This window comes from Streptomyces sp. NPDC049813 (assembly GCF_044465085.1).
Classification (GTDB): Bacteria; Actinomycetota; Actinomycetes; order Streptomycetales; family Streptomycetaceae; genus Streptomyces.
In genome coordinates this window covers 57,110-112,063 of sequence record NZ_JBITLI010000002.1, presented here as the reverse complement: position 1 = coordinate 112,063, position 54,954 = coordinate 57,110, and the positions used below count along the sequence as shown (strand labels likewise).

The 54,954-nt window shown below is 71.9% G+C and carries 57 protein-coding genes, 2 tRNA genes and 1 riboswitch (2 of these 60 only partly in view); of the genes, 35 read left to right on the top strand and 24 right to left on the bottom strand.

Annotation, left to right across the window (positions count from 1 at the left end; genetic code table 11):
* On the bottom strand, positions 1-995 hold the 5' portion of the coding sequence (locus tag ACIBW6_RS04615) for a PTS transporter subunit EIIC (RefSeq protein ID WP_399056624.1). It extends 268 nt beyond the left edge of the window; the window shows 995 of its 1,263 coding nt (coding positions 1-995); the start codon lies at positions 993-995; its stop codon lies off the left edge, out of view.
* A gap of 240 nt (positions 996-1,235) precedes the next feature.
* Positions 1,236-2,519 carry a PTS transporter subunit EIIC gene (locus ACIBW6_RS04610; RefSeq protein ID WP_399056622.1) on the bottom strand — a complete coding sequence of 428 codons (1,284 nt, stop codon included), beginning with the start codon at positions 2,517-2,519 and terminating at the stop codon, positions 1,236-1,238.
* Positions 2,520-2,721: 202 nt separating this feature from the next.
* Between ACIBW6_RS04610 and ACIBW6_RS04605 the strand changes: the two genes are divergently transcribed.
* From ACIBW6_RS04605 to rdgB, 4 genes are all read left to right on the top strand, one after another.
* Positions 2,722-2,955 carry a glucose PTS transporter subunit EIIB gene (locus ACIBW6_RS04605; protein ID WP_019056711.1) on the top strand — a complete coding sequence of 78 codons (234 nt, stop codon included), beginning with the start codon at positions 2,722-2,724 and terminating at the stop codon, positions 2,953-2,955.
* A 267-nt stretch (positions 2,956-3,222) separates the two neighbouring features.
* A complete protein-coding gene (gene rph / locus ACIBW6_RS04600) occupies positions 3,223-3,969 on the top strand; it encodes a ribonuclease PH (protein ID WP_399056619.1) in 747 nt (248 codons plus the stop codon).
* 136 nt (positions 3,970-4,105) lie between these two features.
* Complete coding sequence (locus ACIBW6_RS04595) at positions 4,106-4,498, top strand: hypothetical protein (RefSeq protein ID WP_399056617.1); 393 nt, start codon at positions 4,106-4,108, stop codon at positions 4,496-4,498.
* A gap of 49 nt (positions 4,499-4,547) precedes the next feature.
* Positions 4,548-5,153: an RdgB/HAM1 family non-canonical purine NTP pyrophosphatase gene (gene rdgB, locus ACIBW6_RS04590; RefSeq protein ID WP_399056615.1), complete on the top strand. Its 606-nt coding sequence runs from the start codon at positions 4,548-4,550 to the stop codon at positions 5,151-5,153.
* A 54-nt stretch (positions 5,154-5,207) separates the two neighbouring features.
* Here the strand turns inward: rdgB and ACIBW6_RS04585 are convergent.
* From ACIBW6_RS04585 to bcp, 5 genes are all read right to left on the bottom strand, one after another.
* A tRNA-Leu gene (locus ACIBW6_RS04585) sits at positions 5,208-5,283 on the bottom strand.
* Between the two features lie 11 nt (positions 5,284-5,294).
* The gene (locus tag ACIBW6_RS04580) at positions 5,295-6,131 is read right to left on the bottom strand and encodes an HNH endonuclease (RefSeq protein WP_399056613.1); all 837 of its coding nucleotides are present in this window, start codon (positions 6,129-6,131) and stop codon (positions 5,295-5,297) included.
* Positions 6,128-6,751 (bottom strand): HNH endonuclease signature motif containing protein, encoded by a 624-nt coding sequence (locus ACIBW6_RS04575; protein ID WP_399056611.1) that lies wholly within the window; start codon positions 6,749-6,751, stop codon positions 6,128-6,130. Before ACIBW6_RS04575 ends, ACIBW6_RS04580 begins: the two co-directional genes overlap by 4 nt.
* Before the next feature lie 126 nt (positions 6,752-6,877).
* On the bottom strand, positions 6,878-8,383 hold the full coding sequence (proP, locus tag ACIBW6_RS04570; RefSeq protein WP_399057656.1) for a glycine betaine/L-proline transporter ProP: 1,506 nt from the start codon (positions 8,381-8,383) through the stop codon (positions 6,878-6,880).
* A gap of 127 nt (positions 8,384-8,510) precedes the next feature.
* Positions 8,511-8,978 (bottom strand): thioredoxin-dependent thiol peroxidase, encoded by a 468-nt coding sequence (gene bcp, locus ACIBW6_RS04565; protein WP_356494099.1) that lies wholly within the window; start codon positions 8,976-8,978, stop codon positions 8,511-8,513.
* A gap of 158 nt (positions 8,979-9,136) precedes the next feature.
* On the opposite strand from bcp, the gene ACIBW6_RS04560 reads away from it, so the two are divergent.
* The 3 genes from ACIBW6_RS04560 to sugE all read left to right on the top strand — a co-directional run bounded on the left by ACIBW6_RS04560 (position 9,137) and on the right by sugE (position 10,384).
* Positions 9,137-9,484 (top strand): DUF3618 domain-containing protein, encoded by a 348-nt coding sequence (locus tag ACIBW6_RS04560; protein ID WP_399056608.1) that lies wholly within the window; start codon positions 9,137-9,139, stop codon positions 9,482-9,484.
* Between the two features lie 86 nt (positions 9,485-9,570).
* Positions 9,571-9,873, top strand: coding sequence for a GroES family chaperonin (locus ACIBW6_RS04555; protein ID WP_399057654.1), 303 nt, complete (start codon positions 9,571-9,573; stop codon positions 9,871-9,873).
* Positions 9,874-9,966: 93 nt separating this feature from the next.
* Positions 9,967-10,032, top strand: a riboswitch (guanidine-III (ykkC-III) riboswitch).
* A gap of 31 nt (positions 10,033-10,063) precedes the next feature.
* Entirely contained in the window at positions 10,064-10,384 is a 321-nt protein-coding gene (sugE, locus tag ACIBW6_RS04550; RefSeq protein WP_399056606.1) for a quaternary ammonium compound efflux SMR transporter SugE, read from the top strand.
* On the opposite strand, the gene ACIBW6_RS04545 is transcribed toward sugE, so the two are convergent.
* Positions 10,329-12,716 (bottom strand): transglycosylase domain-containing protein, encoded by a 2,388-nt coding sequence (locus ACIBW6_RS04545; protein WP_399056604.1) that lies wholly within the window; start codon positions 12,714-12,716, stop codon positions 10,329-10,331. The two genes, sugE and ACIBW6_RS04545, sit on opposite strands and share 56 nt — an antisense overlap.
* A gap of 150 nt (positions 12,717-12,866) precedes the next feature.
* Between ACIBW6_RS04545 and ACIBW6_RS04540 the strand changes: the two genes are divergently transcribed.
* The 4 genes from ACIBW6_RS04540 to ACIBW6_RS04525 are packed head-to-tail and all read left to right on the top strand — an operon-like array spanning position 12,867 to position 16,417.
* Positions 12,867-13,682 (top strand): ABC transporter permease, encoded by an 816-nt coding sequence (locus tag ACIBW6_RS04540; protein ID WP_399056602.1) that lies wholly within the window; start codon positions 12,867-12,869, stop codon positions 13,680-13,682.
* Complete coding sequence (locus ACIBW6_RS04535) at positions 13,675-14,535, top strand: ABC transporter permease (RefSeq protein ID WP_399056599.1); 861 nt, start codon at positions 13,675-13,677, stop codon at positions 14,533-14,535. The genes ACIBW6_RS04540 and ACIBW6_RS04535 overlap by 8 nt, the downstream gene beginning before the upstream one ends.
* 15 nt (positions 14,536-14,550) lie before the next feature.
* A complete protein-coding gene (locus ACIBW6_RS04530; RefSeq protein WP_399056597.1) occupies positions 14,551-15,546 on the top strand; it encodes an ATP-binding cassette domain-containing protein in 996 nt (331 codons plus the stop codon).
* Between the two features lie 10 nt (positions 15,547-15,556).
* Positions 15,557-16,417 (top strand): DUF1707 domain-containing protein, encoded by an 861-nt coding sequence (locus ACIBW6_RS04525; RefSeq protein WP_399056595.1) that lies wholly within the window; start codon positions 15,557-15,559, stop codon positions 16,415-16,417.
* Positions 16,418-16,445: 28 nt separating this feature from the next.
* Here the strand turns inward: ACIBW6_RS04525 and ACIBW6_RS04520 are convergent, their stop codons facing one another.
* On the bottom strand, positions 16,446-17,768 hold the full coding sequence (locus ACIBW6_RS04520; protein ID WP_399056593.1) for an SGNH/GDSL hydrolase family protein: 1,323 nt from the start codon (positions 17,766-17,768) through the stop codon (positions 16,446-16,448).
* A 249-nt stretch (positions 17,769-18,017) separates the two neighbouring features.
* Here ACIBW6_RS04520 and ACIBW6_RS04515 point away from each other — a divergent pair, with 249 nt between their 5' ends.
* The 4 genes from ACIBW6_RS04515 (at position 18,018) to ACIBW6_RS04500 (ending at position 22,580) form a co-directional block, all read left to right on the top strand.
* Positions 18,018-19,517, top strand: a complete 1,500-nt coding sequence (locus tag ACIBW6_RS04515; RefSeq protein ID WP_399057652.1) for a DUF445 domain-containing protein — start codon at positions 18,018-18,020, stop codon at positions 19,515-19,517.
* 141 nt (positions 19,518-19,658) lie between these two features.
* Positions 19,659-21,149 carry an MFS transporter gene (locus ACIBW6_RS04510; RefSeq protein WP_399056591.1) on the top strand — a complete coding sequence of 497 codons (1,491 nt, stop codon included), beginning with the start codon at positions 19,659-19,661 and terminating at the stop codon, positions 21,147-21,149.
* A gap of 46 nt (positions 21,150-21,195) precedes the next feature.
* Positions 21,196-22,176, top strand: a complete 981-nt coding sequence (locus ACIBW6_RS04505; protein WP_399056589.1) for a GlxA family transcriptional regulator — start codon at positions 21,196-21,198, stop codon at positions 22,174-22,176.
* Between the two features lie 5 nt (positions 22,177-22,181).
* Complete coding sequence (locus tag ACIBW6_RS04500; protein ID WP_399056587.1) at positions 22,182-22,580, top strand: VOC family protein; 399 nt, start codon at positions 22,182-22,184, stop codon at positions 22,578-22,580.
* 36 nt (positions 22,581-22,616) lie between these two features.
* Here the strand turns inward: ACIBW6_RS04500 and ACIBW6_RS04495 are convergent, their stop codons facing one another.
* The 6 genes from ACIBW6_RS04495 to ACIBW6_RS04470 all read right to left on the bottom strand — a co-directional run bounded on the left by ACIBW6_RS04495 (position 22,617) and on the right by ACIBW6_RS04470 (position 26,789).
* Positions 22,617-22,946: a hypothetical protein gene (locus ACIBW6_RS04495; protein WP_399056585.1), complete on the bottom strand. Its 330-nt coding sequence runs from the start codon at positions 22,944-22,946 to the stop codon at positions 22,617-22,619.
* 98 nt (positions 22,947-23,044) lie between these two features.
* Positions 23,045-23,518 (bottom strand): carboxymuconolactone decarboxylase family protein, encoded by a 474-nt coding sequence (locus tag ACIBW6_RS04490; RefSeq protein ID WP_399056584.1) that lies wholly within the window; start codon positions 23,516-23,518, stop codon positions 23,045-23,047.
* Between the two features lie 119 nt (positions 23,519-23,637).
* Positions 23,638-24,558: a hypothetical protein gene (locus ACIBW6_RS04485; RefSeq protein ID WP_399056582.1), complete on the bottom strand. Its 921-nt coding sequence runs from the start codon at positions 24,556-24,558 to the stop codon at positions 23,638-23,640.
* Positions 24,559-25,105: 547 nt separating this feature from the next.
* The gene (locus ACIBW6_RS04480; protein WP_399056580.1) at positions 25,106-25,633 is read right to left on the bottom strand and encodes a DUF6879 family protein; all 528 of its coding nucleotides are present in this window, start codon (positions 25,631-25,633) and stop codon (positions 25,106-25,108) included.
* An 83-nt stretch (positions 25,634-25,716) separates the two neighbouring features.
* Positions 25,717-25,944 (bottom strand): DUF397 domain-containing protein, encoded by a 228-nt coding sequence (locus tag ACIBW6_RS04475; RefSeq protein ID WP_399056578.1) that lies wholly within the window; start codon positions 25,942-25,944, stop codon positions 25,717-25,719.
* On the bottom strand, positions 25,941-26,789 hold the full coding sequence (locus ACIBW6_RS04470; protein WP_399056576.1) for a helix-turn-helix domain-containing protein: 849 nt from the start codon (positions 26,787-26,789) through the stop codon (positions 25,941-25,943). Before ACIBW6_RS04470 ends, ACIBW6_RS04475 begins: the two co-directional genes overlap by 4 nt.
* Before the next feature lie 193 nt (positions 26,790-26,982).
* On the opposite strand from ACIBW6_RS04470, the gene ACIBW6_RS04465 reads away from it, so the two are divergent.
* Positions 26,983-27,621 carry an ATP-binding protein gene (locus tag ACIBW6_RS04465; protein ID WP_399056574.1) on the top strand — a complete coding sequence of 213 codons (639 nt, stop codon included), beginning with the start codon at positions 26,983-26,985 and terminating at the stop codon, positions 27,619-27,621.
* A 36-nt stretch (positions 27,622-27,657) separates the two neighbouring features.
* On the opposite strand, the gene ACIBW6_RS04460 is transcribed toward ACIBW6_RS04465, so the two are convergent.
* From ACIBW6_RS04460 to ACIBW6_RS04450, 3 genes are all read right to left on the bottom strand, one after another.
* Positions 27,658-28,584: a restriction endonuclease gene (locus ACIBW6_RS04460; RefSeq protein WP_399056572.1), complete on the bottom strand. Its 927-nt coding sequence runs from the start codon at positions 28,582-28,584 to the stop codon at positions 27,658-27,660.
* 189 nt (positions 28,585-28,773) lie between these two features.
* The gene (locus tag ACIBW6_RS04455; RefSeq protein ID WP_399056570.1) at positions 28,774-29,367 is read right to left on the bottom strand and encodes a Uma2 family endonuclease; all 594 of its coding nucleotides are present in this window, start codon (positions 29,365-29,367) and stop codon (positions 28,774-28,776) included.
* Positions 29,368-29,406: 39 nt separating this feature from the next.
* On the bottom strand, positions 29,407-30,447 hold the full coding sequence (locus ACIBW6_RS04450) for a hypothetical protein (protein ID WP_399056568.1): 1,041 nt from the start codon (positions 30,445-30,447) through the stop codon (positions 29,407-29,409).
* Between the two features lie 153 nt (positions 30,448-30,600).
* Between ACIBW6_RS04450 and ACIBW6_RS04445 the strand changes: the two genes are divergently transcribed.
* The 4 genes from ACIBW6_RS04445 to ACIBW6_RS04430 all read left to right on the top strand — a co-directional run bounded on the left by ACIBW6_RS04445 (position 30,601) and on the right by ACIBW6_RS04430 (position 34,540).
* The gene (locus ACIBW6_RS04445; protein WP_399056566.1) at positions 30,601-31,449 is read left to right on the top strand and encodes a class E sortase; all 849 of its coding nucleotides are present in this window, start codon (positions 30,601-30,603) and stop codon (positions 31,447-31,449) included.
* A 5-nt stretch (positions 31,450-31,454) separates the two neighbouring features.
* On the top strand, positions 31,455-31,670 hold the full coding sequence (locus tag ACIBW6_RS04440) for a DUF3311 domain-containing protein (RefSeq protein WP_399057650.1): 216 nt from the start codon (positions 31,455-31,457) through the stop codon (positions 31,668-31,670).
* Positions 31,667-33,151, top strand: a complete 1,485-nt coding sequence (locus ACIBW6_RS04435) for a sodium:solute symporter (protein ID WP_399056564.1) — start codon at positions 31,667-31,669, stop codon at positions 33,149-33,151. Before ACIBW6_RS04440 ends, ACIBW6_RS04435 begins: the two co-directional genes overlap by 4 nt.
* A gap of 192 nt (positions 33,152-33,343) precedes the next feature.
* Positions 33,344-34,540: a hypothetical protein gene (locus ACIBW6_RS04430; RefSeq protein ID WP_399056562.1), complete on the top strand. Its 1,197-nt coding sequence runs from the start codon at positions 33,344-33,346 to the stop codon at positions 34,538-34,540.
* 317 nt (positions 34,541-34,857) lie between these two features.
* Here the strand turns inward: ACIBW6_RS04430 and ACIBW6_RS04425 are convergent, their stop codons facing one another.
* Positions 34,858-36,282 carry an MFS transporter gene (locus ACIBW6_RS04425; RefSeq protein WP_399056560.1) on the bottom strand — a complete coding sequence of 475 codons (1,425 nt, stop codon included), beginning with the start codon at positions 36,280-36,282 and terminating at the stop codon, positions 34,858-34,860.
* Between the two features lie 113 nt (positions 36,283-36,395).
* Between ACIBW6_RS04425 and ACIBW6_RS04420 the strand changes: the two genes are divergently transcribed.
* From ACIBW6_RS04420 to ACIBW6_RS04400, 5 genes are all read left to right on the top strand, one after another.
* Entirely contained in the window at positions 36,396-36,923 is a 528-nt protein-coding gene (locus tag ACIBW6_RS04420; RefSeq protein WP_399056558.1) for a winged helix-turn-helix transcriptional regulator, read from the top strand.
* Between the two features lie 64 nt (positions 36,924-36,987).
* Positions 36,988-37,305 carry a DUF6412 domain-containing protein gene (locus tag ACIBW6_RS04415; protein WP_399056556.1) on the top strand — a complete coding sequence of 106 codons (318 nt, stop codon included), beginning with the start codon at positions 36,988-36,990 and terminating at the stop codon, positions 37,303-37,305.
* A 138-nt stretch (positions 37,306-37,443) separates the two neighbouring features.
* Positions 37,444-38,217, top strand: a complete 774-nt coding sequence (locus ACIBW6_RS04410) for a YidC/Oxa1 family membrane protein insertase (RefSeq protein WP_399056554.1) — start codon at positions 37,444-37,446, stop codon at positions 38,215-38,217.
* 187 nt (positions 38,218-38,404) lie between these two features.
* On the top strand, positions 38,405-39,262 hold the full coding sequence (locus tag ACIBW6_RS04405) for a fumarylacetoacetate hydrolase family protein (protein WP_399056552.1): 858 nt from the start codon (positions 38,405-38,407) through the stop codon (positions 39,260-39,262).
* A 130-nt stretch (positions 39,263-39,392) separates the two neighbouring features.
* Entirely contained in the window at positions 39,393-40,784 is a 1,392-nt protein-coding gene (locus ACIBW6_RS04400; RefSeq protein ID WP_399056550.1) for a choice-of-anchor A family protein, read from the top strand.
* Positions 40,785-40,891: 107 nt separating this feature from the next.
* Here ACIBW6_RS04400 and ACIBW6_RS04395 read toward each other — a convergent pair whose 3' ends face one another.
* On the bottom strand, positions 40,892-41,359 hold the full coding sequence (locus tag ACIBW6_RS04395) for a heme-degrading domain-containing protein (RefSeq protein ID WP_399056548.1): 468 nt from the start codon (positions 41,357-41,359) through the stop codon (positions 40,892-40,894).
* Positions 41,356-42,438, bottom strand: coding sequence for a Gfo/Idh/MocA family oxidoreductase (locus tag ACIBW6_RS04390; RefSeq protein WP_399056545.1), 1,083 nt, complete (start codon positions 42,436-42,438; stop codon positions 41,356-41,358). The genes ACIBW6_RS04395 and ACIBW6_RS04390 overlap by 4 nt, the downstream gene beginning before the upstream one ends.
* Before the next feature lie 55 nt (positions 42,439-42,493).
* On the opposite strand from ACIBW6_RS04390, the gene ACIBW6_RS04385 reads away from it, so the two are divergent.
* The 7 genes from ACIBW6_RS04385 to ACIBW6_RS04355 all read left to right on the top strand — a co-directional run bounded on the left by ACIBW6_RS04385 (position 42,494) and on the right by ACIBW6_RS04355 (position 50,077).
* Positions 42,494-43,669, top strand: a complete 1,176-nt coding sequence (locus ACIBW6_RS04385) for an ROK family protein (protein ID WP_399056543.1) — start codon at positions 42,494-42,496, stop codon at positions 43,667-43,669.
* A 352-nt stretch (positions 43,670-44,021) separates the two neighbouring features.
* A complete protein-coding gene (locus ACIBW6_RS04380) occupies positions 44,022-44,834 on the top strand; it encodes a hypothetical protein (protein ID WP_399056541.1) in 813 nt (270 codons plus the stop codon).
* Between the two features lie 410 nt (positions 44,835-45,244).
* The gene (locus tag ACIBW6_RS04375) at positions 45,245-46,024 is read left to right on the top strand and encodes a GntR family transcriptional regulator (protein WP_399056538.1); all 780 of its coding nucleotides are present in this window, start codon (positions 45,245-45,247) and stop codon (positions 46,022-46,024) included.
* Positions 46,025-46,172: 148 nt separating this feature from the next.
* The gene (locus ACIBW6_RS04370; protein WP_399056536.1) at positions 46,173-47,276 is read left to right on the top strand and encodes an ABC transporter ATP-binding protein; all 1,104 of its coding nucleotides are present in this window, start codon (positions 46,173-46,175) and stop codon (positions 47,274-47,276) included.
* On the top strand, positions 47,269-48,174 hold the full coding sequence (locus ACIBW6_RS04365) for a 2-aminoethylphosphonate ABC transporter permease subunit (protein ID WP_399056534.1): 906 nt from the start codon (positions 47,269-47,271) through the stop codon (positions 48,172-48,174). Before ACIBW6_RS04370 ends, ACIBW6_RS04365 begins: the two co-directional genes overlap by 8 nt.
* Positions 48,161-48,958 (top strand): ABC transporter permease, encoded by a 798-nt coding sequence (locus ACIBW6_RS04360; protein ID WP_399056531.1) that lies wholly within the window; start codon positions 48,161-48,163, stop codon positions 48,956-48,958. The genes ACIBW6_RS04365 and ACIBW6_RS04360 overlap by 14 nt, the downstream gene beginning before the upstream one ends.
* Positions 48,959-49,018: 60 nt before the next feature.
* Positions 49,019-50,077: a 2-aminoethylphosphonate ABC transporter substrate-binding protein gene (locus ACIBW6_RS04355; protein ID WP_399056529.1), complete on the top strand. Its 1,059-nt coding sequence runs from the start codon at positions 49,019-49,021 to the stop codon at positions 50,075-50,077.
* A 28-nt stretch (positions 50,078-50,105) separates the two neighbouring features.
* On the opposite strand, the gene ACIBW6_RS04350 is transcribed toward ACIBW6_RS04355, so the two are convergent.
* Positions 50,106-50,885, bottom strand: coding sequence for an HAD-IIA family hydrolase (locus ACIBW6_RS04350; RefSeq protein ID WP_399056527.1), 780 nt, complete (start codon positions 50,883-50,885; stop codon positions 50,106-50,108).
* Between the two features lie 216 nt (positions 50,886-51,101).
* On the opposite strand from ACIBW6_RS04350, the gene ACIBW6_RS04345 reads away from it, so the two are divergent.
* Both ACIBW6_RS04345 and ACIBW6_RS04340 read left to right on the top strand, forming a co-directional pair.
* The gene (locus ACIBW6_RS04345) at positions 51,102-51,659 is read left to right on the top strand and encodes a hypothetical protein (RefSeq protein ID WP_399056525.1); all 558 of its coding nucleotides are present in this window, start codon (positions 51,102-51,104) and stop codon (positions 51,657-51,659) included.
* An 11-nt stretch (positions 51,660-51,670) separates the two neighbouring features.
* Positions 51,671-52,342: a class F sortase gene (locus ACIBW6_RS04340; RefSeq protein WP_399056523.1), complete on the top strand. Its 672-nt coding sequence runs from the start codon at positions 51,671-51,673 to the stop codon at positions 52,340-52,342.
* Between the two features lie 294 nt (positions 52,343-52,636).
* On the opposite strand, the gene ACIBW6_RS04335 is transcribed toward ACIBW6_RS04340, so the two are convergent.
* Entirely contained in the window at positions 52,637-53,329 is a 693-nt protein-coding gene (locus tag ACIBW6_RS04335; RefSeq protein WP_399056521.1) for a FadR/GntR family transcriptional regulator, read from the bottom strand.
* Between the two features lie 208 nt (positions 53,330-53,537).
* Positions 53,538-53,611: transfer RNA gene (locus ACIBW6_RS04330), tRNA-Lys, on the bottom strand.
* Positions 53,612-53,836: 225 nt separating this feature from the next.
* Here ACIBW6_RS04330 and ACIBW6_RS04325 point away from each other — a divergent pair.
* A protein-coding gene (locus ACIBW6_RS04325) for a peptidoglycan-binding protein (RefSeq protein WP_399057648.1) crosses the window boundary here: on the top strand, positions 53,837-54,954 show its 5' portion. Its footprint extends 175 nt past the window's final position; the window shows 1,118 of its 1,293 coding nt (coding positions 1-1,118); its start codon is at positions 53,837-53,839; its stop codon lies beyond the right edge, outside the window.

The window sequence follows — 54,954 nt, the reverse complement described above, 5'->3', positions numbered from 1 at the left end:
ATCGGCGCGATGAACATGAACGAGAACTCGATCGGCTCGGTCACACCGGTCACGAAGGACGTCAGGGCGAGCGAGACCATCATGCCCATCACGGCCTTGCGGCGCTCGGGACGGGCGCAGTGGGCCATCGCGATCGCGGCCGCGGGCAGACCGAACATCATGATCGGGAAGAACCCGGCCTGGAACATGCCGGCGGACGGGTCGCCGGCGAGGAAGCGCGGGATGTCGCCGTGGACGACCTGGCCCGCGGAGTTGGTGAAGTCACCGAGCTGGAACCAGGAGACGGTGTTCACGAACTGGTGCATGCCGACCGGGATCAGCGCGCGGTTGACGCCACCGAAGAGGGCCGAGCCACCGGAGCCGAGGTCGGTCATCCAGTTGCCGAAGTGCGTGATGCCGTTGCCGATGGGCTCCCAGATCAGGCCGAAGAACACGCCGGCGACGATGCCGACGAAGGCCATGATGATCGGGACGAGCCGGCGGCCGTTGAAGAAGCCCAGCCAGTCGACGAGCTTGGTGCGGTGGTACCGCTGCCAGAACACGGCGGCGAGCAGACCCATGATGATGCCGCCGAGGACACCGGGGTCGTTGTAGACGGCCGCGACGTCGACGCCCTTGTTGGCCGTCGTGTTGACCACGGCGTCGTGGACGGGGAACGCCTGCAGAACCTTGCTGTAGACGAGGAAACCGACGAGCGCGGCCAGCGCCGTGGAGCCATCGGCCTTCTTGGCGAAGCCGATGGCCACGCCTATGCAGAACAGGATCGGCAGGCTGCCGGTGATGGCGCCACCGGCGTTGTTGAAGACCGCGGCGACCTTGTCCCAGCCGAGGCCGTCCTTGCCGAAGATGTCGTCCTGGCCGAGGCGCACCATGATGCCCGCGGCCGGCAGCACCGCGATCGGCAGCTGAAGGCTGCGGCCCACCTTCTGCAGGCCCTGGAACAGGCCGGATCCCCGCTTCTTCGCGGGAGCCGCCGTAGCGCTGGCGGTGCTCATCAACTTCCTCCACTGGGCAGGCGCCGCCTGGGGAAGGGGGACGGCGGCGTCTCGGGTACGCGGCTCAGCTGCACGCGTGGTCTACACCACTCAGTGGTGTAGACCTGTTGTAGCACGGTGAAGGCGAGATAAGGAAGGCGCGGATTCTGTGGTCTGGAACATATGCGTCCGCTTCGGCTCATGCGTGACGAAGGGCCCCCGGACCAGTGGTCCAGGGGCCCTCCGAGCGGAGCGGGAGCGCTACTTGGTGACGTCCTCGACTTCGTCCTCCGGCTCCCGCCCCGGCGTCTTCAGATCGAACTTCGTGATCGCGAACCGGAACACCGCGTAGTAGACCGCCGCGAAACACAGCCCGATCGGAATGATCATCCACGGCTTGGTCGCCAGGCTCCAGTTGATCAGGTAGTCGATGAGCCCCGCGGAGAAGCTGAAGCCGTCCTTGACCCCGAGCCCCCACGTCACCGCCATCGAGACCCCGGTCAGCACCGCGTGCACCGCGTACAGCGCCGGCGCGATGAAGACGAACGAGTACTCGATCGGCTCGGTGATCCCCGTGACGAACGAGGTCAGCGCCAGCGACAGCATCATGCCGCCGACCGCCTTGCGCCGCTCCGGCCGCGCGCAGTGGTACATCGCCAGACAGGCCGCGGGCAGCGCGAACATCATGATCGGGAAGAAGCCCGTCTGATAGATGCCCGCGGACGGGTCGCCGCTGAGGAACATGTTGATGTCACCGTGGACCACCGTGCCGTCCGGCTTGGTGTACGAGCCGAACTGGAACCACAGCGGCACGTTCAGGAACTGGTGCAACCCGATCACCAGCAGCGCCCGGTTGGCGACACCGAAGATGCCCGAACCGATCGCGCCCAGACCCTGGAGCCAGTCCGAGAAGTGCTCCAGGCCGTCACCGATCGGCGGCCAGATCCACAGGCAGACCACCGCGAAGACGATGCCGATGAACGCCATGATGATCGGCACGAGCCGGCGGCCGTTGAAGAAGCCGAGCCACGACACCAGCTTGGTGCGGTGGTAGCGCGCCCAGAAGAACGAGGCCAAAAAGCCCATGATGATGCCGCCGAAGACCCCAGGATTCTGGTACTCGAAGGCCGAGACGGTGTTGTCCGCCGCCTGGCAGCCCACCGCCACCGCCTTCGCCCCGTCGGCACAGTCGATGGGGAACTGGTGCAGCACCCCGCGGTAGACCAGGAAGCCCGCCACCGCCGCCAGCGCCGTCGACCCGTCGGCCTTCTTCGCCATCCCGATCGCCACACCGATGCAGAACAGCAGCGGCAGCCCGAGATCCGCGTCGAGCAGCGCACCGCCCGCACCCGCGAACACCTTGGCCACGTTCGTCCAGCCGAGCCCGTCGTCCCCGAAGACGTCGGGCTGACCGAGCCGGTTGACGATACCGGCGGCCGGCAGCACGGCGATGGGCAGCTGAAGGCTGCGCCCCATCTTCTGCAGCCCCTGGAAGAAGTTCCCCCAGGGGCTCTGTCGCGGCGTTGCGGCAGCGTTCGCGCTCATGGGCGTCCTCCCGGAACGAACCACGTTTGGCGGTTGTCGGAAACTGGTGTAGACCAGTCGCGGGACGGGTCGGTCCACGTGCTGGTCGTCGCTCGTCATCTTTCGTCACGGGCGGTGCCACCGCTCGCGTAGTTGGGCCAACCGTGGGTTACCGTGACAAAGCGGCCCACACGGCGGGCCGGCGGACAACAGGGAGAACGAAATGGCCACCAAGGCTGAGAAGATCGTTGCCGGGCTCGGCGGCATCGACAACATCGAAGAGGTCGAGGGCTGCATCACGCGCCTGCGCACCGAGGTCAAGGACCCGGCCCTGGTCGACGAGGCCGCCCTGAAGGCCGCCGGCGCCCACGGCGTCGTGAAGATGGGCACCGCGATCCAGGTCGTCATCGGCACCGACGCCGACCCCATCGCCGCCGACATCGAAGACCTGATGTGAGCCGACACCGCTGACCGGGCCCGCACCCGGCGCACGCAGCACCGAGGCCGCCGCCCCCGCCACCCGGGGACGGCGGCCTCAGCCGTCCCCGCCACCAGGGGCGACGGTCCCGCGATCCTCTCCACCGAGGCGGGGCGGCCTCCGCGATCCTCTCCACCCAGGCGGGGCGGCCTCCGCGATCCTCTCCGCCCAGGCGGGGCGGCCTCCGCGATCCTCCCCGCCCAGGGGCGGCCGCCCCCGCCGTCCCCTCCCGATAGGCTCGGGCCCATGTCTCGCATCGACGGCCGCACCCCCGAACAACTCCGCCCGATCACCATCGAACGCGGCTGGAGCAAGCACGCCGAAGGCTCCGTCCTCGTCTCCTTCGGCGACACCAAGGTCCTCTGCACCGCCTCCTTCACCGAAGGCGTCCCCCGCTGGCGCAAGGGCAAGGGAGAAGGCTGGGTCACCGCCGAGTACTCGATGCTCCCGCGCGCCACCAACACCCGCGGCGACCGCGAAGCCGTCCGCGGCAAGATCGGCGGCCGCACCCACGAGATCAGCCGCCTCATCGGCCGCAGCCTCCGCGCCGTCATCGACCCCAAGGCCCTCGGCGAGAACACCGTCGTCCTCGACTGCGACGTCCTCCAGGCCGACGGCGGCACCCGCACCGCCGCCATCACCGGCGCCTACGTCGCCCTCGCCGACGCCATCGCCTGGGGCAAGGCCAGGAAGATCATCAAGGCCGGCCGCGAACCCCTCACCGGCACCGTCTCCGCCGTCTCCGTCGGCATCGTCGGCGGCACCCCCCTCCTCGACCTCCGCTACGAGGAGGACAGCCGCGCCGACACCGACATGAACGTCGTCTGCACCGGCGACGGCCGCTTCGTCGAGATCCAGGGCACCGCCGAAGCCGAACCCTTCGACCGCGCCGAACTCAACTCCCTCCTCGACCTCGCCGTCCTCGGCTGCGACGAACTCACCGCCGCCCAGCACACGGCACTCGCCGCCACCCTCGGCACCGACCCCGCATAACCACCCCCACCCAGGTAAAGAACTCCCCAAGCAGGGTGGCAACCAGCAGACCACCCACCGCGTCCCTACGAACGGGTGGACGGCACGCACCCGCAACCGCCGCCCACCCGTCCGTACTTCAGGGGAGGACCGTTCCATGGCCGCGCGCCGCCACCGCCGCACCGCCCTGCTCGCGGCAGCCGTCGCACTGACCGCGGCCACCGCCGCCACCGGCTGCTCCGCCGTCGACAAGGCACTCGACTGCGTCCAGACCGCCGACGCCATCGCCGACAGCGTCACCGACCTCCAACAGGCCGTCGAGAACGCGGCGAACGACCCCGGCCGCACCGACGAGGCCCTCGCCTCCATCGACGCCAACCTCGACAACATCGGCGACAAGACCGACAACGCCGACGTCTCCCAGGCCGTCAGCGACCTCGGCCGCGCCGTCGACAACGTCCGCACGGCCGTGCGCAACGGCGACGAGACCCCCGACGTCACCCCGGTCACCGACGCCGCCGGCGAACTGACCAAGGTCTGCACGCCCTGACCGCGTCACCGGCGTGCCCCGCGCGCGGTCGGATCGGGATACTGGGGGCATGACCCGCCTCATCCTCGCCACCCGCAACAACGGCAAGATCGTCGAACTCCGCGCCATCCTCGCCGACGCCGGCCTGCCCCACGAACTCGTCGGCGCGGACGCCTACCCCGACATCCCCGACGTCCGCGAGACCGGCGTCACCTTCGCCGAGAACGCCCTCCTCAAGGCCCACGCCCTCGCCAAGGCCACTGGTCTGCCCGCCGTCGCCGACGACTCCGGCCTCTGCGTCGACGTCCTCGGTGGCGCGCCCGGCATCTTCTCCGCGCGCTGGGCCGGCCGCCACGGCGACGACCAGGCCAACCTGGACCTCCTCCTCGCCCAGCTCGGCGACATCGACGAGGACCGCCACCGCACCGCCCACTTCGCCTGCGCGGCGGCGCTGGCGCTGCCCGACGGGACGGAGCGGGTGGTCGAGGGCCAGCTCCGGGGCGTCCTGCGACACGCCCCGGCGGGCGCGGGCGGCTTCGGCTACGACCCGATCCTCCAGGTGGAGGGCGACAGCCGCACGTGCGCGGAGCTGACGGCGGCCGAGAAGAACGCGATCTCCCACCGGGGGAAGGCGTTTCGGGCGCTGGTGCCGGTGGTGCGGGAGCTGGTGGGCTGAGGCCCCGGGTACGCCGAGGGGCGCGGCCTGTGCGAGGTCGCGCCCCTCGATGTGTGGGCCCGGTGGGACTCGAACCCACGACACACCGGACCTAAACCGGCGCCCTCTCGGCCAGCTGGGGTACGGACCCGCCCGGCTACTCTACTGGGCGGAGCGGCGCCGGTTCGAGAAGGTTCTGGTCTGGCTGTGGCAGGACGGGCACAGATACCGCAGGTTCTCCGGACGGTTGTCCGCGCGGTCCCCGTTGACGTGGTCGATCTCCAGGACCAGCCGCCTGTCCCGCCACCGCTCGCCCAGGCCGCACGCCGCGCACACGACGGCGGCGCCGAGGTCGCACAGCGCCCGGCGCAACAGCGATGTGGACGTACGCCGGGAGCCCGGAGCCTGGCGCACCAGGATCTCCTGGGCGCTCTTGCGCCGGGGCGAAGTGGTCCCCACCAAGTGACCCTGCCCGGTGAAGTGCCCGGTCGAGAGACCGTATGCGGCGATGCTGCGCTGCGCCTTCGCCCACGTCGATCCGTTCACGCGGGGCTCCCCGAGTTCCCGCAGGGCACCCGCCAGGCTCCGCGATGCGGCCACGGCCCGGGTGAACTCCGTCCGTGGATAGAGGCGATCGCCCGCCACGCCGCGGCCGCCGGTGAAGTGGCTCGTGTCGATGCCGAAGGCGTCCAGCTTCCGCCTGACGTGCCCGTACGGCCCGTCTTCGGGCGGAATGCCCATGTGGACGAACATGTCCCGGATGCTGGTGGAGCGTGCCGCTGCGTCGATCAGGATCTCCTTGGCGAACGATCTCGGCGCACGCGCGGGAAGCGGCTCCTCATGGAAGTGCGAGGTGTCGATGCCGTAGAACGTGAGTCGCCCGAGCAGGTAACGACGCGGTTTGGCGCCCATCGGGGCTCCCAGGCGGCGCATCAGGTCCACGATGCTCGATGACTTCGCGGCCTCCGCGGCGAGCAGGCGCCGCGGATACCGCGTCACGTCGCCCTCCGCTTCCGGCCGCGGTAAGTGTCGGTCACCGCATGGCAGTTGGGGCACAGGAGACGCAGGTTCTCCGGGCGGTTGTCCCACCACTCCCCGCTGATGTGGTCGACCTCGTGCCGGAGCGGGCCGCCGTTCCACTCCGCGCCGACTCCGCATTCGGCACACCGTTCGGGCACCCCGCGGCGCAGCAGAGCCGCGCGCAGCCGGTGGCCGGGTACCCGCCCTTCCGCACGCGACCGCACGGACAGTACCTCGCCGCGCGATCCCTTCGGGCCGCCGCGTCGCACCACGAAGTGCGATGTGTCGATGCCCAGCGCGGCGATCCGGCGGCCGATATGCGCCTGGTTGCCGCCGACGTTGCTGATGCCGAGCAGGCGGACGACCTCGTTCAGTGACCGCGCGCCCGCCACCGCTTCACGCAGCCGCGCCTCGGTGTGCCGTACCCACTGACGCGGGAAGTGGGAGGTGTCGACCCCCGCCTCCGCCATCTTCTTGCGGAGGTAGCTTCTGCTCCCGGTCGTCGGCTCACCCCCACACCACCGCACCGCCTCATCCCACGACGCCGTCCGGCGCGCCGCCTCCGCCAGCAACTCCCGTGTGTACCGCTGCCCTGTCACGGAGCCCCTCCTCGCCCGTCCGTTCCCTTCTCGTACGGCTTAACGAACCGAAAATCGGACCGTCACGCACGAGATGCGGAACGGCCCGATCCGGGAAGCGGGGAGGGGGAGGAGAGGGGGTGGGGGTCAGAACTTCGGGGCCGGGGCCTGGGACTCGACCAGTTCCGCCGCCTCTTCCTGGGTCTCCACCGAGGGCGGGGAACCGGCCAGCGGCTTCTGGGCCGTCTCCTTCATGCAGGCGACCGCGATGACGCCGACGAGCGCCGCGGCCATCGCGTAGTACGCCGGCATCATGTCGGTGCCCGTCCACGAGATCAGCGCGGTGACGACCAGCGGGGTCGTGCCGCCGAAGAGCGACGCGGAGAGGTTGTAGCCGACCGAGAGGGAGCCGTAGCGGACCTGGGTCGGGAAGAGCGCGGGCAGCGCCGCGGACATGGTGCCGAGCATGCAGACCAGGGAGAGGCCGAGCATCAGCATGCCGAGCGAGACGGCCCACAGGGCGCCGTTCTTGACCAGCAGGAACGCGGGGATCGAGGTGATGAGGAAGCCCAGCATGCCGGTCATCAGGAGCGGCTTGCGGCCGAAGCGGTCGGAGAGCTTGCCGATCTGGCTGATGATGCACATCAGGACGACCATCGTCGCGATGAGGATGAGGAGGCCGTGGGCCTCGGAGTAGCCCATCTCGTCCGACAGGTAGGTCGGCATGTAGGAGAGGAGCATGTAGTCGGTGATGTTGTACGCGCCGACCAGGCAGATGCAGAGGATGAGCGTCGGCCAGTAGTCGCGGAAGATCTTGGCCAGGTCGCCCTTGGCGGTGGTCTCGACGGTGGACGCGGCCTCGGTGGCCTTGTGCGCGGACTCGTCCTCCAGCTTCTGGAAGGCGGGGGTCTCGTCCAGCTTCAGCCGCAGGTAGAGGCCGACGAGGCCGATGGGGCCCGCGACGAGGAAGGGGACGCGCCAGCCCCAGGAGTCCATGCCGTCGCTGCCGAGGACCGCGGTGAGGAGGGTGACGAGCCCGGCCGCGCCGACATACCCGGCGAGCGTGCCGAACTCCAGGAAGCTGCCGAAGTAGCCGCGGCGCTTGTCGGGGGCGTACTCGGCGATGAAGGTGGAGGCGCCACCGTACTCGCCGCCGGTGGAGAAGCCCTGGACCAGGCGGAAGAGGATGAGCAGGACCGGCGCCCAGAAGCCGATGGTGGCGTAGGACGGGATCAGGCCGATGGCGAAGGTGCCGACCGCCATCAGGATCATGGTCATCGCCAGGACCTTCTTGCGGCCGATCTTGTCACCCATCGGGCCGAAGACCATGCCGCCGATCGGGCGGACCAGGAAGGACACGGCGAAGGTCGCGAAGGACGAGATCAGCTGGACCGTGTCGTTCCCGGACGGGAAGAACACGTGGCCGATGGTGACCGCGAGGTAGGAGTAGATCCCGAAGTCGAACCACTCCATGGCGTTGCCGAGCGAGGCCGCCTTGACCGCCCGCTTCACCGCCGCGTCGTCGGTGACGGTGATGTCGGTGCGGCGCAGGGGCGGGTTCTTACGCCGCTTGACGGCGCGGAACAGCGCCCGGTGACGCTTGACCGCCTCCGGGTCGGGCGACTGGGGCCCTTCCTCGGTGTCGGTGGACATGGCGATCCCTTCTGTGGACATACATCGCTTCCAAGGGGATCACTTGCTCGATGATGGCGCTCGCAAACGAAAGTCCCCGTTCATGGGGACTTTCGTCACAGAAAGGCGGGTACCCGGCCGGGCTCGGTCAGATGCCGAGGTCCTTGATGATCTTCGCCACGTGGCCGGTCGCCTTCACGTTGTAGAAGGCGTGCTCGACGGTGCCGTCGGCGTCGACGACGACCGTGGAGCGGATGACGCCGGTGACGACCTTGCCGTAGAGCTTCTTCTCGCCGAAGGCGCCGTAGGCCGCCAGGACCTTCTTCTCCGGGTCGCCGACCAGGGTGACCTTGAGGTTCTCCTGGTCGCGGAACTTGGCGAGCTTCTCCGGCTTGTCGGGGGAGACGCCGATGACGTCGTAGCCGGCGGCGGCGAGCACGTCGAGGTTGTCGGTGAAGTCGCAGGCCTGCTTGGTGCATCCGGGGGTGAGGGCGGCGGGGTAGAAGTAGACGATCGTCTTGCGGCCGCGGTGGTCGGCGAGGGAGACCTCGTTGCCGTCGGCGTCGGGCAGGGTGAAGGCGGGGGCGGTGTCGCCGGGCTGAAGTCGCTCGCTCATGTCGCTCGTGTTCTCCTCGCGGGTGGGGTGGTGCCACGTGACTCCGGACGAGCGTAATAGGGGTGCCGTGGGGTGGGGACGGCGCTGAGCTGACAGACTGTCCTTCAGCCGTCACGCAGGACAGCGAGCGGGAACGAAGCGACCACGGAGGCAGCGCGGTGTCGGATACGTCCAGCACGTCGGATACGCCGGATACGCGGACGTCGGCGCAGATCGAGGCGGACATCAAGCGCCGCCGGGAGACCTTGGCCGAGACGCTCGACGAGATCGGGGTGCGGGTGCACCCGAAGACGATCGTCGGCGACGCGAAGGCCAAGCTCGCGTCGAACGTCGATCACACCCTCGGACGGGCGTACGTCGGTGCCAACCGGCTCGTCTCCGAGGTGAAGGGCCAGTTCGTCACCGAGGAGGGCGCGCCGCGGCTCGGGCGGATCGTGCCGGCCGCGCTGGTCGTGGTCGGGGTGGTCGGACTGCTCACGCTCGGTTCGCGGCGCCGCGACCACTGACCCGGAGGCGCCCGCCGGACCCGGAGGCAGGTAGGTTGCTCGCCGTGAGCCAGAAGAACCGTCACGACGACAAGTTGCCGATCCGCATGCTGCACGACCGCGTCCTGGTGCGCCAGGACACCGCGGAGGGTGAGCGGCGCAGCGGCGGCGGCATCCTGATCCCCGCGACGGCGGCGGTCGGCCGGCGGCTGGCCTGGGCCGAGGTGGTCGCGGTCGGGCAGAACGTGCGGGCCGTGGAGACCGGGGACCGGGTGCTGTTCGACCCGGAGGACCGGGCGGAGGTCGAGGTGCGGGGTGTCGCGTACGTGCTGATGCGCGAGCGGGACCTGCACGCGGTGGCCGCCGACCGGTTCGAGGGCTCGGAGGACTCGACGGGCCTGTATCTGTAGTTCCGGGCCCCGGTGGCCCGGACATCTGTAGCGCTGGGCCCGACGGCCCGATCGGAAGGGCTGGTGACCATGGTCACCAGCCCTTCCGTCTGCCCTTTGCTACGGTGGAGTGACCCCGACGAGACGCGCCGTACCGGGACCTGGACAAGACGACGCACCCCTGTTGAAAGCGTTGACGGAGGTGCCAGTCATGGCCTGGATTCTGATCGTGGTCGCCGGACTTCTCGAGGTCGCCTGGTCGGTCGGGATGAAGTACACCGAGGGTTTCACCCGCTTGTGGCCCAGCCTGTTCACGGGCGCGGGGATCGTCGCGAGCATGCTGTTGCTGTCCTACGCGGCCAAGTCGCTGCCCATCGGTACGGCGTACGGCGTGTGGGTGGGGATCGGTGCCGCGGGTGCGGCGATCGTCGGGATGCTGGTGCTGGGTGAGCCGGCGACGGCGGCCCGGGTCTTCTTCATCGCTCTGCTTCTTGTGGCGATCGTCGGCCTGAAGGCGACGTCAGGTCACTGAACGGGTCGAGGGTGTCGCCGCCCTCGCCGCCGCCGCCGAACTCGGCGCCCGGTTCCGTGCCGCCGTCGCCGGTGCCGCCGTCCGCCGTGCCGCCGCCGTCGGCCGTCGCGCCGTCGGTGCCGCCCTGGGTCGGGCCCTGGGTGTCGCCCGTGGTGGCGCCCTGGTCCTGGCCCTCGGCGGTGCCGCTGCTGGTGGTGCCGGCGCTGGGGCTCTGTGTCCCGGTGGCGGTGCCGGAGTCGTCGGGGGCGGAGGAGGCGGAGCCGGTCGCCGAGGGGCGGGTCGTCGTGGTCGTGGAGGGAGCTGAGGGCGCCGTGGTCTCGTCCGCTTCGAGGTCGAAGTCCCGGACCTTCTTGCCGGCCAGGGCCTCGCGGGTGAACTGGGCCCAGATCTGGGCCGGGTACCCGCCGCCGTTGACCCGGGGCTGTCCGCCGACGCCGTAGAGCGGGGTGTGCGCGCCGGTGTCCGGGTCCTGGCCCATCACGGCGACGACGGTCGCCAGGTCGGGGGTGTAGCCCGCGAACCAGGCCGCCCGGTCCTCCTCCGCGGTGCCGGTCTTGCCGGCGGCGGGGCGGCCCGCCGCCTGGGCGGCGGTGCCGGTGCCGCCGTCGACGACGGAGCGCAGGACGGCGGTGGTGGTGTCGGCGGACTCGCGGTCGACGGCCTGCCGGGTCCGCTGTTCGGGCAGGCCGACGGCGGTGCTGTTCTTGCTGATGGAGGCGAGCAGCGTGTACGTGCCGTGCCGGCCGTGGTTGGCGAGCGTGGCGTACGCCCCGGCCAGGTCCAGGACGCTGGCGGTGGCCGGGCCGAGCGCGATCGAGGGGTAGGCGTTGAGGTCGGGGGTCTTCGCGGGCAGGCCCAGGTCGATGGCGGTCCGTTTGACCGCGGCGGGGCCGGCGTCGACGGCCATCTGCGCGTAGACCGCGTTGACGGACTTGTCGGTGGCGGTGCCGACGGTGATGGGGCCGTAGGAGCGGTCGTCCTCGTTGGCGGGGGCGTAGCGGGCGCCGCTCCAGCCCTGTACGGGGCGCTTGTTGGTGCCGTCGTAGATCGTGGTGGGGGTGATGGTGCGGCCGTCCTGGGTGGTCGCGCCGTTCTGCACGGCGGAGGTGAGGACGAACGGCTTGAAGGTGGAGCCGACCTGGTAGTCGCGGCGCGTGGCGTTGTTGACGAACTGTTTGGTGTAGTCGATGCCGCCGTACATGGCGAGGACCTTGCCGGTGGCGGGGTCGATGGCGGCGCCGCCCGCGCGCACGTTGCGGTCGGCCTTGCGGGCCTTCTTGTCGATGTGGGCCATGAGCTGGTCGTCGACGGCGTCGACGAGGGCGTCCTGCTTCTTCTTCTGCAGGGTGGTCGTGATGCGGTAGCCGCCGGTGGCCAGGGTGTCCTCGTCGAGGATGCCCTGGGAGGTGATGGCGTCCTTGACGGCCTGGACGAGGTAGCCGCGCTGGCCGGACAGGACGGCGGCGCCCCGGGCCTGCTCCGGGACGGGGAAGGCGGCTTCGGCGCGGTCGGCCGGGCTGAGCCAGCGCTCCTTGACCATGCCGTCCAGGACGTAGTTCCAGCGGGCGACGGCGCGGGCCTTGTTCTCCGGGTGCGCGACGACGTCGTAGGCGCTGGGGGCGTTCAGCAGGGCGGCCAGGTAGGCGCTCTGGGCGACCGTCAGGTCCTCGACGTCGACGCCGTAGTAGGCCTGGGCGGCGGCCTGGATGCCGTAGGCGTTGCGCCCGAAGTAGCTGGTGTTGAGGTAGCCCTCCAGGATGTCGCCCTTGGACTCCTCGCGGTCGAGCTTGATGGAGATGAAGAACTCCTTCACCTTCCGGGTGACCGTCTGCTCCTGGCCGAGGTAGTAGTTCTTCACGTACTGCTGCGTGATCGTCGATCCGGACTGTTTGCCCTTGCCGGTGACGGTGTTCCAGGCGGCGCGCACCATCGCCTTCGGGTCGATGGCGGACTCGCTGTAGAAGTCGCGGTCCTCGGCGGCGAGCGCCGCGTGCTGGGTGGTCTTCGGGACCTGGGCGAGCTGGACGTTCTCCCGGTTGACCTTGCCGTCGCGGGCGATCTGGGTGCCGTCGGCGTAGAGGTAGACGTTGGACTGGGCGGTCGCGGCCTGGTTGGCGGGCGGGATGTCCACCAGGAAGTAGCCGAGGGCGAACAGGCCGATGCAGAGCAGCACGAGGGCGATCAGCGAGGCGAGCAGCGTCCGCCAGCCGGGGAGCAGGCGGCGCAGGCCGGTGCGGCGGGGCCGTCCGGCGTGCGGGTCGTGGGAGGGGCCGGGCTCCGGGTCCGGGTCGGGCCCGGTGCGCGCAGGCTGGGGCGGCTCGTCGCTGCTCATGTCCTGAGGAACTCCTGTTTCGCGTCGTACGTCACGTACGCCTCGTATGACACACAAGCCTCCTACATGACCGCGAAAATGCGTGGCAGGCGGAGCCCGCCGTGCACTAGGCTCCTGCGCTTCGGCCGAACGAGGGGGCGACGAGGGGGCGTGGTGCACGGAGTCCGGCTGTACGCGGCCGTCGCCGCCGGGGCGTTCCGGCGCTACGCCACTTACCGCGGGGCGACCTTCGCGGGCATCTTCACCAACACGGTCTTCGGGCTGATCATCGCCTGTACGTACACCGCGCTGTGGGACGAGCGGCCGCACCTGGGCGGCTATGACCAGGCGCAGGCGCTCACCTTCGTCTGGGTCGGGCAGGCGATGTTCTCGGTGATGATGCTCGGGGTGCCGTCCGGGTTCGAGAGCGAGCTGGCGGAGCGGATCCGCACCGGTGACATCGCCGTCGACCTGTACCGGCCGGCCGATCTGCAGTGCTGGTGGCTGGCCCAGGACCTGGGGCGGGCCGTCTTCCAGCTGCTGGGGCGGGGCGTCGTCCCGATGGCCGTCGGCGCGCTCCTGTTCGACCTGGCGCTGCCCACGGGCCCGGGACCTTGGCTCGCCTTCTGCGTCGCGGTCCTCCTGGGGATGCTCGTCAGTTTCGCGCTGCGCTATCTGGTGGCGATGTCCGCGTTCTGGCTGCTTGACGTGCGCGGGGTCGCGCAGATGTACGGGATCACGGCCACCTTCTTCTGCGGCATGCTGCTGCCGCTGAACGTGTTCCCGGGCACCATCGGCGAGGTGGCACGCCTCCTGCCGTGGGCGGCGCTGCTCCAGGTGCCCGCGGACGTGCTGATGGGCACGGACGGCGGCCGCGGCGTAGGCGGCGGCTACCTCTTCCAGGCCGCGTGGGCCGCCGGGCTGCTGGCCGTGGGCCGTCTGTTGCAGGCGACGGCGACGCGGCGGGTGGTGGTGCAGGGTGGCTGAGCCGCTGGGCGCGCGGTCCGGGGCGCGGCGCGGGGGGCGGGTGGAGCAGCTCCGCTCGGGGGTGCGGGCGTTCGGCATGATCAGCGCGATGTGGATCCGCTCCACGCTCGCCTACCGCGCCTCCTTCGCGATGACGGTGTTCGGCAACTTCGCCCTCACCGGCCTGGAGTTCGTCGGCCTGCTGCTGATGTTCTCGCAGGTGGACCGGCTCGGCGGGTACACGCTGCCCGAGATCGCCCTGCTGTACGGGACGGCCGGCGCCGCCTTCGGTCTCGCGGACCTGTGCGCCGGGTCGCTGGGGCGGCTCGGGGACCGGGTGCGGGACGGCACCCTCGACGCGTTCCTGGTGCGGCCCGCGCCGGTCCTGGCGCAGATCGGCGCCGACCGGTTCGCGCTGCGCCGCCTCGGCCGGGTCACGCAGGGCCTGATCGTCATGGGGTGGGCGCTGTGCGTCCTGGACATCGCCTGGACGCCGCTGAAGGCGCTCCTCGTGCCGGTGCTCCTGGTCAGCGGCGCGGGCATCTTCACGGCCGTGTTCATGGCGGGCGCGTCCTTCCAGATCGTGGCGCAGGACGCGGCGGAGGTGCAGAACGCGGCGACGTTCGGCGGCAACGCGATGCTCGCCTACCCGCCGACGGTCTTCGGCGACAACCTGCTGCGCGGGGTGACCTTCGTCCTGCCGCTGGCCTTCGTGAACTGGCTGCCCGCGCTGTACATCCTGGGCCGCCCCTACCCGCTGGACCTGCCGCGCTGGGTCGCGTTCGCGCCACCGCTGGTCGCCGCCGCCTGCCTGGGCGCGGCGGGGCTCGTCTGGCGCGCGGCGCTGCGCGCGTACCGCAGTACCGGAAGCTGAACGGGAGGGCAGGACGTGGTGGTCGGCGATGAGGCGTTCATCGAGGTGGACGGCGTGGAGAAGGTCTTCGACGTGCGGCGAAAGACGGGCTTCCTGCGGCGCGAGCGGCGCACCGTGCGGGCCGTGGACGCGCTGAGCTTCCGGGTGCCGCGCGGCGAGATGGTCGGCTACATCGGGCCGAACGGCGCCGGGAAGTCGACGACGATCAAGATGCTCACGGGCATCCTGACGCCGAGCGCGGGCCGGCTGCGGGTGGCGGGGATCGACCCCGCGCGCGAGCGGTCCCGGCTCGCGCACCGCATCGGCGTCGTGTTCGGGCAGCGCACGACGCTCTGGTGGGACCTGCCGCTGATCGACTCCTACCGGCTGATGCGCCGCATGTACCGGATCCCGGACCGGCGCTACGAGGAGAACCTCGCCCGCTGCGTCGACCTCCTCGAACTGGGCGACCTGCTGGAGGTGCCCGTGCGCCAGCTGTCGCTGGGGCAGCGGATGCGCGGGGACATCGCGGCGGCGCTGCTGCACGACCCCGAGGTGCTCTACCTGGACGAGCCGACGATCGGCCTCGACGTCGTCTCGAAGGTGAAGGTGCGCGCCTTCCTGCGGGACCTGAACGCGCAGCAGGGCACCACGGTGCTGCTGACGACGCACGACCTGACCGACATCGAGCAGCTGTGCCGCCGCGTGATGGTGATCGACCACGGGCGGCTGATGTACGACGGCGAGCTGGAGGGCCTGCACCAGGTGGGCGGCGGCGCGGTGGAGCGGACCCTCGTCGTCGACCTGGAGCGGGAACTGCCGCCGCTGGACGTCGCGTTCGCGCGGGTGGTGAAGGTGGAGGGGGCGCGGCAGTGGCTGGCCTTTCCCGCGGACCGGTCGGCGGCGCCGCTGGTCGCCGCGATCGCGGAGCGCTGCCCGCTGGTGGACCTCTCCGTGCGCGAGCCGGACATCGAGGACGTGATCGCGCGGATGTACGCCCGGGACGCTTCCGCGGCGGGCCCGCGCCCGTAGGCTGAGATGTATGACGGACGAATCGCTGCCCGAGCGCTCCGAGGTGCCTGCCGCCGCCGATCTGCGGGCCTCCGACGCCGACCGTGAGAAGGTCGCGGAGCGGCTGCGGGACGCGCTCGCCGAGGGCCGGCTCGACATGGCGGAGTTCGAGGAGCGGCTGGAGGCGACGTACAAGGCGCGCACCTACCGGGAGCTGGCCCCGATCACGCACGATCTGCCCGGCGCCGGGGTGAGCGCCCCGGTGGACCTGGTGAAGGCGCCGCTGCCCGAGGGGGCCGTCGACTGGGCGTCGAGGATCGGCGGCCGCGAGGCCACCTCCACCTGGGGTGTCGGTGTGCTGTCCGGGTTCCAGCGCAAGGGGCGGTGGACGGCGCCGCGGCGCTTCAACTGCTTCGCGTTCTGGGGCGGCGGCGAGATCGATCTGCGCGAGGCGCACTTCGAGGACCGGGAGACCGTCGTCAACTGCGTGGCGGTCATGGGCGGGGTGAACGTGGTGGTGCCGCCCGGCGTCGAGGTCGTCGTGCGCGGCATCGGCGTCATGGGCGGCTTCGACCAGAGCGAGGAGGGCGTGCCCGGGGAGCCGGGGGCGCCGCGGGTGGTGGTGACCGGGTTCGCGTTCTGGGGCGGGGTCGGCGTGGAGCGGAAGGTGACGCGGGCGGAGCGGCAGCGGCTCAAGGAGGAGCGCCGCCGCGACAAGCTGGAGCGCAGGGCCGGGCGCCTCGGTGAGCTGGAGGGCGGCCGCGGCCGCCACCAGCTGCACGCGGACCGCCTTGAGCGCCACCGCGAGCGCATGGAGGACCATCTGGACCGGCTGGAGGAGCACCGGGAGCGTCTTGAGCGGCGCCGGGAGCGCCGCCGCGACCGGGACTGACTGAGGGGCCGCCCGGGGCGGGCGGTCCTCAGAGCTGGGCGCCGGTGGAGCCCTTCAGGGACGACAGGTCGAAGGCCTGCGCCATCCGCCGGTACCCGGCGTCGCTGGGGTGCAGGTGGTCGCCCGAGTCGTAGTGCGGGAGCAGCTTGCGCGGGTTGTAGGGGTCGCGCAGCGCCCGGTCGAAGTCGACGTAGCCGTCGAAGACGTCGCCGCCGCGGACCGCCGCGTTCACGCCCTGGCGGATCTCCTCCAGGCGCGGCTCGTACCCGCGGTGGCCCTGGAACGGCATGAGGGTCGCCCCGATCACCCGCAGCCCCCGGGCGTGCGCCTGGCGCACCAGCTCGCGCAGGCCGTCGACGATCTGGCCGGGGTCGGTCTGGTGCGGGTTGCGCAGGATGTCGTTGACCCCGAGGTCGATGACGACGGCGCGGACGCCGGTGCGGCCGAGCGCGTCCCGCTCGAAGCGGGAGAGGCCGCTCGGGTTGTTCGCGGGGCGGCCGAGGCCGTCGGAGAGCACGCGGTTGCCGCTGATGCCCTGGTTCACGACGCCGTAGCGCGGGGCACCCGACTCGGTGCGCAGCCGGTCGGCGAGCAGGTCGGGCCAGCGGACGTTGGCCCCCATCGTGGAGGTGAGCCCGTCGGTCAGCGAGTCGCCGAGGACGACGACGGTGCCCTCCGCCTGGTGGCTGAGCACGTCGAGCGCGGTCACGTACCGCCAGTACGGGCTCTGCTCGGTGTACGCGGCGCCGCTCGGGTCCTCGGTGCGGTCGCCCTGCGCGGCGTACGACATCTGCCGGGCCTGCGGGTGGTAGGTGACCGGGCCGGACGGCGTGGGGGAGTAGGTGGTGACGAGCATGTCCGCGTCCTGCGGCACCCGCAGCCGGGCCGCGTCGCTCATCACCTGCTGGCCGGCCGGGATGACGACCGAGGTGTTCCCGGAGAACGTCAGCCGGCGGATGGTCCCGGCGAGCGCCGTCGGGTCGTTGGGCGCGGCGGCGACGGCGACGGAGGCGTGCGTGATGCTCAGGGGCTGCTGCCCGTACAGGTTGGACAGGGTGATGCGCGCGCCGGTGCCGCCGATGCTGGTGTGCACGATGTTGCGCAGGGAGCGGCCGAAGAGACCGCTGGTCTCCGTGCCGGGTTCGGCGCCCGCCGGGGACGCGGACCAGCTGCCGGCCCAGGTGCCGGTGGACGCGGGGGCGGCGGAGCCGTGCGGGTTGGCGCCGCCCGCCTGGACGGAGCCGTCGGCGTCGCGCAGCACACCGGAGAAGCCGATGTAGATCGCGGCCGAGATCACTATGACGATCGCGACGAGCGCGGCCAACAGGGCATAACCGTGACGCCTGGCCATGCGGTGGGTGTCTCCTCGGGCAGGGGGAGCCCGTGGCTCCGGTGTGATGAACCCATGATGCGGCATGGGGAAGGACCGTTCGAACAAGGGGGCCGACACTGCCTCCCCTCCGCCCCCTCAGACGCCGGGAACTCGTCGTGCGTTCCGCGAGCGGGCCGGAAAGGGACAATGTGTGAGGGGAATGACATGAGCGGGCGTACGACGGCGTACGGACGTGGAGCGGGCGACGACCGGGACGGAGCGGGCCTGATGGCCGGTGGCGTGAAGAACGGCGCGGACGGCGGCGGTGTGGACGGCGGCGGCGCGCACAGCGGCGGCGAGCGCGGCGACGGCGCGGAACAGGGGTCGGGGGGCGGCCCGCGGGGCGCGGTCGGCCCCGCGGCGGAGAAAGCGGGAGATACGGGCCATTCGGCCTATTCGGCCTATTCGGACACCGGTCAGTATGCCCGGTCGACCGCCGCGCAACCCCGGCCCCCTCGCCGCTTCGGGGGCGAGTTCAGCCCCGCCGACCTGGAGAAGCAGCGCGGCGTGCGCCGCATGAAGGCGACGGCGACCGGCCTGCTGGCCCTGGTCGCGCTCGTCTACACCCTGGCGACCTGGGCCGGGCACTCCGGCGCGGGCGCCTGGACCGGCTATGTCGCGGCCGCCGCCGAGGCCGGCATGGTCGGCGCGCTCGCCGACTGGTTCGCCGTCACGGCCCTCTTCCGCCGCCCCCTCGGCCTGCCCATCCCGCACACCGCGATCATCCCGACCAAGAAGGACCAGCTCGGCGTCTCGCTCGGCGAGTTCGTCGGCGAGAACTTCCTCTCCGGCGACGTCGTACGGGAGCGGCTGCGCGCGGTCGGCATCGGCTCGCGGCTCGGCGCCTGGCTCGCCGAACCCGAGCACGCCGACCGGGTCACCGCCGAACTGGCGACGGCGCTGCGCGGCGCGCTGACCGTGCTGCGCGACTCCGACGTGCAGGCGGTCGTCGGCGAGGCCGTCACGCGCCGCGCCGACAGCGCCGAGATCGCGCCCGGCATCGGCAAGATGCTGGAGCGGGTGGTCGCCGACGGCGGCCACACGCGGGTCGTCGACCTGGTCTGCGCGCGGGCCCACGACTGGCTGGTCCTGCACTCGGACTCCGTCATGGACGCGGTGCAGGGCGGCGCCCCCGGCTGGACCCCCCGCTTCGTCGACAAGCGGGTCGGCGAGCGCGTCTACAAGGAGCTGCTGCGCTTCGTCACCGAGATGCGTGACATGCCGCGCCACCCGGCGCGCGGCGCCGTCGACCGGTTCCTCAAGGACTTCGCGGGCGACCTCCAGTCCGACACCGACACCCGGGCCCGGGTGGAGCGCCTGAAGTCCGAGGTGATCGGCCGCTCCGAGGTGCAGGACCTGATCGCCTCGACCTGGTCCGCGGTCCGCTCGATGATCGTGGCCGCCGCCGAGGACGAGCGCAGCGAACTGCGCATGCGGGTGCGGGCGTCGCTGCTCTCGCTGGGCCGGCGGATGGCGACCGACCCCAAGGTGCAGGCCAAGGTCGACGGCTGGGTCGAGGGCGCGGCGGTGTACGTCGTGACGACGTACCGCGCCGAGATCACCTCCCTGATCACCGACACCGTCGCCGGCTGGGACGCCGAGCACACCTCCCGCAAGATCGAGGCGCACATCGGCCGCGACCTGCAGTTCATCCGGATCAACGGCACGGTGGTGGGGTCCCTGGCGGGGCTGGTCATCTACGCGGTGTCGCGGGGGCTGGGGGCGTAGGCCCGCCGGGGTGGCGGCCGGGGCGTGCGCCAGGTGGGGGAACGTGACCGGGTGCGGGTGTGCCCTGGCTGATCGCGCAGTTCCCCGCGCCCCTGGCGGGGCATTCGTGGAGGGTCAGTTCCCTCAACGAGGAGGGCGTACATGTCCCTGGAGCACTCGCAGCCCGGCCCGGCCGGGTCCGGCGCCACCGGCACCGTCACCACCGCCGTACCCGCCCGCCTCGACCGGCTGCCCTGGTCGCGCTGGCACTGGACCATCGTCATCGGCCTCGGCACCGTCTGGATCCTGGACGGCCTCGAAGTCACGGTCGTCGGCAACATCGCGGGCCGGCTCTCCGAACCCGGCAGCGGGCTGCCGATCTCGTCCGCGCAGGTCACCGGCATCGCCGCCGCGCTGTACGTGGCGGGCGCCTGCGTCGGAGCGCTCTTCTTCGGCTGGCTGACCGACCGGTTCGGCCGCAAGAAGCTGTTCCTGCTGACGCTCGCCGTCTACCTGGCGGCGACGGCCCTGACCGCGGTCTCCTTCTCCCCGTGGTGGTTCTTCGTCTTCCGCTTCTTCACGGGCTTCGGCATCGGCGGCGAGTACGCGGCCATCAACTCCGCGATCGACGAGCTCATCCCCTCCCGCTTCCGCGGCCGCGTCGACCTCATCATCAACGGCAGCTTCTGGCTCGGCGCCATCGGCGGCTCGCTGCTTTCGATCGTCGCGCTCGACACGGACCTGTTCGCGAAGGACGTCGGCTGGCGCCTCACCTTCGGCCTCGGCGTCGTCCTCGGCCTGGTGATCCTCCTCGTGCGGCGCAACGTCCCGGAGAGCCCCCGCTGGCTGTTCATCCACGGCCGCGGCGACGAGGCCGAATCGCTCGTCACGGACGTCGAGGAACAGGTGCGGGCCCAGCACGGCGGCGAGGAACTCCCGCCTCCGGCCGGGGAGATCACCATCCGTCAGCGCAAGAGCATCGGCTTCGGGGAGATCGCGCGCACCGTCTTCCGCGACTACCCGCGCCGCACCACCCTCGGGCTCGCCCTCTTCATCGGGCAGGCGTTCCTCTACAACGCGGTCACCTTCGGTTTCGGCGCCATCCTCACCACCTTCTTCGACGTGCCGACCGGCTCCACCGGCTACTACTTCGCGATCATCGCCGCGGGCAACTTCATGGGCCCGCTGCTGCTCGGCAAGCTCTTCGACACGCTCGGCCGCCGGATCATGATCTCGTCGACGTACCTGCTCTCCGGGGTGCTGCTGTTCGGCACGGCCTGGCTCTTCGACCGCGGTTCGCTCACCGCGACGACCCTGACGGCCTGCTGGTCGGTGGTCCTGTTCTTCGCGTCGGCGGGCGCCTCCAGCGCGTACCTGACGGTCTCGGAGATCTTCCCGATGGAGACGCGCGCGATGGCGATCGCCTTCTTCTACGCGGTCGGCACCGCGGCCGGCGGCATCAGCGGCCCGCTGCTCTTCGCCGACCTCACCAAGAGCGGCAAGGTCGGCGACACGGTCCTCGCGTTCCAGGTGGGCGCGGCGCTGATGTGCCTGGCCGGTCTGGTGGCGGTGTTCTTCGCGGTACGGGCCGAGCAGAAGTCCCTGGAGGACATCGCGCGACCGCTGTCGGAGGTGTCGCCGGGATCCTCGTGACGGGCGCCCCCGCGGCCAGACGACGTAGAGGTGCAAGAATCTGGCCATGAGCGAGCGGAGAGAGAAACCCGCCGCCGTGGTGGCGGTGCTGGTGCGGGACGGGGTCCTGCCGATGGAGCTGGGCCTGGTCCACCAGCTGTTCGGCGCGGCGCGCGACCAGGAGACGGGCGCGCACCTGTACACCGTCCGCACCTGCGCCCCGCGCCCCGGCCGCGTCCGCACGGACGCCGACTTCCCCGTCCACGCCGCACACGGCCTGGACGCGGTGGAACGGGCGGACACGATCCTCGTCCCGGCCTCGCACGAGGCGGACGAGGACCTGCGCCCCGGCTCGCTCGACAGCGACCTGTCGGACGTCCTGGTACGCGCCCGGGGCCGCGTGGCGTCGATCTGCACGGGGTCCTTCGTGCTCGCCGCGGCAGGCCTGCTGGACGGGCGCCGGGCGACGACGCACTGGCTGTCGGCCGACCGGTTCGCCCGCGCGTTCCCGCGGGTCACGGTCGACGCGGACGTCCTCTACGTCGACGAGGGCCCGGTGCTGACCTCGGCGGGCGAGGCGGCCGGCATCGACCTGTGCCTGCACATGATCCGCGCGGACCACGGCGCGGCCGTCGCGGCGGACGTGGCGCGCCGCACGGTGGTCCCGCCGCACCGGGAGGGCGGGCAGGCGCAGTACATCCGGCGGCCCGTGGAGGAGACCGGGGTGACCTCGACGTCGGGCTCGCGCGCCTGGGCCCTCCAGAACCTCGCCGAGCCCCTGACCCTCGCGGAGCTGGCGGCGCGGGACGCGATGTCGGTCCGTACGTACAACCGGCGCTTCCGTGAGGAGACCGGCCTGACGCCGATGACGTGGCTGGCGCGGCAACGCGTCGACCGGGCCAAGGAACTGCTGGAGCGCACCGACCACACGGTGGACCGCGTCGCTGCGGAGACCGGTCTCGGCACCGGCACGTCGCTGCGGCAGCACTTCCGGGCCGCGGTCGGTGTGTCGCCGGGGGCGTACCGGGCGACGTTCCGGGGACGATGAACCGCATGAGTGAGACTGAGGCTGAGATGAACGAAGTCCGCCGGGCCGTACCGAACGTGGCAGTGGACGGCGAGGAGTCCCTGGCGGCCAACCGCGCGTTCTACGGCGCGCTCGGCTTCGAGGAGGTCATGGACCTCGGCTGGGTGATGACGATGGCGTCGCCCACCCGGCCCACGGCCCAGATCAACTTCATCGAGCAGGGCGGTCCGGCCCTGGTCGTACCGGACATGAGCGTGGAGGTGAGCGACGTCGACGCGGCGTACGCGGCCATGCTCGCGGCGGGCGCCGAGATCGTCCGCGACCTGCGGAACGAGACGTGGGGCGTGCGCCGCTTCTTCGTCCGGGACCCGCAGGGGAAGGTGGTGAACGTGGTGGCGCACGCGGCTGCGCCGGGCGGCTCCTGAGCGGCCCCGGCACTCCCGGTACGGGCGGTCGTGGGCTCAGGCGGCCCGGCGGTCCGCGAGGACGTAGGAGGCGGCGGCCACGACCCCGGCCACGCCGCACACGGCCGGCCACGCCCCGACCTTCTTGGCGAGCGGGTGCGACCCGGCGAACGCGGCGACGTACGCCCCGGTCAGCGCCCCCGCGACCGGCCCGCCCGCGGCCCGCTTCCACTGCGTGGCGGCGGCCGCCCCGGCGGCGGCGAGCACGACGCCGCCCAGCGGCCGCTTCTTGGTGAAGCGGGCGGTGGCGTACCCGCCGACGAGTCCGGCCGCGGCGATCGGCGCGGCGGGGACGCGGGAACGGGCGGGGGTGCGGGTGGCGGCCATGGAAACCCTCCGGGCAGGTCGGAATGTCTGGGGCCCGAGATTACGCCGCGGGCCGCGGCACACGGCCGCGGCCCCACCCCTGGCCCGCTGGATCGTCCTCAGCCGAACATGCCGGGCTGGTAGTCGCCGGCGGGCTGCTGCGCGATGACGTTGAGCCGGTTGTAGGCGTTGATGGCGGCGATCAGCGCCACCAGCGCGACGAGCTGGTCCTCGTCGTAGTGCTTGGCGGCGTTCGCCCAGACCTCGTCGCTGACCCCGCCGGCCGTGTCGGCGAGCCGGGTCCCCTGCTCGGTCAGCTCCAGCGCGGCCCGCTCGGCGTCGGTGAAGACCTTGGCCTCGCGCCAGGCGGCGACGAGGTTGAGGCGCTGCGCGGTCTCCCCGGCGTGGGCGGCGTCCTTGGTGTGCATGTCGAGGCAGAAGCCGCAGCCGTTGATCTGGCTGGCCCGGATCTTCACGAGCTCCTGCGTGGCGTGCGGCACCCCGGAGTCCGAGACGACCTTCCCGGCGGAGTTGATGTGGCGCATGAACTTGCCCGCGAGCGCGTTGCCGAAGATGTTGAGTCGAGCTTCCATGGTCTACTCCCAGAGCCGTCGGGCGGGCCGCCTGTAAGGTGCGGCCGCCGTTGCGTTGGTTACATGGCTCTGACGGAGCGGGGCGGGGATGTGTGACAGGTCTTGGGGTGTGACCTGGGTCACGCGTGCTGAAGCGCGGCATCCGGGCTGATCCGAGGGCCTGTCTGCGGCCCCGCCTGTGGGCTGATTCCAGTTCCAGGGCTGCATTCCGGAGACCGGCACACCCCGGTCTCCTGCCCCCAGGGCAACGGATCGCGGCACTCCGGACACTCGTACACCCGCCGCCAGGCCCGCTTCCGCTCGGGCCGCTTACGGCTGAGCCGATCCGCGATGAGCCGGGCGGCGGAGTACACGTGCCCCGGCAGCCCGGCCGTGACCGCGTCCACGATCTCAGCGGCGGACGCGCCCCGCTCCAGCCACGCGACGACCTCGGGCGCAAGCTCCCGCATCGCGCGTGCGGACAGCCGCAACCGGGGATCGACGACGGCGATCCGCTCCAGGATCAGCGCGCTTTCCCGGGCGTGCGGACCCCCAGCCGCCACGGGAGGGTAGGGAGGGTTCTTCCCTCCGTCTTGTGAGTGGTTGGTCTTCCCGTGCGGGAAAAACGTGCCCGAGTCCCCGGTTCCCACCCGGCTGGAAACCGGCGCAGTGGGAACCGGCCGGCTGGCAACTGGCTTGCTGGCAACTGGCTTGCCGGTGCCCGGCGATGGGGACGGGGGCGGGGGCGGGGCCGGGGAGGCCATCTGCGGCATCTCATACACGTCAACACTGCTCACGATCCGCCGAGTGGCAGGCTCCCGCTCGGTCCGCGTCACCCAATACCCCAGCTCCCGCAACTCCTTGACCGCCTTGGAGACGGCGAGCCGCCCCTGCGGGAACCCGTCGCTGAGGGTGCGGACATTCACCTGCGTGCCGCTGGGCAACGACAGGACGTAGACGAGGATGCCGCGCGCAGTATGCGACAGACGCGGGTCGCGGATGGCTTTGTTGTCGATGACGGTGAAGCCGCGCTCATGGCGAGGCATACGATGAATCTGCATGGGGAGTTGCTGCTCCTTGTGCCGGACCCCCGGAGGTTGCCGCCTCGCGGGGGTCACCTGTGTGCAGTTGTCGATGGGGAGCGCACGGTGACGTCCCTGCGACGGACAGTGACACAACTGAGGCGGCGAGAGCAAACTCTGGCCAAGGCCCACAACCGCGCACTCCACAACCAGACTTGGACCGCCTTCCCCACGCAACCCGCGCTCGCCCCACTACAGGGAGCGGCGCCGCGCCCCGAAGGGCCTTCTGGGCATAGCTGACCCGCACCCCTTCCACGGCGATACATCAACCCGCGAAAGTCAGCCCCCACCGGCCGGAACTCGACACCGCGACGGCGGCAGGCCACAGCAACCCACCACCACCCCCAGCCACGCAATCCAAGAACGAGGCGCCCACCGTCCCGCACTCAACTTCGACCCACGGCAACCACCCCACCGGCGCGAGCGCCGGACCCGAAGCCCCACCGGTCGTCGCGAACGGCAAAGAACCCGCAACTAGGCAACTGCTGAGCCGCTCAGGGCCTGACTGATCAGAGGAAGTATGTGGTCAGGACAGCTCGTAACCACCATGCGGTACCCCGCGGTCCCACACCATCTCGAAGGCTGAGGAGCACATGCCGACCAGCGCCGCATCGGTCGTACGCTCCTCGTCTCCTTCCGGCGGTAGTTCGCCGTCGCCGCCGAAGTGGAGGAATACCACCAGCCGGTTGTCGAACAACCAGAAGTCGTTCTCCGGCAGCGCGAGGTCTGAAGCCTGCCGCCGCGGAAGCCACCGAACCTCCTCGCCAGCCCTGACATTGGCGTCGGTGATGTGATGCTCGAAACGGATGTAATCCGACTCCGGTACGGAGCAGATCTGAGCGCGCCGAACTCGGACCCCGCGCCCGATCGTGTCCGCCATCAGCCCTAACCAGGTACGCATGTGGGGATCGTTGTCCTGAACGCGGTTGCGCTCACCAGCCCGCCAGGCCTGATAACTCAGGTCCGACGGCATGTATGCATCCCGCAACTCAAGGTGCATAGCCGACCGTTCAGCTATGCGGAAGAGATCGGTGAAGGACGGCTCTGCTGTCACCTTTGCCACTCCAGGAGGAAGCTGACCGTGGGCTTCGTAAGGCCGGCGACGGTCCTTTGCGAAGGAGGTAGGGCCGTAGGCCGCTAGCTGGCAGCGCTCTGGAGACCTGTAACGAAAGAGGCCCAGGCCTGCGCCCCGACAGGCAGGACTGCACCACCGAGGCGTTTGGAGTCTCGGACGAGCACGCCGCCACTGGCCGTAACAGCGCACTCCAGACACTCACCCCCCGCACCGTTGCTGTAGGACGACTTGAACCAGTTGCGTATGAGGTGGTCCGAAGGCGTTCTGCCGTGTACGGCGTGCACCGTCATCTTGTGTGCTCCTTGATAATGTTCTTAATCAGTTGAAGCGAACGTTGCGGGCTGAGTGCCGCTGCTCTGAGTGCGTCAAAGGCGCGTGTGTACTCGCGGACATGGTGCTCTTCTTCGAGGTATACCGCATCTGTGATGCCGTCCTTGTAGACGATGTCGGGGTCCTCTTGGTCAGGGAATCCCAGGATCGTGAACGAGCCAGGCACCGGGCGGGTCCCAGAGTCGAAGGGCAGCACCTGCAAGGTGGTGGCGGGCAGCCGAGCCGCGTGTAGGAGATGTTCAAGCTGCTCACGCATAACTCCGTGATCACCGATGATGTTGCGTAGGGCGCCCTCGCTGAGAATGAACCACGCATCCGGCGCATCCTCGCGCGCCAGCATCTCTTGACGCTCGATACGTACGCGGATCGCCCTCTCCGAGTCTGCGGGCGTCATGTGTGAGCCCCCGACGTGTAACTCGGTGACGTAGGCCGGGGTCTGCATCAGGCCCGGGATGACCTCACATTGGTACTGGCGGAGCGAGGAAGCTTCCTGTTCCAGGCCGACGTAGATGTTGAACCACTCCGGTACACCCGAGCCGTGGACCTGCCACCAGCCCTTCGTCTTCGCCTGTCGAGCAAGGGACTTCAGGAACTCCCTCATCTCTGCGCTGGCTTCATAGAACCTACACAACGCCTCGATGTCCGAGGGTTGAACACGCCCATGCCCGGTCTCCATGCGGTTCACCTTCGAACCGCTCCAGTCCAGGGCTGCTCCAACTTCTGCGCATGTCCGCCCGCTTGTCTCACGAAGCTTCTTCAGCTCGATCGACAAGCGACGACGCCTCGCTGTTGGCGATCCGGCCATCTCGGCACCTCTCTCGGTAGCGGAGGCAAGTCTCTGTGCCTAGGGGTGGCCTTGCCAATCACACGAAGGTGGGAATCTCATCCTGCAATTTGCAGGAAGGGATGGTGAGACGCCACGCTTGAGCCAAGACCGCAGGCTGTAGACGTGAGTTGGTGCTGTCTGGCGGTCGTTGCCTCGACGGAGGGGGAGAACTGTGGCTTCATCGCAGTGCGTGGTCCGCGAGCCCTGGGGCCTTGCTTTTGCTGCCGAGCCGAGCGAGCTTTCAGCCCTGCGGCGCACCACCCGAATGCATCTCGCGAGTTGGGGGCTGCACCACTTGAGCGATGCTGCGGAGCTGTGCGTGACGGAACTGGTCGCCAATGTCATCCACCACGTTGGCGAAGGCACACCTACGTCGATTTGTCTGTCCATGAGCGGCGTCTTCTTGCGTATCGAGGTCGAGGATCCAGACCTACGAGTGCTGCCTACGCTGCGTAAGGCGGCCGATGACTCGGAAGCCGGACGGGGCATGCAGATCGTCTCAGCCGTTACCGAGCGATGGGGGGTTCTCGTTCGAGGCCATCGCAAGGTGACCTGGTGCGAGTTGCATGCAGGGCTTGAATCACCAGGCGGACACGTGGCAGTGCCGTCCGTCAAGCGCGCGGCGGCCGTATTGGCCGTTTATGCGGAGAGCGCCCCCCTCCGTGCTCGGGCGGTACCTCAGGCTTCACGCGAGCACGAGGCAGGGCGCGAACATGCGGCTATTTCACTGATCGCCGATCTCCTCGGCTGGGTGCGCGCCCACGGACTAGACCCTAATGAGGTGCTGAAGCGAGCTCAAATTCACCTCTAGGGTGCGCGCGTCGTGCGCGCTGATCAGGGGAGAGGGTCAAACTTCGTGTGCCGCAGGGGGCTGGGAAGGAAATTGTTCGCCGTCCCGCCATATGAGATGAATCGACATAGACGCACAAAGGTCTCGCAAGTCGGTGCGGGGGCAGTTCGGGGTGAGCAGTGCCAATGTCGGTACAGGTGAAATGAGGCGGCGGTAGTCGTATAGCTGCCCAATGGCCATGCGTACGGCTTCGCGTGTAGTTGTCCCTTTCGCCTCAACCAACGTATGCGACGTGTAGTCGAAGAGGTCAGTGAGCAGGGCGTTCAATTCGCCAGATGGGTAAAGGCGCTTCCGGCCAACGCGATGGCCGCGTGCCCTCAAGTGTGCGCCATAAGCCTGCACGAGTGGTGACTCGCGTCGGACGGCAGGGCTAGGCGCCGCGGGCAGACCTGGCAGCGCGGCTTGATCGGTCCGGTATGCCTCAAGTTCGATGTCCTCGATCACGGGCTGTGTGACGGGGGTGTGCATGATGTGCGGCTCGAGGGAGCGAGGGCTGAAGCGTGGCACGAGTCGGAACATGATGACTGTACGCATGCAGCCGTCGAAGCCCTGCGACTCGGCTGTGTACCAGGGATTCTGTCGATCTAGCTCAAACTCTCCACGAAGTTCGTGTACCCCGCTCCTGACGTACTCGAAGAGGTAGATCGAGCGGCCATTTTTGGCATGTTCTAGAATGGCTTTATTTCCCAGAGTCATCTTCTGGTCGCCATTCTTCCCTTCGCCACAGTAGTGGTAGAGGCCGTCTTTTCCCCAGCCGTCGTTGTAGCCGTATTGCTGTCCACGCGTGTGATGTGTGAACAGAAAGATATAGGGCGCTCGACTTGGATATGAAATTCCGGTCTGCCGATTCCCACCGTATTGCTCGTGAAGATGTACGCGTCTAACTGAATCCCCGACGGCGAGACTCGATATGTTTACGGTCAACACGCGCTCCTGAGGCTGCTGGCTCTGTGGGTCAGTAGCGTAGGCGCTGGGAGATCTTGTGGTGCGCGATTTGACCAACCTTCCCGAGGGGCGCAGCGTGAGCGGGATGCCGACCCTAACCGGTCTCGGGCCGGCATCCTGTGTCCGAACGTTCGCGTCCCCAGTGGCGGACGAGGCCGACGGTGTCCATCACGGGGATGTCTCGTCGTCGTAGCGGGGCAGCCCAGCCGTGTCGATCTTCCAGTCCTGCACCGTGATGGTGTCGCCGAACACGTAGTGCTGCTGGTTGTCGTAGGCCGGGGTTCCGGTACGGGTAGTGGGGGCCCAGTAATGGACGGCTGTGCCGTCGCGGGGGTCGACGATCACGTAGTGCGGGATGCCCATCGCGGGATAGTCGCGGAGCTTGCCTTCGTAGTCGTTCGCCGGGTTGGAGCGGGAGACGATCTCGATGATCAGGCTGCATTCCTGCGGAGGCATGGCGTCGGCGGCAGTCGGTTCGAAATCCGCCGCGACCACGGCCAAGTCGGGCACGCGCAGTACGCCGAGGCCCGGGTCTTCCAGGTCCGTCTCAACGTAGAGGGCGAGACCGGGCGCGAGCTGGGGCTCCAGCTGGGTGCGGAGGCGGTGCGCCACACGCTGGTGCCGCGCCTTCGGGCTCATCATCATGAGGATCTGGCCCTGGCTGATCTCGGGCCAGCGCACCGTCTCCGACTCGCTGCCAAAACCCTCGCGAAAGGTGTCGCGGAATTCGCGGAGGTGCCGGTAGATCGTCTCCTCGCTCATACAGCCACCGTACTTGAGGAGATCCTCATGGGGTGGGGGTCACGCCCCGCCCCCGTGGCACCCCGAATAAGCCGACCCCGACCCGCACCAACAACCCGCCCCCGCCTCCGGCGGCCAGACCACCGCTCGGCCCCGCGCCGCCAGCGTCGTCGCGTACTGCGGGAGCAGCGACGCGTCCTCGGGGGAGGAGGCCTCGGAGGCGGCGAAGGCCTCGTAGGAGGGGAGGGTGCCGGTGACGATGCCGAGGTTGGCCGTGCCGGAGGCGGCCAGTTCGCGCAGGGAGGACTCTATCGACGCCAAGTGGGCTTCGTAGGAGGGGTATTCGGAGCTGAGGGCGGGGTAGGCCGCGAGGAGTTCCGTGTACTCGCCCGCGGGCCAGTGCAGGACCGCCACCGGGAACGGGCGGGAGAGGGCCTCGCGGAACGAGCCGAGTTCGGCGTGGAGGCGGTCGATCTCGGCGCGGAGTTCCGCCGGGTTGTTCGAGCCGAGGGCCCACAGGCGCTTCGGGTCGTGGAGTTCGTCGAGGGAGACCGACGTGCGGTTGACGCGGTCGGCCAGGGCGTCCCATGCGTCGTGGTCCGCGCCCAGGAGGCGGCGGACGCGGTGCCGGCCGAGGACGAGCGGGTGCTTGGCGTACGGGACGTCGCCCGTGTCGCGCTCCGACGGCGGGACGAGGAGTTCGAGGGCCTCGGTGAACGCCTCGTGCGCCGGTTCCAGCTCGTCGTGCGCTTCGAGGGACTCGGCGATGATCACCCACGGCGCCGGGTCGCGGGGGGCGCTCGCGCGCAGGCCCGTGATGATCGCCTGGGCCTCGGCCTCGTGGCCGTACTCCCAGAGGTTCGCGGCCTTCAGCGCGCGGATCAGGGCGGGGTCGTGCACGCCCGACGCCGCCAGCAGGGCGTCGTAGTGGGCGGTGGCGCGGTCGCGGACGTCGGCGAGTTCGTAATGGGCGGCGGCCTGGAGGAGCAGCGCTTCCGCGTCCTCGGGGTACATGGCCGCCGTGCGTTCCAGGCGCTCGGCTTCCGCTACGTGGTCGGCGTGCTCGTTCTCGGCGGGCGTGGCAGGCGTGTCGGGGCGCATGAAGGACACGGTACTGTCGGACGGGCCGAGTGGGACCGCCCCCGTCCGGCGACGCGGGTGTCCGGCGGGGCGGGCGGGCGTTCGATTTCGGGCGGGGCAGATCGGGCGGGCGTGTGCCTGGTCAGTTGGGGCGAGGCGGCCTATCTTGCGCGCGTGCCCCCGCAACGTACGGACCGCCGGCCCCACGTCGTCGCGCAAGGGCGGCGGCCCCCTCGCTCGCCCCTGCGGCGCGTGCTGTGGAGCGGCGCCGAGGTGGCCGTCACCCTCGGCGTCGTGCTGCTCCTGCTCGTCGTGCACCAGCTGTGGTGGACCAACCGGCAGGCCAGGGCCGACGCCGGCGACAAGGTGCAGGCCCTGGAGCGGGAGTGGGCGAGCGGGGCGGGCGGCACGGGACGGGAGGCGGGCGGCGACGAGGGCGCCCCGGGGGACGATCCGGCGGTCGAGGGCGACAGCCCGTCGCGGTCCGCCGCGGACGCCGGCGGCAGCGGTGGGGGCGGCGGCGGTGGGGGCGGCGCCGGGGCCCGGGGGCGGGCCGCGCCACCCCGCTGGGACCAGGCCTACGCCATTCTCACCGTCCCCCGGCTCGGGCTGCGCGTCCCCGTCGCCCAGGGGATCAGCAAGGCGAACGTCCTCAACCACGGGTACGTCGGCCACTACCCGGGCACCGCGCAACCCGGCCGCGCCGGGAACTTCGCGCTGGCCGGACACCGGAACACGCACGGCGAGCCGTTCCGGTACATCAACCGGCTGCGGCGCGGCGACATGCTCACCGTGCGGACCGAGGACGCCACGTACACGTACGTCGTCGACCGGAGCCTCGCCCGGACCTCCGCGGCGGACGGGGGCGTCATCGGGCCGGTGCCGCGCAGCCGGGTCGCGCCGTCGGCCGGGTACCGCGAACCCGGGTACTACATCACCCTCACCACCTGTACCCCGGAGTTCACGTCCAGGTACCGGCTGGTGGTGTGGGGGAAGCTCAGCCGGATGACGCCGCGGGCATAGGCTGCCTGCTCGTGATCAAACGGCCCCAGCTGCTCTGGCTCCTCGTCCCCTTCGTGCTCTACGTCGGCGCGCTCCCGTTCGCGAACCGGGTCGAGCCCGTCGTGCTCGGTCTGCCGTTCCTGTTCGTGTGGCTGCTCGCCGCGACCCTGCTGACGCCCGTCGCCGTCTGGCTGACCTGGCGCGGCGACCGCAAGGCGCGCGAGGGGCGGCAGCGGTCATGAGCGACGCGGCGGTCGCCAGCACCCTCTTCGGGGCCTTCATGGTCCTCACGCTCGCCCTCGGGCTGCTCGCCGTGCGCGGCAAGGGCGAGGGCGGCGGGCTGGCCGAGTGGTCCGTGGGCGGGCGCTCGCTCGGCACGGTGTTCATCTGGGTGCTGATGGCGGGCGAGGGCTACACCAGCTTCAGCTACCTCGGCGCCGCCGGGTGGGGCTACAACTACGGCGCTCCGGTGCTGTATGTCGTCGCCTACATGTCGTGCGGCTACGCCGTCGGCTACGTGGTCGGGCCGATGCTCTGGGCGTACGCGCGCCGGCACGGTCTTGTCAGCATCACCGACATGGTCGCGCACCGGTTCGGCCGGCCGTGGCTGGGCGCGGCCGTCGCGATCCTCGTCACCGTGTTCCTGCTGCCGTACATCCAGTTGCAGATCACCGGGATGGGCGTCGTCGTGTCGACGATCTCCTACGACGCGATCAGCCTGAACTGGGCGTACTTCATCGGCTTCGCGGTCACCACCGTCTTCGTCGTGGTGAGCGGGCTGCGCGGCAGCGCGTGGGTCTCCGTCCTCAAGGACGTGCTCGTCATCGTCACGCTCGCCTTCCTCGCCGTCTACGTGCCGCTGCACTACTTCGGCGGGTACGGGGAGTTCCTCGGGCGGCTCGTCGAGGAGAAGGGCGCGTGGCTGACGCTGCCGGGCAGTGGCGGCAGCCCGTACGGGACCGGGTGGTTCGCCACGACGACGTTCCTGAACGCGCTCACCGTCGTCATCTTCCCGACCACCGTCGCCGGGTACCTCGGCGCGCGCAACGCCGATGTGCTGCGGCGCAACGCGATGTGGCTGCCCGCGTACAACATCCTGCTGTTCGTGCCGATGCTGCTGGGGATGGCCGCGCTGTTCGTGGTGCCGGGGCTGACGGGGGCGGAGTCGAACCTCGCGCTGCTCAAGCTCGTCGTCGACTCGTTGCCCGCGTGGGCGGTGGGGGTCGTCGGGGTCGCCGCCGCGCTGTCCTCGATCGTGCCGATGGCGGTGTTCATGCTGGTCATCGGCACGATGTGGGGGAGCAGTGTGCTGTCCCTCGTGCCGCGGTGGCGGGGGGCGGGAGTGCAGAAGGCCGGGTCTCAGGTGGTGGTCGTCGTCGCGGGGACGGTGGCGTTGGTGCTCACGTACGGGGCGCCGAACACGCTGGTGCGCCTCTCTCTCATCTCCTACGAGGGGATGGCTCAGTTGCTGCCCATGTTGTTGGTGGGGCTGGTGTGGCGGCGGTTGAGCCTGGTGGGGGCGGTCTGTGGGTTGGTCGTGGGGGTGGGGGTGGTGTGCGGGCTCGTGTTCGGGGGGCTTGATCCGGTGTTCGGGGTCAATGCGGGCGTCGTCGCGCTGGGCTGTAACGGGGTGGTGGCGGTGGGGGTGACGTATCTGTTTCCGCCGGATCGGGATGGGCGGGGGGATGCGGAGGTGCTGGGGCGGGGGCATGAGCGGGCTTAGGGCGTGTCCGGCCGACTGGGACCCGCGGAGTTCTCTTGTCGGTGCGTTGTTGCCGGACGCCGGAATGCGGACCGGTTCGCGTTGCCGACTTCTCGGTCTTGTTCTGTCTTCCGCGCCCTGAAATAGTTGCGCGCACAACAAGATGCAGCTCAGGGGTGGGGTTGAGTGATACACGTACCGTTTTTCCGGTGGGTGGTCGCGCTGGGACTGATCATCTTCGGGGCCGCCGTGGCGGTCTACGAGACGGCTCCGGAAGATCCCGAGACCAAGCAGGTCGACCTGACCGTGCTGAGCGAGAAGCTCGACGGGAGCTGCACCGTCACCTGGGCCGACCCCTACGCCGACGAGCGGCGCAAGGGGCACTACCAGTGCGACCCCGACCGGGATCCCATGTTCATGGGCTTGGCCAACGACCCCGACACCGGCTACGGCTGGGACGTCGGATGGATGGTGACCGAAGGACCCAGCAAGGGCGACCTCTTCATCCTGGGCCAGGACGACGCGGAGTACGACAAGGCGATAGACCTCTCGGACGAGCTGATCGGGCTGTCGCTGCTGGTGCTCATCATCGGGGTCGTCGGCGGCAGCATCCGTTCTCTGTACCGGCTCAGCGGTGCGAGTCCCCCGGTCGTGCGCACGGCACGCCGCCTGGAGCAGGTCGCGAGCAGGCTCGCACAGGACCACACCCAGGCTGTGGACGCGGTGCGCACGGCATGGGAGCCGTTGCGGCAGTCCTTGCTGGACGAGGCCCTCGGCCAGGTGTCCGTCGAGGAGTTGTGGCAGGCGACAGACGGTGGATTCGACGCCGCGGAACTGCGGCGATGTCATACACGGACCGCGCGGGACGTGCTCGATGCCGGGACGCCGGTGCTGTCCCGACTGCCCGGTGTGGAGCCGGGGGCGGCCGAGCAACTCGTCGCCGCGGCGCAGGCGCTGGCCGACGGAGCGGTGCGGGCCGGCGCGGGCCGGGAACTCCTGGAGCGGTCCGACCCGCGCGTCGCCGACCTGCTCAACGCTCTGAGCGTGCTGGTCCGGGTCGGTCCCGAGGGGCGGGCCGCCGCCGAGAGCGCGGCCGAGCTGGCCGCCCTGCTCGGGCCCCTGCTGGAGTGGGCCGAGCCCGCGGGGAGCCGGCGGCAGATGCTGCGTGCGGATGCGAAGGAGCGCGCGGCGGCCAAGGACGCGGTGGGCAGGCTGCGCCAACTCCTTCGCATGGCTGAACAGCGCGGCTCCTTCGACCAGTTCGCCCAGACGTCGATCGACCTGCTGCGCGGTCCCGACGCGGACCCGGCCGGGATCGCCGCCCGGGTCGACTTCGAGACGCGGCCCGAGGCGTACGGGTACCTGCTGACGGAGCTGGCCGTGCCGGAACCGCAGCCGGTGCCGGTGTGAGCGGGGCGCCATGCCGTCAGCGGGTTGCCGCCCGCCTCTCCCGGCTCGTCGCGCCGTAGTACTTCGGCTGCCCGGCCGGTGGGGGTTGGTCGCGCAGTTCCCCGCGCCCCTGGGGTGGTACTTCGGCTTTCGGTTGGTGGGGGTTCTCGCGCAGTTCCCCGCGCCCCTGAGATGCGCACTGCGTGCGCCATCTCATCGGCGGCGCCAGGGGACGCCCCTATAAGGCGCGGCGAAGCCGCATGCCTCCAGGGGCGCGGGGAACTGCGCGACCAGCCACGACGAGAGCCGCACTCGTACGTCGCCGGGCCGTGCCCGCGTCACGCGTGGTGGGGGCCGACCCTGGCGCGCAGGGTGAGGAGGAGGGCCGCTGCTGCCAGGGCGAGCGCGCCGGAGACGATGAGCGCCGTGTTCGTGCCCCGGGCGAGGGCGTCCGCGGACGGCCCCGACGACGTGGCGAGCGCGATCGTCAGGGACACGCCCGCCGCCGACCCGATGTACCGCGCCGTGTTGCTCGCCCCCGACCCCATCGCCGCCCGCCCGCCCGGGACCGACTCGACGGCGAGCAACGGCAGCGCCGCGTTGAGCAGGCCGCTGCCGATGCCGGAGAGCAGCAGCCCGGGCAGCAGCCGCTGCCAGTGGCCGGAGCCGATCGCGCCGAGCATCGTGGCGACGGCCAGCGCGTGCAGCACGAACCCGGCGGCCAGTTGGTGGCGCGGCGGGACCCGCCCGGCCAGCCGCCGCGCCTGCAGGGCGACCAGGAACGACGAGCCGGACCAGAGCACGAGCAGCCCGGCCGTGGCCATCGGGGAGACCCCCATCGTCTGCTGGACGAGCGTGGGGACGTAGCTGAACAGCGCGATGACCGACAGGCCGGTGAAGAGCGCCCCCGCCGTCGACGCCAGGAACAGCGGGCGGCGCAGCAGGGACAGGTCGAGCATCGGGGCCGCGCTGCGGCGCTCCAGCACCCCGAAGGCGGCGAGGAGCAGCACGGCCGCCAGGAGCAGCAGGCCGATGGGCGTGCGCAGCCAGCCGTCGCGGCCCAGCGTGAGCGCCGCCAGCAGGGCGACGAGCGCGAGCCCGAGGGTGAGCGCGCCGGGCAGGTCGGGCCGCCCGGCGCGCGGGGACCGGGACTCGGTCAGCGCCCGCGGGGCGAGCGCGGCGACGGCGAGCGCGGCCGCGCCCAGGACCGCGTAGGACCACCGCCAGCCGACGGCCCCGGCCACCGCTCCGGCCACCACCGGGCCGAGCGCGATGCCGCCGCTGACGAACGCGCCCCAGACCCCGGTGGCCCGGATGCGGCCCACCGGCGTCGGGAACGCGTGCACCAGCAGCCCCAGGCTCGCGGCGATGATCGCGGCCGACGCGGCGCCCTGCGCGACCCGGGCCAGGGTGAACAGGAGCGTGGTGGGGGCCAGCGCGCCCAGGACGGTCGTGACGCCGAGGGCGAGGGTGCCGTAGAGGAAGGCGCGGCGGCGCCCGTAGTCGTCGGCGAGGCTGCCCGCGACGAGGAGCAGCGCCGCGAGCCCGAGCGGCGTGCCGTTGAGCAGCCAGGCCTGTGACGACAGCGAGGTGTGCAGGGACGCGGCGGTGTCGCCGAGCGTGATCATCGGCGCGGTGTACGCCATCAGGGCCACCGCCGTCGCCGCGCTCGTGACGGCGAGGGTCGCGGCGGGGCGGGGCGTCGCCGGGGCGGCAGGGCCGGGCGGGGCGGCGAGGGCTTCGGTGCGTAGGGGCTGAGACATGGGGCGGGCCGTCCACTCGTAGGTTCAGTGAATGAACTCTGGATGTGGAGCGAGCGTAGCATGGTCGGTTCGTTCATTGAACCCACCGCGGGAAGGTGGCTACAGTGGGGGCCATGGCACTCGGCAAGGACTACGCGGCGCAGGAATGCTCGATCGCCCGCGCGCTGGAGATCGTCGGCGAGCGCTGGACGCTCCTCGTCGTGCGCGACGCCCTCTACGGCGTGCGCCGCTACAACGACTTCCTCGTCCACCTCGGCATCCCGCGCGCCGTCCTCGCCGCCCGGCTCCAGACGCTCACCGCCGCGGGCGTCCTGGACAAGCGCCGCTACCAGGAGTCGCCGCCGCGTGACGAGTACGTCGTCACCGAGCGCGGCCGCGCCCTGTGGCCCGCGCTGCGCGCCCTCGGCGCCTGGGGGCGGGGCATCCCCGGGACCGCGCCGCTGCGTGAGTTCCGCCACGCCGTGTGCGGCACCGCGCTCGGCGTCGTCGGGGAGTGCCCCGCCTGCGGAGGGCCCGTCCCGCTGGAGGACGTCGAGATGCTGCCGGGTGCCGGGCTCGATCTGGACCCCGCCGATCCGGTCAGCCGGGCCCTGCTCGCACCCCGCCGCCTTCTTCAGCCGGTCGTGACCGAGGCTGTATAACTGGCGGTACGCGTCCACGCGTAGACCCAGGACGCGTCGGAGGGCGACGGAAGGAGGAAGCCGCATGGTCCGCCCGAGCACCTGGTCCACCGGACTGCGCCCGGCCGCGCTGCTGCTCCTCCTGCTCGTCCAGAGCGTCCTCGTCGACACCGGCAGCCTCGCCGGAGCCGTCGCGCTCGCCGCGACCGCCGCCGCCGGCTCCGCCCTCGCGGCCTGCACCCTGCTCGCCGCCCGCAGCGCACCCGCCGTGCCGCGCCACCGGGTGCGCACCGCGATGCGCGACCGGGAACAGCGCACCGCGTTCCTGCCCCAGCGCGATCCCGACGCCTCCGGGCGCACCCGGCCCCGAGCACCGGGCCGTCCCGTCCCGACGGCCTGCTGACCCCGCCCTCCGGGGCCGGTCCCCGCAGCCCGTCACGCCGCACTCCCTGCTGACCACCGCCGCCCGTGGCCCACCGCTGCCGCGCCCGGCGCGTCCCGGCATCCGTCCGGCACGACGAGACCCCCGGAGGGCTCACCCATGTCGTCGTTCTTGTCCGTCTTCGCCAGCCTGGTCGAGCACTTGGCCGACCTGCTCCAGCCGCTCTTCGCCGCCTCGGCCACCGCCGCGGCGATCATCCTGTTCACCGCGTTCGTCCGGCTCCTCGTCCACCCCCTGTCGCGCGCCGGGGCCCGCGGCCAGCGCGCCCGGCTGGCGCTGCAACCGCGCGTGGCCGAGCTGCGCAAGAAGCACAAGAAGAACCCGGAAATGCTCCAGAAGGCGATCATGGAGCTGCATCGGGAGGAGAAGGTCTCCCCGCTCTCGGGGTGCCTGCCCATGTTGTTCCAGATGCCGGCGTTCTTCCTGCTGTACCACGTCTTCTCCAGCGGCAGCATCGGCGGCGAGCCCAACGCGCTGCTCGGCCACACCCTGGGCGCGGCCCCGCTGAGCGACACCTTCAAGGACGCGCTCGCCCACGGCGGCCTCTTCGGGGCGCAGGGGCTGGTCTACGTGGCGCTGTTCGCGCTCGTGGCGGCCGTGGCCACCTTCAACTACCGGCGCACCAAGCGGCAGATGGCCCTGTCGGCCGCCGCGGCCCCGGCCCCGGCCGCCGACCAGCCGCAGGTGCCGGGGATGGCGGCGATGTCGAAGTACATGCCGCTGATGTCCTTCATGACGCTCTTCTCGGTCGCCTTCGTGCCGCTGGCCGCCGCCCTGTACGTCGTCACGTCGACGACCTGGAGCGCCGTCGAGCGCGCGGTCCTGTACCGCGACATGCCGTACGGGACGGGGGCGGCGCTGCCCGCGCTCTGACCGCGGGCCGGTGGTGGCGGGCCGGTGGTGCGGGGACCCGAGGGGGGCGGGCCGGGACCGGGGCCGGTCCAGTCCGTGAACGGGGTATTGCGGAGCGGACCCCGAACTTGGAGGATCGACCAGACCTCCGATGGCTGTCGGCCGCACCGGGCCTAGGAGGCTCCTCCTAGCACAGAGGGAGTTACCCATGAAGCTGCTGCGAGTCGGTCCGGCCGGAGCCGAGCGTCCCGCACTGCTGGACGCCGACGGCACCCTGCGCGACGTGTCGGGCCTGGTGCCGGACGTCGACGGGGCGCTGCTCGCCGACGACGGGGCCCTGGACCGGGTCCGCGCCGCCGCCGCCACCGGCGACCTGCCCGTGCTCGACGCCACGGGGCTGCGCGTCGGCCCGCCGGTGGCCCGGATCGGCAAGGTCGTGTGCATCGGCCTGAACTACCACGACCACGCCGCGGAGACCGGCGCGGAGCCGCCCGCCGAGCCCGTCGTCTTCTTCAAGGCGGCGGACACGGTGGTCGGGCCGAACGACACGGTGCTGGTGCCGCGCGGCTCGGTCAAGACGGACTGGGAGGTGGAGCTGGCCGTGGTCATCGGACGTACGGCCCGCTACGTCGCCTCCCACGAGGCGGCGCTCGCCTGCGTCGCCGGGTACGCGGTCGCGCACGACGTGTCGGAACGCGAGTTCCAGATCGAGCGCGGCGGCACCTGGGACAAGGGCAAGAACTGCGAGACGTTCAACCCGCTCGGCCCCTGGCTGGTCACCGCGGACGAGGTACCGGACCCGCAGGCGCTCGGCCTGAAGCTGTGGGTCAACGGGGAGCTGAAGCAGGACGGCACCACCGCCGAGCAGATCTTCTCCGTCGCCGAAGTGGTGCGGTACGTGAGCCAGTTCATGACCCTGTACCCGGGCGACGTGATCAACACCGGCACGCCGGCCGGGGTGGCGATGGGTCAGCCCGAGCCCAAGCCGTACCTGCGGGCCGGGGACGTCGTGGAGCTGGAGATCGAGGGGCTCGGCCGGCAGCGGCAGGAGCTGAAGCCGGCGTAGGACGCGTCCTCCCCGTCCGGCGGCCGAGGCGCCTTTTCCCCGTAAGGGGGGCGAGGCGCCTCCTCCCCGTTCGGGGGCGCCGCGTGCGTGTCTGCCCGGGATGGGCGACGGTTCTTCACATAGTGCGCCTATGGGAAAAATCCGTACTGCCTCCGTGACCGCCGCGGCGGCCCTCGCCGTCGGGCTCGGCGGCGGGGCCGCGCACGCCGATCCGCTGCCGGGCGGTCTGGGCCCGTGCAAGGGGAGCAAGTGCCCCGGCACGTACCCGGCGCCCAACAACGGGTCGCCGAGCGGCCGGGACGACAACATCAACGTCTTCGTCGGCGGCGACATGCTCGTCCGCCGCGCCGCCGCGGAGGCGGAGGGCAAGGTCGTCGTCCTCGGCGGCTTCGACCAGGACAAGGACGCGGGCGTCTCGCAGGTCTACAACGTGGGCGTGGCCGGGGTCGGCTCCCGGGTGCCGCCGGAGAACGGCACCGACTTCCTCACCGTCGGCGGGGACCTGACCGTCGCGCCCGGTGAGCGGCTCCTCGCCGAGGAGGGTTCCGTCAGCGGTGTCGTGCGCCACGGCGGCACGCTCTCCGGGACGGTGAACCCGCCGGCCGTCGCCGACGCCGGGGCCGCCCGCCCGTACCGCGCGCTGCGGGCCCAGCTGGAGCGGGCCAGCCACTGCTACGCCTACGACAAAGGGGTGCACCGCAAGGCGACCGGCACGGCGGTCAACGACGGCACGACCACCGTCTTCACCGGGGACGGCCGCGCGGCGATCCAGGTCTTCGACATCGACTTCGACATGGTCGGCCGCGGTGGCGGCGCGGAGGGTTTCCGGTTCACCGGGATCCCGGCCGGTGCGACGGTCCTCGTGAACGTCTACGGGGACGCGCGGCAGATCAGCACGTACGAGGGGATGCTCCCGGAGGGGCTGCGCACGCGGCTGCTGTGGAACTTCCCCGACGCGACGGACGTCGCCCTCAGCGGCGGCACGCAGTTCTCCGGCAGCGCGCTGGTGGGCAACCCCGCGAGCATGACGACCATGACCATGTCCGGCTTCAACGGCCGCTTCTACTCGGCCGGTTCGCTCACCCATGCCTCGGCGGCGGGTGGCGGCGGGGGCCAGGAGGTCCACGCCTACCCCTTCGAGGGGGACCTGCCGACGTGCGAGGCCGTGGTGACCACGACGCCCACGCCCACGCGCTCACCGGAGCCGACGCCGACACCGACGCCGACGGACCCGGACTCGCCCGACCCCGTCCCGTCCCCGACGCCGAGCCCCTCCGTGACCGGGAGCAGCCCGGGGACGACGACCGGCGGCGGATCGGGCGGGAACGGAGGCTCCACGGGCGGCGGGAGCGCCTCCGGCGGGGGTGGGGGCGGGGGCACCTCCGGAGGAGAACTCGCCGACACCGGCGGCTCCGCGCCGGGCGCCGCGGTACTCGGCGCGATCGCCGCGACCACGGTGGCGGCGGGCGCGGGGATCGCGGCGGCGGCACGCAGGCGCCGGGGGACCGGCGGCACGCGCTGACCCGCCCCGCCGCCGTTCGCGGGTGCTGAACCGGACGCGTGCGGGGCAGGTGTCAGCGGCGGGCGCTGCACCCCGCCCCGCACACACGCACGCGGCGCGGCCGGGCGTCAGGCGGCCGCGATGAAGCGCTCCAGCGCCTCCACCACCAGCGCGTGGTCCTCGATCTGCGGGAGGCCGGAGACCACCACCACGCCGACGACGCCCGCACCCCGCACCGTGAGCGGGAACGCCCCGCCGTGGGCCGCGTACGCGTCCGGGTCCAGGCGCGAGGAGTCCTCGAACGTCGTGCCCTTGGCGCGGAACCGGCTGCCCACCAGGTACGAGGACGACTGGTAGCGCTCCACGACGCGGCGCTTGCGGGCGATCCACGCGTCGTTGTCCGGCGTCGAGCCGGGCAGCGCCGCGTGGAACAGCTGCTGGCCGCCGCGGGTGATGTCGACGGCGACCGGTGCCCGGCGCTCGCGGGCCAGCTCCACCAGGAGCGTGCCGAGGGCCCACGCGTCGTCGTACGTGAAGGAGTCCAGGACGAGCCGGCGCTCCTGCTCCTCCAGGGCCGGGACGTCCGGGGCGCTCACAGGGTCACCGTCACACCGTCGCGGGCGGAGCGGCGGGCCGCCTCCAGCACGTCGAGCGCGTCGGCGGCCTGCGTGGCGGGCACCGGGTTCGGGGCGCCGTCGCGCAGCGCGGCGGCCACGGCGGCGTAGTACGCGGGGTAGTCCCCGTCCAGCGTCCGCCGCGCGCGCCCGCCACCGGTCAGCGGGGACTCGCCGGAGCCGACGCGGCCCCACTGCGACTCGGCCTCCACGCCCCACGGCGTGCCCGGCACCGGGCGCCTGCCCTCGCGCAGCGCCGCCTCCTGCGGGTCGAGGCCGTACTTCACATAGCCCGCCTGCGAGCCGAGGACCCGGAAGCGCGGGCCGAGCTGGGCCGTCGTGGCGGAGACGTAGAGGTGCGAGCGGACGCCGTTCGCGTGGGTGAGGGCGAGGAACGTGTCGTCGTCGGCCTCGGCGCCCGCGCGGCGCACGTCCGACTCCGCGTACACGGAGGCGACCGGGCCGAACAGCACCAGGGCCTGGTCCACGACGTGGCTGCCCAGGTCGTACAGGAGCCCGCCGATCTCCTGCGGGTCGCCGGACTCGCGCCAGCCGCCCTTGGGCTGCGGGCGCCAGCGCTCGAAGCGCGACTCGAAGCGGTAGACGTCGCCCAACTCGCCGTCCTTGAGGAGGGCTTCCAGAGTGAGGAAGTCGTTGTCCCAGCGGCGGTTCTGGAAGACCGACAGGAGCAGGCCGCGCTCCTCGGCGAGCGCCGCGAGCGTACGGGCCTCGGCGGCCGTGCCCGCCACCGGCTTGTCGACGACGACCGGCAGGCCCGCCTCGAGGGCGGCCGTGGCGATCGCCACGTGCGTCTTGTTCGGCGAGGCGATGACGATCAGGTCGAGGTCGCCGGCGCGGGCCCACAGCTCGTCCGGGGCGGCCGCGAAGCGCAGCGCGTCGCCGTGCTCGGCGCGGGCCTGGGCCTGCCGCTCCGGGTTCGAGGTGACGACCGTGTCGAGGACCAGGCCCTCGGTCGCGGCGATCAGCGGGGCGTGGAAGACGGAGCCCGCCAGGCCGTAGCCGACGAGGCCCACCTTGAGCGGGGAGCTGGTACCAGTCATGCCCCCACTTAAGCAACGGTGTTGCCAAAGTGCAAGCGCGAGGGACAATGGCGAGGTGAACACCGATGCCGGGCCCACCGCGGGCGTGAACCTGACCGCTCTGCGCGGGCACAACGCCGCTCTCGTCCTCGACCTGTTGCGCACCGCGGGCGAGGGCGGGATCAGCCGCCTGGAGCTCGCCGAGCGCACCGGGCTCACCCCGCAGGCCGTCAGCAAGATCACGGCCCGGCTGCGCGGCGAGGGGCTCGTCGTCGAGGCGGGCCGGCGGGCCTCCACCGGGGGCAAGCCGCGCACCGTGCTGGGGCTGGTCGCGGGCGCCGGGCACGCGGTGGGGCTGCATCTGGACCGGGACGAGCTGCGCGCCGTCCTGACCGACCTGGCGGGCACGGTCGTCGCCGCCCGGCGCGCCCCGCTCGATCTGGGGGCGGGCGCGGACGCCGTCCTGGCCGCCACGGCGTGCGAGGTGAACGCGCTGCTCAGAGAGGGGGAAGGGGCGGGCGCGGAGGTGGGTGCGGGGGCGGGTGCGGGTGGCCGGTCCGTGCTCGGGGTCGGGGTCGCCGTGCCCGGGCCGCTCGACCACGCCGAGGGCGTGCTGCACCGGGTCACCGGGTTCCCGCAGTGGGACGGCTTCCCGCTGCGGGACGCGCTCGCCGAGCGGCTCGGGCTCCCGGTCGTCGTCGACAAGGACACGAACGCGGCGGCGCTGGGCCTCGCCCTCGAAGGCGCGGCGGGCGCGGGCGCGCGCTCCTTCGCCTACCTCCACCTCGGTACCGGGCTCGGCGCGGGGCTCGTGCTCGGCGGCGCGCTCTACCGCGGGGCGCGCACGGGGGCCGGTGAATTCGGCCACCAGGTCATCCAGTTGGACGGGCCGCGGTGCGGGTGCGGCAGCCGGGGCTGCATCGAGGCGCTCTGCCTGGCCGCGGTCGCGGCCGGTGGTGAGCGCGGTCTCGACGAGGCCGCGCGCGTGCTGGGCGAGGGCGCCGGGAACCTGGTGAGCCTGCTCGACATCGACGCCGTCCTGCTCGGCGGGCGGACCGTCTCCGCGGCCGAGGACCGGTTCGTACGGGGCGTGGCCGGGGTGCTCGGCGCGCGGGCCCGCCGGGAGGGCGGCACCGGCCCGATACCCGTACGAGCGGCACCCGGCGGCGCCACCCTCGTGGTCGAGGGCGCCGCGCAGCTCATCCTGGCGCCGCTGTTCGGGCGGGGAGAGGTGGCGCGGGCGGTGGCATAGGGGCCGCCGGGTGCGGCTGCCCCGGGGACGCGGTTGTGCCGCGCGCTTCTGGGTGGTGCGGGGACGCGGTTGTGCCGCGCGCTTCCGGGTGGTGCGGGGACGATGCGGTGCCGCGCGCTTCCGGGTGGGGCGGGGACGCAGCCCTGCCGCCCGCCCCCCCCGGGTGGCGCCGGGTCTCAATCGGGATCGATGCGTAAGTGGCCTGATCGAGGGGGTTTTCGGCGGCCATCGAGCCCTACGGGGTCGTGTCGTGGCGGGCGGGCCGCCGCGGGCGTGGCAGATTCCTCGGCCACGGCCGCCGTGCCCGCGGGTCCGCGGTGGTCGCCGACTCCGCGACCAGCAAAGGCTCTTCATGCGACTGCGCCGCACGCTCGCCCTGAGTGTCACCGCCACCGCCACCGCTGTCCTCGGCCTGACCGGGCCGGTACCGGTGGCGGCCGGGGCGAGCGGGTCGCCGGCGGGCCGGGCGTGCGAGGCCGCGTCGGACGGCGGCGCCTTCCCGGTCACCAGCACGATCCACGACGGCCCCGCCGAGTACCGCACCGGCGGCGCGCCCCGGCAGTGGACGCTCGACCTCACCAACACCACCGACGCCGCCTGCGACACCCTGCACCCCGTCCTGGTCCTCGCCGACCACCGGCGGACGCTGCGGTCCGGTCAGATCCGGCTGGAGTTCGACGACGGCGGGCGCTGGCGGCCGGTGCGGTTCGAGAAGACCGGGCAGGGCGACCACGTGGGCGTCTTCGACGACGGCTTCCGGGGGTTCTCGGCGGGCCCGGGACGGACGGTCACCGTGCGGGTCAGGCTCGGGTTCGCGCCGGGCACGGACCCCGGCCACGTGGTCGCCGCCGCCGCGCTCGTGCAGCGCCGCGGGGACGACGGTGCGTGGGTGGGGGAGTCCAAGGACTACCCGTTCGACATCGTGCCGGGCCCGGGTCCGGCACCGGACGGCGGCGGGGACACCGGCGGCGCAGACATCGGTGGCGGGGACGCCGGCGACGGCGGGGCCGGTGACCCCCCGGGCCGGTCCTACACCGCCGAACTGGCGGCGACGGGCCCGGGCGACACGCTCCTCGGCCTGGCATGCACCGCGGGCGGCCTCCTCCTCGCGGGCGCGGCCCTGATGACGGCGGCCCGCCGCCACCGCACGCCACCCTGCCGCTGACCACCCGGCACCCGGCACGACAGCCGCGACCACCCCGGCGGACGCACCCCGCACTCCACCCCCGCCCCCGCACGACAGCGCGGGCACCCCGGCGGACGTACCCCGCACCCCGCCTCACCCCTGGCGGCCCGGCGCCCCGCACGACAGCCGCGGCCACCCCGGCGCCCCGCACCCCGCCCCCGCACGACAGCCGCGGGCGCCCCGGCGGACGCACCCCGCACTCCGCCCCCGCCCCCGGCGGCCCGGCGCCCCCGCACGACAGCCGCGGGCGCCCCGGCGGACGCGCCCCACCCCCGGCGGTCCGCCGCCCCCGCACTCCACCCCCGTCCCCGGCGGACGCGCCCCGCACTCCACCCCCACCCCCGGCGGCCCGCCGCCCCCCGTTCACCCCCGTCTGGGACCATCCTCGCGTGGACTACCCGAACGACCAGGCACCCGGCGCTCCCGTGCGGGACGGCATCCCCGAGCACGGGCGTATCCCGAAGTACTACGCGGTGAAGGCGCGGCTCGTCGCTCTCATCGCCACGCTGGACGGCGGCCGGGCGCTGCCCACCGAGCGTGATCTCGCCGTGCGCTACGAGGTCTCGCGGGAGACCGTCCGGCAGGCGCTGCGCGAACTCCTGCTGGAGGGGCGCCTGCGCCGCCAGGGCCGGGGCACGGTCGTCGCGGGCCCCAAGCTGGAGCAGCCGCTGTCGCTGGCCTCGTACACCGAGGGCGTCCGCCGCCAGGGCAGGCGGCCGGGCCGGCACCTCATCGGCCTGGACCGCTTCCCGTGCCCGCCCGCCCTCGCCGCCGAGATCGGCCTCGAACGCGGCGAGCCCGTCTGGCACATGGAGCGCGTGCTGCTCGCCGACGACGAGCGGGTGGGCCTGGAGTCCACGTACGTGGCCGTCGCGCGGGTGCCGCGCCTGGAGACGGAGTTCGACCCCGACTCGTCCTTCTACTCGTACGTCCACGAACGCCTCGGCATCGCCTTCGGCTCCGCCGACGAACGCATCGAGACGGTGCTCGCCACGCCCCGCGAGGCGCTGCTGATCGGTACGCCGCCCGCGCTGCCGATGCTGCTGATCCACCGGGTCTCGTACGACACCGAGGGCCGGGCCACCGAGCGGGTGCGGACGCTGTACCGCGGGGACCGCTTCTCGTTCACCACGCGCCTGGGCACGCGGACGGAGACCGGGACGAGCTGATCGGGTCCTCCCGGTGGTCGGGACGTCGGCCGAGCCGGGCGCGAGGTCACAGAAAAATAACGGGTCTAGGCCAAGCTTGGGTGGCAGTTCACCGTCCCGTCGGTGTGCGGACCCTTGCGGGACACCCGCCGCGAGGAGCGTGGCCGCCGTGAGCAAGACGACCGACCGACCATCCGACAGCCGCGGCGGCATCAGGTTCGACCGGGTCTCCGTCGCCTATCCCGGCAGCACCGACACCGTCGCCCTCGACTCCCTCGACCTGACCGTGGCCCCCGGCGAGGTGATGGCGCTGCTGGGCCCGTCCGGCTCCGGCAAGACGACCGCCCTGCGCGCCGTCGCCGGTTTCGTGCGGCCCACCGCGGGCCGCGTCCTCCTCGGCGACCGCGACGTCACGGACCTGCCGCCGCACCGGCGCGGCATCGGGATGGTCGTGCAGCAGTACGCCCTCTTCCCGCACATGCGGGTCGCGGACAACGTCGCCTTCGGGATGCGCGCCCAGAAGGTGCCGAAGAAGGAGATACCGGGCCGGGTCGCCGAAGCCCTCGACCTGACCGGCATGAGCGCCTACGCCGAGCGGTACCCGCGCGAACTCTCCGGCGGCCAGCAGCAGCGCGTCGCCATCGCCCGCGCCCTCGCCATCCGCCCCGGCGTCCTGCTGCTCGACGAGCCGCTCTCCGCGCTCGACGCCCGGCTCCGCTCCGACATGCTGGCCGAACTGGCCCGGCTCCACCGCGAACTGCCCGACGTCTCCATCCTCTACGTCACCCACGACCAGATCGAGGCGCTGACCCTGGCCGACCGGATCGCCGTCATGGACCGGGCACGGCTCCAGGACGTGGGCACCCCGCAGGACCTCTACCGCAGGCCCCGCACCGAGTTCACCGCGTCCTTCGTCGGCAACGCCAACCTCCTGCCGGTGACGGTCGGACCAGCGGCGCGGGACACCGTGTCCTTCGGCCGCACCGAGCTGACGGTCCCCACCCGGGGCGCCGCCGCCGGGGCCACCGCCACCCTCTGCGTCCGCCCGCACCTCGTCGGGCTCGGCGACGGGCCCAACTCCCTGACGGGCGAGGTCGCCGAGGTCCAGTGGCGCGGCGCGACGCACCGGCTCCACGTCGACGTGGACGGCCACCGCCTCAAGGCCGACCTGCGTGAACTGCGCAGGCCGCCCGCGCCCGGCGAGCGGGTCACCGTGCACTTCACCCCGGACGACGCGGTGCTGCTGACGGCGGGGGTGAGCGCGGATGGCTGACGCCGCCACCCTGCCCGCCCCGGCACGGTCCCCCGCCCCCGCCCGGCCCCGGGCACGCGGATGGCTCTGGGCGCTGCCACCGGTCGCCGCCCTCGCCCTCGTCTTCCTCCACCCGCTCGGCCTCGTCGTCCGGCAGTCCTTCCAGCCGGACACCGGCGGCACGTCCCTGACGCCGTACGCGGACGTCTTCGCCTCCGCCGCGTTCCGCGACGCGCTCGGCACGACCGTGTGGCTCGCCCTCGGTTCGACGGCCGGCTGCCTCGTCCTCGGCTTCGTACTGGCCCTGGTCGTCGCGTTCGTGCCGTTCCCCGGCGCCCGGATCGTCGCCCGGTTCATCGACGTGTTCCTGTCGTTCCCGTCCTTCCTCATCACGCTGGCCCTGCTCTTCGTCTACGGGCGCACCGGCCTCGCCAACGGGGTGTGGACGGACGTGACGGGCGCGGGCAGCGGCCCCTTCCAGTTCCTGACCACGCCCTGGGGCGTGCTGCTCGCCGAGATCACCTACTTCACGCCGTTCGTGATGCGGCCGCTGCTCGCCGCGTTCTCGGCCCTGGACACCGCCCAGCTGGAGGTGGCGGCGTCGCTCGGCGCGCGGCCCGCCCGCGTCGTGCGCCAGGTCGTCCTGCCCGAGGCGCTGCCCGCCCTCGCCGCCGGCGGCAGCCTCGTCCTGGTCATGGCCCTCAACGAGTTCGGCATCGTCCTGTTCACCGGCGCCAAGGGCGTCACGACCCTGCCGACGCTCGTCTACAGCAAGGCGATCCTGGAGTCCGACTACCCGGGCGCCTGCGTCGTCGCCGTCGTCAACGTCCTCATCTCCGTGGGCCTGTACGGCCTGTACCGCGCGGCCGCCCGCCGCGCCGTCGTCCGCCGGGAGGTGACGAACCGTGCTGGTGCATAGCAAGAAGGCCAGGTGGGTGGTGTGGGCGGTCTTCCTCGTCCTGTTCCTGCCCCTGTTCGCCCTGCCGCTGCTCGTCGTCGTCGCCGCGTCCTTCGCGACCAACTGGTCGGGCGCGCTCCCCTCCGGCCTCACCGGTGACCACTACCGGGCGGCCACCAGCGGCGACGCGCTGACCGCGCTGACCACCAGCCTCGTCACCGCCCTCACGGCGAGCGTGCTCGCGCTGGTCGTCGGCGGCTGGGCCGCCCTCGCGGCGGCCACCCTGCGCGCCCGGGGGCGCCGCGCCATGGACGCCCTGTTCATGCTGCCGGTCGCCGTGCCGTCCGTGGTCGTCGGCCTCGCCGTGCTCGTCGCGTTCAGCAAGCCGCCGATGCTGCTCAACGGCACCCGCTGGATCGTCGTCCTCGCGCACACCGTCCTCGTCACCGCCTTCGCCTACCAGTCGGTGTCGGCCGCCGCCGTCCGCCTCGACCCGGCCTACGAGCAGGCCGCCGCCTCCCTCGGCGCCCGCCCCGCGTACGTCCTGTGGAAGGTGCGGCTGCCGCTGCTGCTGCCGTCCCTGAACGCCGCCGCGGGCCTGTGCTTCGCCCTGTCCATGGGCGAGCTGAGCGCCACGATGATGCTCTACCCGCCGGACTGGACGCCGCTGCCGGTGCAGATCTACGCGATCACCGACCGCGGCTCGCTCTTCACCGGCTCCGCGATCGCGGTGGTCCTGATGGCCGCGACGCTGCTCGTCCTGCTCGCCCTCTCCCGGATCCGCACCAGGGCCTCATACCGCTGACGCCCGATCCGCCCCTGCCCCTGCCCCGCCCTCCCGAATCCGCCAGGAGTTCCTCTCGCCATGCGCACGAACACGCTCACCACCTGCGCCGCCGTCACCGGCGCCCTCGTCCTCGCCGCCACGCTCACCGCCTGCGGCGGCGGTGCCGCCGCCGACGACAAGGTCGTCACCGTCTACAGCGCCGACGGCCTCAAGGGCGAGAACGGCGACGGCTGGTACGACAAGGTCTTCAAGGACTTCACCAAGAAGACCGGCATCGAGGTCAAGTACGTCGAGGGCGGCTCCGGCGAGATGGTGCAGCGCGCCGTCCGCGAGAAGTCCCACACCCAGGCCGACGTCCTCGTCACCCTGCCGCCCTTCATCCAGCAGGCGGCCGAGAAGAACCTGCTGACGAAGTACGCGCCCGCCGGCGCCGACCAGGTCGACGGCGCCGACAAGGCCGCCGACGGCACCTGGACCTCCGTCGTGAAGAACTACTTCGGCTTCGTCTACAACAAGAAGGAGCTCAAGCAGGCCCCCACCACCTGGGAGCAGCTGCTCGCCGGCTCGTACAAGGACAAGCTCCAGTACTCGACGCCCGGTGTCGCGGGCGACGGCACCGCGGTGCTGGTCAAGGCCATGCACGACTTCGGCGGCAAGCGGCAGGCCTTGGACTACCTGAAGAAGCTCCAGGCCAACAACGTCGGCCCGTCCGCCTCCACCGGCAAGCTCGCCCCCAAGGTCGACAAGGGCGAACTCCTCGTCGCCAACGGCGACGTGCAGATGAACTACGCCCAGTCCAAGGACCTGCCGAACCTCGGCATCTGGTTCCCGAAGAAGGCCGGCGGTAAGCCGACCTCCTTCGCCCTGCCCTACGCGGCCGGCCTCGTGAAGAGCGCCCCGCACACCGCCAACGGCAAGAAGCTCCTCGACTTCATGCTGGACACCGCCCAGCAGCGCGAGGTCAGCTCCGTCGGCGGCGGCTTCGCGGCCCGCAAGGACGTCCGGGCCACCGACGAGAACGCCATCGCCCTCGGCCGGATCATGGAAGGCGTCGAGGTCTTCGAGCCGGACTGGGCGGACATCGGCACGAACCTCCAGTCCTACGTGGAGGACTGGAAGTCCGCGACGGGCAGCTGACGCCGGACGCCCGGACGCCCGGCCGCGCTCAGACGCGGTCGACGAGGTCCGCGATCGAGTCGACCACCTCGGTCGGGCGGAACGGGAACCGCTCCAGCTCGGCCTCGGTGGTCAGCCCGGTCAGCACGAGGAAGGTCGTCATCCCCGCCTCGAGACCGGCCAGTACGTCGGTGTCCATCCGGTCGCCGATCATCGCGCTGGTCTCCGAGTGCGCCCCGATCGCGTTCAGCCCGGTGCGCATCATCAGCGGGTTCGGCTTGCCCACGAAGTAGGGCTCCTTGCCGGTCGCCTTGGTGATGAGCGCGGCCACCGAACCCGTGGCGGGCAGCACGCCCTCGGTCGAGGGCCCGGTGTTGTCGGGGTTGGTGGCGATGAACCGGGCGCCGCCGTTGATCAGCCGGATCGCCTTGGTGAGCGCCTCGAACGAGTACGTGCGCGTCTCGCCCAGGATCACGAAGTCGGGGTCCGAGTCGGTGAGGATGTACCCCGCCTCGTGCAGGGCGGTGGTCAGCCCGGCCTCCCCGATCACATAGGCGGTGCCGTTCGGCCGCTGGCTGTCGACGAACCGGGCGGTCGCCAGCGCCGACGTCCAGATGTTCTCTATCGGCACTTCGAGACCGATGCGGTTGAGCCGCGCGTGCAGGTCCCGGGCCGTGTAGATGGAGTTGTTCGTGAGGACGAGGAAGGGCTTGCCGGAATCGCGCAGCTTCTTGATGAACGCGTCCGCGCCCGGGATTGGCACCCCCTCGTGCATGAGGACGCCATCCATGTCGGTCAGCCACGATGCGATGGGCCTGGGCTCTGTCATGGGATGCGTGCTCCTACCCTGTCGATCTACGGGACGGCCATCGTATTCATGCCGGCCGCGATCCGGGGACCTGCACAAGACGCGGACCGAGACCGGTCCGCCGGGACCGGGACGCACCCGGTTCACCTGCGGAAACGCCGCTGACCTGCACACGAGCCCCCCCGGGATGCGGAAACCGGCCGGACGCGTGAACCTTCCTTTATCAGGAGGTTCACGATGCGTGCAGGTCCGCTTGCTCTGAGTGCCGCCACCGCGGCCGTCGTCCTGGTGACCGTGCCGGTCGCCACCGCACCGGCCGCCGACCGCGGCGGATCGGTCCTCGTCAGCCCCGCCACCGTGGCGGCGGGCACCGACGTCGACCTGCGGGTCAGCGGCTGCGACGGCACCACGGGCCGCGTCCGCTCCGCCGCCTTCGTCGCACCCGGCGTCCTCGCCCCCGCCGCCGACCGGCCCGCGCTGATCGCCGAGGCCCGGGTGAACTCCGCCACGGCCGCCGGGGAGTACCCGGTCGAGGTGGCCTGCGACGGCGGTGACACCACGATTCGCGGCACCGTCCGGGTCCTGGCGCACGGCAGCGCGCCCGCACCGACCCCCACCGCGCTCGTCCACGCCGGCGGCGGTGGCGCGGCGGCGCGGCTCGCCGCCCACCCCGCCCCGCGCGCCGTCTCGGACGGGCCCGGCACCCGGCACGCCGTCATCGGCCTGGTGCTCACCGCGATCGCCGCGGTGGCCGTGGCCTTCCGCAGCGTCCGGCGCCGCCGGTCCTCCCGGTAGCGGGGCGCGTCATGAGCGACCGCTCGCACGGCGCCGGACGGCTCATCGCCGGCCTGGCCTGGACGGTGCTGCTGCTCGGCCTGTGGCTGTGGGGCCGCGGCATCACCGACCTCAACCTCTCCTCGCCGACCACCGGCGACGCGGCGGCCGTCGGCCGGCCCTTCGCCGTCCGGCTGCCCGGCGCCCACGCGCCGGTCCGGGCGGCGCAGCCGCGGCGCATCGACATCGGCGCGCTGCACATCCGGGCGCCCGTCGTCGCCCGCGGCCTGGACGGCGGCGGTGCCGTCGACCCGCCCCCCTACGACCAGGAGGGCGTCGTCGGCTGGTACGGCGCGGGGGCCCGGCCGGGGGAGAGCGGCACCGCGCTGTTCGTCGGCCACGTCGACACCGAGAGCCGCCCGGCCGTCTTCTACCACCTGAGCGAGGCCACCTCCGGTGACACGGTGCGGGTGGTGCGCGACGACGGCTCCGTCGTGGAGTTCACCGTCGAGGACGTCCAGGTCTTCTCCCGCAAGACGTTCGACCCGGACAAGGTGTACGGGCAGCACCGGGCGGGGCGCGCCGAACTCCGGCTCATCACGTGCGGCGGCACCTTCGACCGGACGTCGCGCACGTACACCGCGAACGTCGTCGTCTCCGCGTACCTGACGGGTGTCGACGAGGCGCCGGGGCGCCCGCGCTGAGCGCCGGGGCACCTGACCCGGCCGGCGGCCCGCTCCCCCCGGAGCCGCCGGCCGGGCTGGTCCTCGACCGCGCGCGCAGCGGATTGCGGGAGTGATCCGGCGTCGGCGCGGGAGGTGCGGGAAGTCCGTCCGGTCGTGCTGGACTGCGGGCCGAGGTCCGGGGCCACGGAACCGACTGTAGAACGGATGAGCCCGTCAGCCTAGAGGGCGTCTGACGCCAGGTGCGAGCGCCGTAGCGGTGCGTGGTCGGGGCTGGTGGGGGCTGGTGGGGGCGCTCCTGGCCGCGCCGTGCTCCTACTGGTCCTGCTGCGGGGTCGCGGCCAGGCGCCGACGGATGTTGCCGAAGTGGTCCCGTATGGCCCGTTCCGCCCGGATCACCTCACCGGAGCGCACCGCGTCGAGGATCTCCCGGTGCTGACGGCACGTCACCCGCGGGTCCTGCGGCACGTCCACGAGGTCGGTGCGCACCCGGTGGAACGCCTCCCAGAACGCTTCCATCACCTCGACGAGCAGCGGGTTGCCGAGGCCCCGGTAGAGCGTGGCGTGGAAGGCGCGGTCGGTGGCGGCGGCGACCGTGCCGTCCGGGGCCGCGGCCTCCTTGTCCATCTGCCCGACGAGGGCGTCCAGTTCGGCCAGGTCCGCGTCGGCGAGGCGGCCCGCGAGCCGCGCCACGAGCCCGGTCTCCACGGCCTCGCGCAGCTCAAGGAGCTGGAGCAGGCTGTCCTCGCCGCGGTAGTGCCCGGCGACGGTCCGGAAGGCGAGGCCCTCGATCATCGGCGCCATCGACATCGGCCCCACGTAGGTGCCGAAGCCGTGCCGGATCTCGACGATGCCCATCGCCTGGAGGGCCTTGAGCGCCTCACGCACGGAGTTGCGGCTGACGCCGAGCAGCTCCATCAGCTCGGGCTCGGTGGGCAGCGAGGCCCCCGGGGGGAGCCGCCGGTCGACGATCAGCTTCTTGATCTGCTCCTGCAGGACACGCGCCATCCCCACACGGTAGCGGCCCACCCCTGCACGGGGCCCCTGCTGAACCTGGCCGAGGGGATCGAGACTGGCGAAGCACGCGGGCGGGCCGCGACCCCGCCCGCGGGGGTGTGGGTGGCGAAGCCCCCACAGCGCGCGGCGCAGCCGCGCAGAAAAAACGGTGGCGGAACCGGTTCGCGCTTTTTGCGAACAGATCCCGCCACCGACAACGTGCGCCGCCAGGGACTCGAACCCCGGACCCGCTGATTAAGAGTCAGCTGCTCTAACCAACTGAGCTAGCGGCGCGTGCTGACCTGCATAACTTTACCCGACCCTCCGGGGTGCTCGTGACCACTCGACGCGCCGAGGGGCAGGGTGATTTATACCGGTTTCCATCTTTTGGACCGTCAACATGCGATTTGCGTAGAGAGTTGAGACGCTTTCCGCGTGCGACAACGTGGCTCGACAGGTCAACGGACGGCACCGGAATGTGAGGGGAATCGCATGGAGCGCAGCGGGTGCGAGGGGCACGTGAAGCCGCCGGTCTTCGAGGAGATCGCCCCGGCGGACGACTGCGACTGCGCGGGCTGCCGCCAGTGGCGCGGCGCGGTCCCGCACCCGGTGCGTACCCGGATCAACGCCCGGCACGCGCTGGTCGCCGCCGCGGCCGCCGGCACCGTCATCGGTGGCCTCCAGGCCACCCCCGCGGCCGCCGGCGAACACCACGAGGAGAGACCGGACGACCCCGGACCCGGCGACGGGAGCCCCACCCCGACCCCGCAGGGCGACGCCGGCGCCCTGCACGGGGACCCCGGCCCCACGACGGAGGCCGCCCAGCCCGCGCAGCAGGCCGCCGAACGCGGCACGACACGCGCCGCGATCATCCAGCGCGCCCAGACCTGGGTCGAGGCGAAGGTCCCGTACGACATGAACAAGTTCTGGAAGGACGGCTACCGCCAGGACTGCTCGGGTTTCGTCTCCATGGCCTGGGACCTGCCGGGCAACGAATGGACCGGCAGCCTCGCCAAGTTCGGCACCCGCATCACCAAGGAGGAGCTGGAACCCGGCGACATCCTGCTCTTCCACAACCCGAAGAACCCGGAGAAGGGTTCGCACGTCACGATCTTCGGCGGCTGGACCGACTACACGCGCACCTCCTACCTCGCCTACGAGCAGACCCGCCCCGGCGCCCGCCGCCAGGCCACCCCGTACGCGTACTGGAGCAACTCGAGCCGCTACGTCCCCTACCGCTCCAAGGGCGTGACGGCGGCCGGCACCGCGGGGGCGGCCGCGCCGGAGAGGCCCGGCACGCGCTTCCCCGGCCCCGTGTCCTTCGGGCCTGGCGCCGACAACGCGTACGTCACGCAGCTCGGGCGGCTGCTCGTGCAGCGGGGCGGCAAGCGGTTCTACCACCAGGGGCCGGGGCCGCGCTGGAGCGAGGCGGACCGCCGGGCGACGCGCGCCTTCCAGCAGGCCCAGGGGTGGACCGGCCGGGACGCGGACGGCCTGCCCGGGCCGACGACATGGTCGTACCTGCTCACCGGCAAGGGGCGGGACATCCCGAGCGCGGGCGCGGGCGGCGGGGCGCCGGCGTTCCCGGGGGCGGCGAAGTTCCGGCCCGGCGCGCACAACGCCTCGGTGACGCAGCT

Coding starts and splice junctions, on each gene's coding strand:
- ACIBW6_RS04595 (WP_399056617.1), top strand. CDS start 4,106: ATGGCCGCGCGCCGCCACCGCCGCACCGCCCTGCTCGCGGCAGCCGTC.
- ACIBW6_RS04350 (WP_399056527.1), bottom strand. CDS start 50,885: ATGACAGAGCCCAGGCCCATCGCATCGTGGCTGACCGACATGGATGGC.
- rph (WP_399056619.1), top strand. CDS start 3,223: ATGTCTCGCATCGACGGCCGCACCCCCGAACAACTCCGCCCGATCACC.
- ACIBW6_RS04485 (WP_399056582.1), bottom strand. CDS start 24,558: ATGCAGATTCATCGTATGCCTCGCCATGAGCGCGGCTTCACCGTCATC.
- ACIBW6_RS04400 (WP_399056550.1), top strand. CDS start 39,393: ATGGGAAAAATCCGTACTGCCTCCGTGACCGCCGCGGCGGCCCTCGCC.
- ACIBW6_RS04500 (WP_399056587.1), top strand. CDS start 22,182: ATGAGTGAGACTGAGGCTGAGATGAACGAAGTCCGCCGGGCCGTACCG.
- ACIBW6_RS04435 (WP_399056564.1), top strand. CDS start 31,667: ATGAGCGACGCGGCGGTCGCCAGCACCCTCTTCGGGGCCTTCATGGTC.
- ACIBW6_RS04475 (WP_399056578.1), bottom strand. CDS start 25,944: ATGACGGTGCACGCCGTACACGGCAGAACGCCTTCGGACCACCTCATA.
- ACIBW6_RS04365 (WP_399056534.1), top strand. CDS start 47,269: ATGGCTGACGCCGCCACCCTGCCCGCCCCGGCACGGTCCCCCGCCCCC.
- bcp (WP_356494099.1), bottom strand. CDS start 8,978: ATGAGCGAGCGACTTCAGCCCGGCGACACCGCCCCCGCCTTCACCCTG.
- ACIBW6_RS04455 (WP_399056570.1), bottom strand. CDS start 29,367: ATGAGCGAGGAGACGATCTACCGGCACCTCCGCGAATTCCGCGACACC.
- ACIBW6_RS04450 (WP_399056568.1), bottom strand. CDS start 30,447: ATGCGCCCCGACACGCCTGCCACGCCCGCCGAGAACGAGCACGCCGAC.
- ACIBW6_RS04525 (WP_399056595.1), top strand. CDS start 15,557: ATGACGGACGAATCGCTGCCCGAGCGCTCCGAGGTGCCTGCCGCCGCC.
- ACIBW6_RS04410 (WP_399056554.1), top strand. CDS start 37,444: ATGTCGTCGTTCTTGTCCGTCTTCGCCAGCCTGGTCGAGCACTTGGCC.
- ACIBW6_RS04340 (WP_399056523.1), top strand. CDS start 51,671: ATGAGCGACCGCTCGCACGGCGCCGGACGGCTCATCGCCGGCCTGGCC.
- ACIBW6_RS04355 (WP_399056529.1), top strand. CDS start 49,019: ATGCGCACGAACACGCTCACCACCTGCGCCGCCGTCACCGGCGCCCTC.
- proP (WP_399057656.1), bottom strand. CDS start 8,383: ATGTCCACCGACACCGAGGAAGGGCCCCAGTCGCCCGACCCGGAGGCG.
- ACIBW6_RS04505 (WP_399056589.1), top strand. CDS start 21,196: ATGAGCGAGCGGAGAGAGAAACCCGCCGCCGTGGTGGCGGTGCTGGTG.
- ACIBW6_RS04545 (WP_399056604.1), bottom strand. CDS start 12,716: ATGAGCAGCGACGAGCCGCCCCAGCCTGCGCGCACCGGGCCCGACCCG.
- sugE (WP_399056606.1), top strand. CDS start 10,064: ATGGCCTGGATTCTGATCGTGGTCGCCGGACTTCTCGAGGTCGCCTGG.
- ACIBW6_RS04420 (WP_399056558.1), top strand. CDS start 36,396: ATGGCACTCGGCAAGGACTACGCGGCGCAGGAATGCTCGATCGCCCGC.
- ACIBW6_RS04515 (WP_399057652.1), top strand. CDS start 18,018: ATGGCCGGTGGCGTGAAGAACGGCGCGGACGGCGGCGGTGTGGACGGC.
- ACIBW6_RS04610 (WP_399056622.1), bottom strand. CDS start 2,519: ATGAGCGCGAACGCTGCCGCAACGCCGCGACAGAGCCCCTGGGGGAAC.
- ACIBW6_RS04405 (WP_399056552.1), top strand. CDS start 38,405: ATGAAGCTGCTGCGAGTCGGTCCGGCCGGAGCCGAGCGTCCCGCACTG.
- ACIBW6_RS04470 (WP_399056576.1), bottom strand. CDS start 26,789: ATGGCCGGATCGCCAACAGCGAGGCGTCGTCGCTTGTCGATCGAGCTG.
- ACIBW6_RS04380 (WP_399056541.1), top strand. CDS start 44,022: ATGCGACTGCGCCGCACGCTCGCCCTGAGTGTCACCGCCACCGCCACC.
- ACIBW6_RS04390 (WP_399056545.1), bottom strand. CDS start 42,438: ATGACTGGTACCAGCTCCCCGCTCAAGGTGGGCCTCGTCGGCTACGGC.
- ACIBW6_RS04335 (WP_399056521.1), bottom strand. CDS start 53,329: ATGGCGCGTGTCCTGCAGGAGCAGATCAAGAAGCTGATCGTCGACCGG.
- ACIBW6_RS04520 (WP_399056593.1), bottom strand. CDS start 17,768: ATGGCCAGGCGTCACGGTTATGCCCTGTTGGCCGCGCTCGTCGCGATC.
- ACIBW6_RS04345 (WP_399056525.1), top strand. CDS start 51,102: ATGCGTGCAGGTCCGCTTGCTCTGAGTGCCGCCACCGCGGCCGTCGTC.
- ACIBW6_RS04425 (WP_399056560.1), bottom strand. CDS start 36,282: ATGTCTCAGCCCCTACGCACCGAAGCCCTCGCCGCCCCGCCCGGCCCT.
- ACIBW6_RS04490 (WP_399056584.1), bottom strand. CDS start 23,518: ATGGAAGCTCGACTCAACATCTTCGGCAACGCGCTCGCGGGCAAGTTC.
- ACIBW6_RS04605 (WP_019056711.1), top strand. CDS start 2,722: ATGGCCACCAAGGCTGAGAAGATCGTTGCCGGGCTCGGCGGCATCGAC.
- ACIBW6_RS04510 (WP_399056591.1), top strand. CDS start 19,659: ATGTCCCTGGAGCACTCGCAGCCCGGCCCGGCCGGGTCCGGCGCCACC.
- ACIBW6_RS04555 (WP_399057654.1), top strand. CDS start 9,571: ATGCTGCACGACCGCGTCCTGGTGCGCCAGGACACCGCGGAGGGTGAG.
- ACIBW6_RS04495 (WP_399056585.1), bottom strand. CDS start 22,946: ATGGCCGCCACCCGCACCCCCGCCCGTTCCCGCGTCCCCGCCGCGCCG.
- rdgB (WP_399056615.1), top strand. CDS start 4,548: ATGACCCGCCTCATCCTCGCCACCCGCAACAACGGCAAGATCGTCGAA.
- ACIBW6_RS04415 (WP_399056556.1), top strand. CDS start 36,988: ATGGTCCGCCCGAGCACCTGGTCCACCGGACTGCGCCCGGCCGCGCTG.